This window comes from Gordonibacter massiliensis (ex Traore et al. 2017) (assembly GCF_019731765.1).
Classification (GTDB): domain Bacteria; phylum Actinomycetota; class Coriobacteriia; order Coriobacteriales; family Eggerthellaceae; genus Gordonibacter; species Gordonibacter massiliensis.
In genome coordinates, this window is record NZ_JAASIO010000001.1 from 521,237 (window position 1) to 578,907 (window position 57,671).

At 64.2% G+C, this 57,671-nt stretch carries 50 protein-coding genes; 38 read left to right on the forward strand and 12 right to left on the reverse strand.

Features of this window, described 5'->3' with window-relative positions; genetic code table 11:
* Window positions 1-123: 123 nt before the first annotated feature.
* On the forward strand, window positions 124-2,226 hold the full coding sequence (locus tag HCH03_RS02170; RefSeq protein ID WP_221688166.1) for a bifunctional diguanylate cyclase/phosphodiesterase: 2,103 nt from the start codon (window positions 124-126) through the stop codon (window positions 2,224-2,226).
* A 5-nt stretch (window positions 2,227-2,231) separates the two neighbouring features.
* Here the strand turns inward: HCH03_RS02170 and HCH03_RS02175 are convergent, their stop codons facing one another.
* Window positions 2,232-3,557, reverse strand: coding sequence for an aspartate aminotransferase family protein (locus HCH03_RS02175; protein WP_221688167.1), 1,326 nt, complete (start codon window positions 3,555-3,557; stop codon window positions 2,232-2,234).
* Window positions 3,558-3,810: 253 nt separating this feature from the next.
* Between HCH03_RS02175 and HCH03_RS02180 the strand changes: the two genes are divergently transcribed.
* The 3 genes from HCH03_RS02180 to HCH03_RS02190 all read left to right on the forward strand — a co-directional run bounded on the left by HCH03_RS02180 (window position 3,811) and on the right by HCH03_RS02190 (window position 7,433).
* Window positions 3,811-5,082 carry a phosphotransferase enzyme family protein gene (locus tag HCH03_RS02180; protein ID WP_221688168.1) on the forward strand — a complete coding sequence of 424 codons (1,272 nt, stop codon included), beginning with the start codon at window positions 3,811-3,813 and terminating at the stop codon, window positions 5,080-5,082.
* 79 nt (window positions 5,083-5,161) lie between these two features.
* A complete protein-coding gene (eat, locus tag HCH03_RS02185) occupies window positions 5,162-6,616 on the forward strand; it encodes an ethanolamine permease (protein WP_221688169.1) in 1,455 nt (484 codons plus the stop codon).
* Window positions 6,617-6,764: 148 nt separating this feature from the next.
* Window positions 6,765-7,433 (forward strand): HAD family hydrolase, encoded by a 669-nt coding sequence (locus HCH03_RS02190; RefSeq protein WP_221688170.1) that lies wholly within the window; start codon window positions 6,765-6,767, stop codon window positions 7,431-7,433.
* Window positions 7,434-7,479: 46 nt separating this feature from the next.
* Here HCH03_RS02190 and HCH03_RS02195 read toward each other — a convergent pair whose 3' ends face one another.
* From HCH03_RS02195 to metA, 4 genes are all read right to left on the reverse strand, one after another.
* Window positions 7,480-7,869 carry a type II toxin-antitoxin system death-on-curing family toxin gene (locus tag HCH03_RS02195; protein ID WP_185904110.1) on the reverse strand — a complete coding sequence of 130 codons (390 nt, stop codon included), beginning with the start codon at window positions 7,867-7,869 and terminating at the stop codon, window positions 7,480-7,482.
* Window positions 7,866-8,096 carry a prevent-host-death protein gene (locus HCH03_RS02200; RefSeq protein ID WP_185904111.1) on the reverse strand — a complete coding sequence of 77 codons (231 nt, stop codon included), beginning with the start codon at window positions 8,094-8,096 and terminating at the stop codon, window positions 7,866-7,868. The genes HCH03_RS02195 and HCH03_RS02200 overlap by 4 nt, the downstream gene beginning before the upstream one ends.
* Window positions 8,097-8,232: 136 nt before the next feature.
* The gene (locus tag HCH03_RS02205; RefSeq protein ID WP_185904112.1) at window positions 8,233-8,445 is read right to left on the reverse strand and encodes a hypothetical protein; all 213 of its coding nucleotides are present in this window, start codon (window positions 8,443-8,445) and stop codon (window positions 8,233-8,235) included.
* Window positions 8,438-9,403, reverse strand: coding sequence for a homoserine O-acetyltransferase MetA (gene metA, locus HCH03_RS02210; RefSeq protein ID WP_221688171.1), 966 nt, complete (start codon window positions 9,401-9,403; stop codon window positions 8,438-8,440). The genes HCH03_RS02205 and metA overlap by 8 nt, the downstream gene beginning before the upstream one ends.
* A 221-nt stretch (window positions 9,404-9,624) precedes the next feature.
* On the opposite strand from metA, the gene HCH03_RS02215 reads away from it, so the two are divergent.
* Both HCH03_RS02215 and HCH03_RS02220 read left to right on the forward strand, forming a co-directional pair.
* Window positions 9,625-10,905 carry an O-acetylhomoserine aminocarboxypropyltransferase/cysteine synthase family protein gene (locus tag HCH03_RS02215; RefSeq protein ID WP_221688172.1) on the forward strand — a complete coding sequence of 427 codons (1,281 nt, stop codon included), beginning with the start codon at window positions 9,625-9,627 and terminating at the stop codon, window positions 10,903-10,905.
* A gap of 110 nt (window positions 10,906-11,015) precedes the next feature.
* Entirely contained in the window at window positions 11,016-11,312 is a 297-nt protein-coding gene (locus HCH03_RS02220; RefSeq protein WP_221688173.1) for a hypothetical protein, read from the forward strand.
* Window positions 11,313-11,433: 121 nt separating this feature from the next.
* Here the strand turns inward: HCH03_RS02220 and HCH03_RS02225 are convergent, their stop codons facing one another.
* Entirely contained in the window at window positions 11,434-12,591 is a 1,158-nt protein-coding gene (locus HCH03_RS02225) for a hypothetical protein (RefSeq protein ID WP_221688174.1), read from the reverse strand.
* Window positions 12,592-12,731: 140 nt separating this feature from the next.
* On the opposite strand from HCH03_RS02225, the gene HCH03_RS02230 reads away from it, so the two are divergent.
* A complete protein-coding gene (locus HCH03_RS02230; RefSeq protein ID WP_221688175.1) occupies window positions 12,732-13,010 on the forward strand; it encodes a homocitrate synthase in 279 nt (92 codons plus the stop codon).
* Between the two features lie 24 nt (window positions 13,011-13,034).
* On the opposite strand, the gene HCH03_RS02235 is transcribed toward HCH03_RS02230, so the two are convergent.
* Entirely contained in the window at window positions 13,035-13,319 is a 285-nt protein-coding gene (locus HCH03_RS02235; RefSeq protein WP_221688176.1) for a prevent-host-death family protein, read from the reverse strand.
* A 235-nt stretch (window positions 13,320-13,554) separates the two neighbouring features.
* Between HCH03_RS02235 and HCH03_RS02240 the strand changes: the two genes are divergently transcribed.
* From HCH03_RS02240 to HCH03_RS02315, 16 genes are all read left to right on the forward strand, one after another.
* The gene (locus HCH03_RS02240) at window positions 13,555-15,291 is read left to right on the forward strand and encodes an ATP-binding protein (protein ID WP_221688177.1); all 1,737 of its coding nucleotides are present in this window, start codon (window positions 13,555-13,557) and stop codon (window positions 15,289-15,291) included.
* Window positions 15,269-15,985 carry a response regulator transcription factor gene (locus tag HCH03_RS02245; RefSeq protein WP_221688178.1) on the forward strand — a complete coding sequence of 239 codons (717 nt, stop codon included), beginning with the start codon at window positions 15,269-15,271 and terminating at the stop codon, window positions 15,983-15,985. The genes HCH03_RS02240 and HCH03_RS02245 overlap by 23 nt, the downstream gene beginning before the upstream one ends.
* A 171-nt stretch (window positions 15,986-16,156) precedes the next feature.
* Entirely contained in the window at window positions 16,157-18,535 is a 2,379-nt protein-coding gene (locus HCH03_RS02250; protein WP_221688179.1) for a DMSO/selenate family reductase complex A subunit, read from the forward strand.
* Window positions 18,536-18,548: 13 nt separating this feature from the next.
* Window positions 18,549-19,130: a DMSO/selenate family reductase complex B subunit gene (locus HCH03_RS02255; protein WP_080144305.1), complete on the forward strand. Its 582-nt coding sequence runs from the start codon at window positions 18,549-18,551 to the stop codon at window positions 19,128-19,130.
* 433 nt (window positions 19,131-19,563) lie between these two features.
* Window positions 19,564-19,998: a 50S ribosomal protein L13 gene (gene rplM, locus HCH03_RS02260; RefSeq protein WP_185904122.1), complete on the forward strand. Its 435-nt coding sequence runs from the start codon at window positions 19,564-19,566 to the stop codon at window positions 19,996-19,998.
* 3 nt (window positions 19,999-20,001) lie between these two features.
* On the forward strand, window positions 20,002-20,394 hold the full coding sequence (gene rpsI / locus HCH03_RS02265; RefSeq protein ID WP_185904123.1) for a 30S ribosomal protein S9: 393 nt from the start codon (window positions 20,002-20,004) through the stop codon (window positions 20,392-20,394).
* A 196-nt stretch (window positions 20,395-20,590) separates the two neighbouring features.
* Window positions 20,591-22,513: a sensor histidine kinase gene (locus HCH03_RS02270; protein ID WP_221688180.1), complete on the forward strand. Its 1,923-nt coding sequence runs from the start codon at window positions 20,591-20,593 to the stop codon at window positions 22,511-22,513.
* A 234-nt stretch (window positions 22,514-22,747) separates the two neighbouring features.
* Window positions 22,748-23,752: a PASTA domain-containing protein gene (locus tag HCH03_RS02275; RefSeq protein WP_221688181.1), complete on the forward strand. Its 1,005-nt coding sequence runs from the start codon at window positions 22,748-22,750 to the stop codon at window positions 23,750-23,752.
* 527 nt (window positions 23,753-24,279) lie between these two features.
* Window positions 24,280-25,140, forward strand: a complete 861-nt coding sequence (gene nrfD, locus HCH03_RS02280) for an NrfD/PsrC family molybdoenzyme membrane anchor subunit (RefSeq protein ID WP_221688182.1) — start codon at window positions 24,280-24,282, stop codon at window positions 25,138-25,140.
* A gap of 27 nt (window positions 25,141-25,167) precedes the next feature.
* Window positions 25,168-27,723 carry a molybdopterin-dependent oxidoreductase gene (locus HCH03_RS02285; protein ID WP_221688183.1) on the forward strand — a complete coding sequence of 852 codons (2,556 nt, stop codon included), beginning with the start codon at window positions 25,168-25,170 and terminating at the stop codon, window positions 27,721-27,723.
* Between the two features lie 3 nt (window positions 27,724-27,726).
* Entirely contained in the window at window positions 27,727-28,413 is a 687-nt protein-coding gene (locus tag HCH03_RS02290) for a 4Fe-4S dicluster domain-containing protein (protein ID WP_221688184.1), read from the forward strand.
* Between the two features lie 13 nt (window positions 28,414-28,426).
* Window positions 28,427-29,011 (forward strand): TorD/DmsD family molecular chaperone, encoded by a 585-nt coding sequence (locus HCH03_RS02295; protein WP_221688185.1) that lies wholly within the window; start codon window positions 28,427-28,429, stop codon window positions 29,009-29,011.
* Window positions 29,012-29,173: 162 nt separating this feature from the next.
* Window positions 29,174-30,145, forward strand: a complete 972-nt coding sequence (locus HCH03_RS02300; protein WP_221688186.1) for a substrate-binding domain-containing protein — start codon at window positions 29,174-29,176, stop codon at window positions 30,143-30,145.
* 7 nt (window positions 30,146-30,152) lie between these two features.
* Window positions 30,153-31,616: an ATP-binding protein gene (locus HCH03_RS02305; protein WP_221688187.1), complete on the forward strand. Its 1,464-nt coding sequence runs from the start codon at window positions 30,153-30,155 to the stop codon at window positions 31,614-31,616.
* On the forward strand, window positions 31,606-32,256 hold the full coding sequence (locus HCH03_RS02310; protein WP_185904132.1) for a response regulator transcription factor: 651 nt from the start codon (window positions 31,606-31,608) through the stop codon (window positions 32,254-32,256). The genes HCH03_RS02305 and HCH03_RS02310 overlap by 11 nt, the downstream gene beginning before the upstream one ends.
* A gap of 187 nt (window positions 32,257-32,443) precedes the next feature.
* Window positions 32,444-33,676 carry an MFS transporter gene (locus tag HCH03_RS02315; RefSeq protein ID WP_221688188.1) on the forward strand — a complete coding sequence of 411 codons (1,233 nt, stop codon included), beginning with the start codon at window positions 32,444-32,446 and terminating at the stop codon, window positions 33,674-33,676.
* 185 nt (window positions 33,677-33,861) lie between these two features.
* Here HCH03_RS02315 and HCH03_RS02320 read toward each other — a convergent pair whose 3' ends face one another.
* On the reverse strand, window positions 33,862-34,302 hold the full coding sequence (locus tag HCH03_RS02320; protein WP_221688189.1) for a DUF4418 family protein: 441 nt from the start codon (window positions 34,300-34,302) through the stop codon (window positions 33,862-33,864).
* 665 nt (window positions 34,303-34,967) lie between these two features.
* Here HCH03_RS02320 and HCH03_RS02325 point away from each other — a divergent pair.
* The 3 genes from HCH03_RS02325 (at window position 34,968) to HCH03_RS02335 (ending at window position 39,943) form a co-directional block, all read left to right on the forward strand.
* The gene (locus HCH03_RS02325) at window positions 34,968-37,058 is read left to right on the forward strand and encodes a glutamine synthetase III family protein (protein WP_185904135.1); all 2,091 of its coding nucleotides are present in this window, start codon (window positions 34,968-34,970) and stop codon (window positions 37,056-37,058) included.
* A gap of 436 nt (window positions 37,059-37,494) precedes the next feature.
* Entirely contained in the window at window positions 37,495-38,700 is a 1,206-nt protein-coding gene (locus HCH03_RS02330; protein ID WP_221688190.1) for a DNA-binding protein, read from the forward strand.
* Complete coding sequence (locus HCH03_RS02335) at window positions 38,693-39,943, forward strand: hypothetical protein (protein ID WP_221688191.1); 1,251 nt, start codon at window positions 38,693-38,695, stop codon at window positions 39,941-39,943. Before HCH03_RS02330 ends, HCH03_RS02335 begins: the two co-directional genes overlap by 8 nt.
* 5 nt (window positions 39,944-39,948) lie before the next feature.
* On the opposite strand, the gene HCH03_RS02340 is transcribed toward HCH03_RS02335, so the two are convergent.
* Window positions 39,949-41,316, reverse strand: a complete 1,368-nt coding sequence (locus tag HCH03_RS02340) for a sensor histidine kinase (protein WP_221688192.1) — start codon at window positions 41,314-41,316, stop codon at window positions 39,949-39,951.
* The gene (locus HCH03_RS02345; RefSeq protein ID WP_221688193.1) at window positions 41,310-42,134 is read right to left on the reverse strand and encodes a response regulator transcription factor; all 825 of its coding nucleotides are present in this window, start codon (window positions 42,132-42,134) and stop codon (window positions 41,310-41,312) included. Before HCH03_RS02345 ends, HCH03_RS02340 begins: the two co-directional genes overlap by 7 nt.
* Before the next feature lie 300 nt (window positions 42,135-42,434).
* Here HCH03_RS02345 and HCH03_RS02350 point away from each other — a divergent pair, with 300 nt between their 5' ends.
* The 7 genes from HCH03_RS02350 (at window position 42,435) to HCH03_RS02380 (ending at window position 51,401) form a co-directional block, all read left to right on the forward strand.
* Complete coding sequence (locus HCH03_RS02350) at window positions 42,435-43,481, forward strand: polyphosphate polymerase domain-containing protein (protein WP_221688194.1); 1,047 nt, start codon at window positions 42,435-42,437, stop codon at window positions 43,479-43,481.
* The gene (locus HCH03_RS02355; RefSeq protein ID WP_221688195.1) at window positions 43,474-44,169 is read left to right on the forward strand and encodes a DUF4956 domain-containing protein; all 696 of its coding nucleotides are present in this window, start codon (window positions 43,474-43,476) and stop codon (window positions 44,167-44,169) included. The genes HCH03_RS02350 and HCH03_RS02355 overlap by 8 nt, the downstream gene beginning before the upstream one ends.
* Window positions 44,170-44,794: 625 nt before the next feature.
* Complete coding sequence (locus HCH03_RS02360; protein WP_246599464.1) at window positions 44,795-46,924, forward strand: carbohydrate-binding domain-containing protein; 2,130 nt, start codon at window positions 44,795-44,797, stop codon at window positions 46,922-46,924.
* A 428-nt stretch (window positions 46,925-47,352) separates the two neighbouring features.
* The gene (locus HCH03_RS02365; protein WP_221688196.1) at window positions 47,353-48,285 is read left to right on the forward strand and encodes a magnesium transporter CorA family protein; all 933 of its coding nucleotides are present in this window, start codon (window positions 47,353-47,355) and stop codon (window positions 48,283-48,285) included.
* 177 nt (window positions 48,286-48,462) lie between these two features.
* Window positions 48,463-49,386: a branched-chain amino acid transaminase gene (locus tag HCH03_RS02370; protein WP_221688197.1), complete on the forward strand. Its 924-nt coding sequence runs from the start codon at window positions 48,463-48,465 to the stop codon at window positions 49,384-49,386.
* 136 nt (window positions 49,387-49,522) lie between these two features.
* The gene (cimA, locus tag HCH03_RS02375) at window positions 49,523-51,106 is read left to right on the forward strand and encodes a citramalate synthase (protein WP_221688198.1); all 1,584 of its coding nucleotides are present in this window, start codon (window positions 49,523-49,525) and stop codon (window positions 51,104-51,106) included.
* A 1-nt stretch (window position 51,107) separates the two neighbouring features.
* Window positions 51,108-51,401 carry a YerC/YecD family TrpR-related protein gene (locus HCH03_RS02380; RefSeq protein ID WP_080144336.1) on the forward strand — a complete coding sequence of 98 codons (294 nt, stop codon included), beginning with the start codon at window positions 51,108-51,110 and terminating at the stop codon, window positions 51,399-51,401.
* A 262-nt stretch (window positions 51,402-51,663) separates the two neighbouring features.
* Here HCH03_RS02380 and HCH03_RS02385 read toward each other — a convergent pair whose 3' ends face one another.
* Window positions 51,664-52,092, reverse strand: a complete 429-nt coding sequence (locus HCH03_RS02385; RefSeq protein WP_221688199.1) for a putative toxin-antitoxin system toxin component, PIN family — start codon at window positions 52,090-52,092, stop codon at window positions 51,664-51,666.
* 9 nt (window positions 52,093-52,101) lie between these two features.
* On the reverse strand, window positions 52,102-52,410 hold the full coding sequence (locus HCH03_RS02390) for a type II toxin-antitoxin system RelB/DinJ family antitoxin (protein WP_221688200.1): 309 nt from the start codon (window positions 52,408-52,410) through the stop codon (window positions 52,102-52,104).
* Window positions 52,411-52,725: 315 nt separating this feature from the next.
* On the opposite strand from HCH03_RS02390, the gene HCH03_RS02395 reads away from it, so the two are divergent.
* From HCH03_RS02395 to HCH03_RS02415, 5 genes are all read left to right on the forward strand, one after another.
* On the forward strand, window positions 52,726-53,796 hold the full coding sequence (locus tag HCH03_RS02395) for a C40 family peptidase (protein ID WP_185904146.1): 1,071 nt from the start codon (window positions 52,726-52,728) through the stop codon (window positions 53,794-53,796).
* Between the two features lie 193 nt (window positions 53,797-53,989).
* Window positions 53,990-54,550 (forward strand): NAD(P)H-dependent oxidoreductase, encoded by a 561-nt coding sequence (locus HCH03_RS02400; RefSeq protein WP_221688201.1) that lies wholly within the window; start codon window positions 53,990-53,992, stop codon window positions 54,548-54,550.
* Window positions 54,551-54,586: 36 nt separating this feature from the next.
* Window positions 54,587-55,930 carry an HD-GYP domain-containing protein gene (locus tag HCH03_RS02405; RefSeq protein WP_368042405.1) on the forward strand — a complete coding sequence of 448 codons (1,344 nt, stop codon included), beginning with the start codon at window positions 54,587-54,589 and terminating at the stop codon, window positions 55,928-55,930.
* 66 nt (window positions 55,931-55,996) lie between these two features.
* Entirely contained in the window at window positions 55,997-56,554 is a 558-nt protein-coding gene (locus tag HCH03_RS02410; RefSeq protein WP_221688203.1) for a cysteine hydrolase family protein, read from the forward strand.
* A 917-nt stretch (window positions 56,555-57,471) separates the two neighbouring features.
* Window positions 57,472-57,633, forward strand: coding sequence for a type II toxin-antitoxin system HicB family antitoxin (locus tag HCH03_RS02415; protein WP_080144343.1), 162 nt, complete (start codon window positions 57,472-57,474; stop codon window positions 57,631-57,633).
* Window positions 57,634-57,671 lie beyond the last annotated feature (38 nt).

A 57,671-nucleotide genomic window follows, 5' to 3' on the forward strand; every position in this document is an offset into this window, starting at 1 on the left:
ATCTGGCCGTATAGGTTGATTCGATGAGGCGATCCCGCTCCTTCGATTCCCCCCTCCTTCCTTCGGGGGGGGGGGGGTCTTTCAACGAGGTCGCACGCAACGTGCGGGAGCGAGGAAGCATCAATGGAAGGCGCAATCAATTCGATACTCTCGGGTTTGTCCGAATTGGTTTACCTGTGCGACGTCGAAACGTACGAACTCGTGTACCTCAATGAAACCGGCCAAAAAGCCTTCCATGCAAGCGAGGCGAAGGGCGAGCCTTGCTACCGCGTTCTGCAGGGCAGGGATGCGCCGTGTCCGTTCTGCACGAACGACAAGCTGGGTTTCGATTCGTTCTACGAGTGGGACACGACCAACGAGGTGACGGGCCGTCGTTACTTCCTGCGCGACAAGCTGCTGAACTTGGACGGGCGCACGCTGCGCCTGGAGATCGCGTTCGACGTGACTGGTCGGCAGAACGAAAAGGACCAGTTCAAGTTCCTTGCCGATGCCGGTGTGGTGGTTATCGACTGCATCAAGATCCTCGAGACCCAACCCGACCTGCCCAAAGCTCTCGATGAGACGTTGCGACGGCTGGGGACGTTCCTCGAGGCCGATCGGGCTTACATCTTCGAGGTGGAAGGCGATTCCATGTCGAACACGCACGAGTGGTGCGGGCTTGGCGTGGAACCACAGCTCCCCGACCTTCAGGACATGCCCCTCTCGCTCATCGATCATTGGTTGGCGCGCTTCGAGGCTGGCGAGGCCGTGCTCATCGACAGCGTGGCTGATTTGCCGGAAGACCGGCGCGATGAGCATGACGTGCTTGCGGCTCAGGGCATAAGCTCGCTTGCGGCCGTGCCCATCGAAATAGACGGACGGTTGGCGGGCTATCTCGGCGTCGACAATCCTTTGCATGGGAACCTCGGGATCATCGAGATGCCGCTTGTCGGGTTGGCGTACTTCACGTCGTCCAGTATGAAGCGCGCGTACGTGCAGAAGCAGCTTGAAACGCTCACGTGGAGCGACCCGCTGACCGGCACCCACTCTCGGGCCGCGTTCCACCGTGATTTCGACCGGGGCACGTTCGATCGCATCGGGTTCGCCTTGGTGGACGCCGACCGGCTGTCGGAGATCAACCGGGAGGAAGGGCGCCCTGCGGGCGACGAAATGCTTCGCCGCATCGGCTCTTGCCTGCGCGAGGTGTTCGGCGATGCCGTGTACCGCATCGGCGACGACGAGTTCTGCGCCGTGGCCATGCACATCGACTACGCGCGCTTTGCCGACCTCGCCGTTCGCGCAGCGCAGCTGTTCCTCGACGAAGGCATTCCGGCGTCGCTCGGCCCGGCATGGCACGAGCGGTGCGCGAACACCACGAGTCTGCTCGACTTGGCGGGCGACCGCATGCGCAGCGCGAAGCGCGGCCGGCATCGTGCGGTGGACCTGGGCGTCGACTTGGAGTCCGACGCGGCCGTGAGCAGCCTTCTGCGGCCGGGCGGTGCGCAGGAGGCTGCGGACAAGAACTTGCTGGATATCCATCTTATGCCGCAGTCTTCGAGCGAAACGGGCGAAATCGTCGGCGCCGAGGCGCTCATCCGCTATCGCGACAGCGAGCGCGGCATGCAGGCGCTTCCCTCGTCGTTCATCCCCGCCTTGGAGGACATGGGCGAGATCGCCGCCATCGACTTCTTCGCGCTGTCGAAGGCGTGCGAGACGGTGGCGCGCTGGCAGCGGGAGGGCAGGAAGGCGATCCCGCTCGCCGTGAACTTCTCACGCCGGACCATCGGAGACGAGGGGTTCGTCGAGCGCGTCGCCCAAGCGGTGGCGTCGCACGGTGTCGACCGGTCGTTTATCGAGATCGAGATCACCGAATCGGCCCGCGAGGAGGACAAGACGCTGTTGCGCACGGTGGCCGAGGGGCTGCGGGCCTTGGGGTTCCGGGTGGCCATCGACGACTTCGGAGTGGACAACGCCAACTTCCAGCTGTTCATCCAGTTGGGGTTCGATGTGCTGAAAATAGACAAGTCGCTCGTATGGGGGCTGGGCACCGAGGATCGCACCATGCAGGTGATCTGCGGGTTGGTGAACCTGTGCACGGGTCTGGGCATCGAGACGGTGGCCGAGGGCATCGAGACCGACGAGCAGTACCGCGCCCTGCGCGAGGCCGGGTGCACGCGCGCGCAGGGCTACCTCATCGGACGCCCCCAGCCCATCGGAGAGTTCGAGCGGGGGTTTCTGGACGTCTGACGCGGCTATCCGTTTCTCAGCGTGTCGCGCAGGGCGCTCATAAACCAGTCGACGTCGCTTTTGTCGAACACGAGCGGCGGGCGAATCTTCAGCACGTTGCCGAAGGGCCCGCATAGCGAGGTGAGCACGCGCCGCTCGCGCATGCCCTCGATGAGGCGCACGGCGGCAGGGTAGTCGGGGTCGGTGGTGCCGGGTGCCACCACGTCGGCTCCGATGAACAGTCCGGCGCCGCGCACATCGCCGATCTGCGGAAACTCGCGTGCGAGCGAGCGCAGCTCTTCGAGGAGGACGCCGCCTATGCGCCGCGCGTTGCCCATGGTGTCCTCTTCGCGCATCGCGTCGAGCGTGGCCTGGGCGGCCGCCATGGCCACGGGGCTGCCGGCGAACGTGTTGAAGTACGGGGAGCTTTGCGCGAAGGCGTCGAGCACGTCTTCGCGCGCGGCCACGGCCGAGCAGGCTATGCCGTTGGCCATGGGCTTTCCCATGGTCACGATATCGGGCACCACGTCGTGGCGCTCGAACCCCCAGAACGTGCCCGTGCGCGTGAACCCAGGCTGCACCTCGTCGGCGATGTACACGCCGCCCAGCTCGTGCACCGCTTCCACCACCGGCTTCAAGAATCCCGGTTTCCCGGGAAACACGCCGTCCGAGGAGAAGATGTCGTCGATGAGCAGGCCCGCGAACGCTATGCCGTGCCGCCGCATGTCGGCCGCCTGCTTGCGCACGTGCTCGGCCATCCAGGTGCCCAGGTCCTCGGTTCGCAGACGGTAGGTGTCGGGCGTGGGTATCATGCGCATGTCGACGGCCATGGGCTGCTCGTGCCCGATGGAGGGGGACAGCTTCGTGATGAGCTCGGTGTTGCCGTGGTAGGCCTCGCTCGTGACGATGATGCCCGTGCCGCCCGTGTACGCCCGCGCCACGCGCACGGCCAAATCGTTCGCTTCAGATCCTGAGAGCAGGAACATGACGCGGTTCAGCTCGCCGGGCATGGTGGAGAGCAGGTCCTCGGCGTAGTCGAGGATGCTCTCGTGCAGGTAGCGGGTGTGCGTGTTGATAAGGCCCAGTTGGCGCGACACGGCTTCCTGCACCGCAGGGTGGCTGTGCCCGAGGGACGGGATGTTGTTGTACACGTCGAGGTACTCCGTGCCATCGCCGTCGAACAGCCTGGTTCCTCTGCCGCGCACGAGGTTGAGCGGGTGGTGGTAGAACAGCCGGTAGCTGGGGCCGAGGATGGCGCGGCGCTCGGCCAGGCTGCGCGTGCGCTCGTCCAGATCGGCCATGTCCTCCGGTCTGAAACTGTTCGAATCCATAATGGTCGACGATGTGGTCATGACGGGTCTCCTTGGGCTCTCGACGGTCGATGGTTTGCAGGCGAAGTGTGCCATCCCCGTGTTTCGCCTGCGTTAATCCTTCCGTTTCGGCGCATAGGTTAAACCGAGGTTTCGCGGCTATTTCCCGTCGGTAAAAAAGCGCGTTCGGGTTTGTTTCGCCTCGTCATGAAGCCGGCCTTCGGCGTGTCCTTTGCTAGGGTGCGGGCATCACGGCAAAGCGGTTTCACGTCAACGGGCGATCGAGGAGGACTTCATGGCAACCATGGCGACGAAGATGCGGGCATGTGCGGAACCTGTGCGGCAGGGCGGGGGGCCGGTTGGCGAGGCCGGGTCGCCGCGCGTCGATCGATCGTGCGCTGAGGCGGCGGAACAAGCCGTCCAAGCGGCCGAGCGCACGCTGGCGATGGCGGCCGACGTGCAAGAAGCCGAGGCGCGGCAGACCGCGAGCGAGCGAACTCCCGGCCTGCGCATGCCGCCGCAGCTGCAGGCTACCGGGGGCGCCACGGGCTTGGCGGCGTTCGCGGCTTACAGCAAAGGGTCGCTGGCGCCGTGGTGGCTGTTTCAGGGCGTGTGCGACGCGTGGGGGTTCGACGTGTTCAGCACGGAGCTGCGCCTCATCACCGTGTCGGAGAACGCAACGTATTTGGTGGTATGCCGCGACAAGCCGTTCGGGGTGGTGCGCGTGTCGCAGCCGGGATACGTGGGCGGCCCCGTGGCGGTGGCCTCCGAGATCGCCTGGGTCGAGGCGCTGCACGCCGTGGAAGGGGTGAACGTGGTGGACGACGTCCCCACGGCGGCCGGGTTCAAGGTGGCCACGGTGTCCGACGGGTCGGGGACGGAATGGGCGTGCGTGTGCACCGGTTTCGTGGAGGGCGTGGTGCTTGAGGACTTGCCCGACCCCTCGTCGTTCTACCGCACCATCGGGCGCTGGGCGGCCCTGTTCCACGCCCACGCCCGCACGTGGCATAGGCCGGACGGGTTCGAGCGCTTCAACTGGGACCTCACCGACATGGTGGGCGAGCGCCCGCGCTGGGGGCGTTGGGAGGACAAGCAGCTTGCTCCGGGTGAGTTCGACCTGTTCAAACGCGCCGAAACGGCGGCTCTTCGCGTGATGGAACACGTGCCGCGCACGAGCAAGACCTGGGGTTTGATCCATGCCGACCTTCGTCCCTCGAACGTCATCGCGAGCGTCGACGGGTCGCTCACCGTCATCGACTTCGACGACTGCGGCTTCTCGTACTACCTCTACGACTACGCCGCGGCCCTCTCGTTCGTCGAGCACGAGCCGTACGCCCCCGCCATGGCGAAGGAGTGGGTGGCCGGCTATCGGGAGGTCGCGCCGTTGTCCGACGAGGACCTCGCCTGTGCGAGCGCGCTTTCGATGATCCGTCGTTTGCAGATGGTGGGTTGGACCACCAACCACTACGCCGACGCGCTGCCCGACGGCCTGTACGACGCGCAGGTGCCGGGCACCGTCTACTGCGCCGAGCGCTACCTGCAAAGCCCCACCTGGCTGATGGAATGACCAAGGCGACAGACTGGAAGCAACAACGGATTTATCCGAGCACATACCGACGGCGTTAATCATTTGAAGGAGGCATCATATGGCTGCTGCACGCGAGGCCGTCACCGTGCCCGCAAGCGCGGGAGCGGTGACGGCGGAAACGAACGACTACTTTGCAAAGCGCGCGCTGAAGAAAGGCTCGGCCGGCTGGCTTTTGCTGGCGGGCTTGGGCGTGTCCTACGTGATATCGGGAGACTTCTCCGGCTGGAACCTAGGCATGGCGCACGGCGGGTTCGGCGGCCTGCTCATCGCGTTCGCTGCCATGGGCATCATGTACGCGTGCATGGTGTTCGGCCTGGCCGAGATGTCCTCGGCGCTGCCCACGGCCGGCGCGGGCTACGGCTTCGCCCGGCGCGCCCTCGGCAAGCTGGGCGGCTACGCCACCGGCGTGGCCATCCTCATCGAGTACTCCATCGCCCCGGCCGCCATCTCGGTGTTCATCGGCGGGTACGTGGAGTCGCTCGGCCTGTTCCCGGGCTTGTCGCCCATCGTCGTCTACGGCGCTTGCTTCGTGCTGTTCATCGCCATCCACCTGATCGGCGTGGGCGAGGCGCTCAAGGTCATGTTCGCCATCACGGCTGTGGCCATCGTGGCGCTCATCGCGTTCGCGGCGGGCATGATCCCGCACTTCGACGCGGCGAACCTGTTCAACATAGCCGCCGACGGCTCAGCGGGTTCCAGCTCGTTTCTGCCGTTCGGCGTGAGCGGCGTGCTGGCAGCGCTGCCCTTCGGCATCTGGTTCTTCTTGGCCGTCGAGGGCGTTCCGCTGGCGGCCGAGGAGGCGAACGACCCGAAGAAGGACATGCCGAAGGGTATCATCGCAGCCGTGTCCGTGCTGGTGGTGACGGGGCTCACCGTGCTGCTGCTGTGCCCCGGCGGCGCGGGCGCCGCGCTCATGAGCGCGTCCGGCGCGCCGCTGCCCGACGCGTTGAACGCCGTGGGGGAGACCGGCTTGGCCACCTTCGTGAACTATGCGGGTTTGGCGGGCCTGGTGGCTTCGTTCTTCTCCATCGTCTTCGCCTATTCCCGCCAACTGTTCGCGCTGTCCCGCGCGGGGTACCTGCCGCGCTTCCTGTCCGTGACGAACGGGCGCAAGACGCCCACGTGGGCGCTGCTCGTGCCCGGCGGCATCGGGTTCGTGCTGGCCTCCGCGCTGCAGAACGGCGACATCCTCATCAACATCGCCGTGTTCGCCGCCGCCATCTCCTACGCGCTCATGAACCTGTCGCATATCGTGCTGCGCGTGAAGGAGCCGGATCTGGAGCGTCCGTACAAGACGCCGGGCGGCGTGGTGACCACGGGTATCGCGTTCGTCTTGTCCTGCGTGGCCGTGGTGGCGACGTTCTTCGTGGACGTGACGGCTGCCCTGTGCGCCGCCGGCGCGATGGCGTGCTTCGTGGCGTACTTCCTGCTGTACAGCCGCAAGCACCTGGTGGCGAACGCTCCGGAAGAGGAGTTCGCCTGCCTGGCCGCTGCGGAAAGCGAGCTGCGCTAGGGACTGTCGACGCCGGAGGGCTTGGTAAGCCTTCTGCAAAATCGGGCCGGCCGATCCTCGCGGCGCGGGATCATCTGATAAGCTGATGTGCGAGAGAAAACCCGTCGGGGGCCGAAGCGGCCCCCGACGTGCGCGAAAGGACTGCTGCATGGAAACATCCCGCATCGGCGTCATCTTCGATTGCGACGGCACGTTGCTCGACTCGATGGGCGTATGGCGCGAGGTGGAGGGGGAGCTCGCACGCCGCGCTGGCGTGACGTTGACTGCGGCCGATGTCGACGAGCTCACCACGCTCACCATTCCCGAATGCGGTGCGTTCTTCCACGAGCGGTACGGTTTGGGCGATTCGAGCGAGGCGGTGGTGCGCACGATCGACGAGCTGATGCTCGACTTCTACCGCACGCGCGCCGAGGCGCGACCCGGCGCGCTAACGTTCGCACGCCAGCTTGCCGAGCGGGGCGTGCGCCTGAGCGTGGCTTCGTCCAGCCCGCTGCCCTACCTGCAGGCAGGGCTCGCACGGTGCGGCTTCACGCCTTATTTGGACGCCATCGTCTCGGTGGACGACGTGGGGAAGTCGAAGCGCGAGTCGGCCGTGTACGACCGAGCCCGCGAGGCCATGGGCACGCCGTTGGCAACCACTTGGGGCGTCGAAGACTCGGTGTACGCCGTGCACACGCTGCGCAAAGCCGGCTACCGCACGCTCGGCATCTACGATTGCGACATTTCCGGCACCCCCGAGCAGCTGGAAGCAGCAGCCGACCGGTTCGTCGCAAGCTTCGAAGAACTGGATGCCGATACGTTTTTGAGCTGGAATTAGCAGACAAGGGGCGATTCGGCTTGAAGCGCCCCTTGTCTTGTTCCTGCTAGATTTGCTTCTCGATCCAAGCGACAAGCTCATCGAACCCCATGGTGCCGTCCGCGACGGCGATGACGACGTTGTAGAAGTCCTGAGTCCGGGGTTTGAACTTCACCCCGTTGCCGCGTAGGAACGCAATGATGAGGGCTGTTCCCGTTCGCTTGTTCCCGTCGGCGAAAGGGTGGTTCTTGATGATCCCATAGCCGTATCGGGCCGCTTTTTCCTGTGTGGAAGGATAAAGATCTTGCCCTCCGAAAGAGGCGAAAGGCTGAGCCAAAGCCGAATCAAGAAGCCCTTCGTCGCGAACTCCCGGCATTCCCCCGTTACGTTTCAGTTGGTCTTCATGGATTGCGAGCACGATATGCTTGGGTATGGGAGAAAGATCGCGCCCGCTCATTTCGACAGAGCCTCAAACAAATCACGGTACTCGTCCGCAGCTTTCAAGTATGCATCTAGATACATGGTTCCATTTTCGCCGTCTGAGGCATTGTCGTCGATGGGAACGATTTTCACATAGGGTTTGCTTCCCTTGATAACGGTTACCTCGATGTTGTCCTCATACACGCGCTTTGCAATGGTCGGAAATTGCGCGCGGGCTTCCGATGCCTTGACTGTGAGGGGCATGGCGATTCCTCCTCTCGATTCTCCGATTTCAATTATGCTTAAATTATAGCATGAAAATCAGCTGAAAATTGTGCAGTTTTCGAGAAAAAAGTGGCGGCAGCGGCCGTTCCCGCCTCACCTGCCCTCTAGGACGGCTTCAATCCCAGGGATTGCTCTCGAACAGGGGATCGGGGTCGGCCGGGCGGTCGGAGTAGGGATCGTAGCCGTCATCGTCTTCCGCCTCGGGGCGGATGAAGGGGTCGTCGGCTTTCGCATCTTCTGCCGTGCGCCCGCGCGACCGCTCGCCCTCGCCGGCAGCTGGCACGGGCGTGGTCACGGGGCGCACGGTGTAGCGCGGCTTGCTATTCATGTGCGATGCCTTCCGCACGGAGTACGTCGGCCTCCGCTTCCTCGCCCATGCTGTCCAAGTCGTACGGCGTGGTCTGGTACACGTAGTAGTTCAGCCAGTTCGTGTAGAGCAGCTGGGCATGGGCGCGCCAGGTGGCGCGCGGTTTTTGCGCGGGGTCGTCGTTCGGGAAGTAGTGGCGCGGCAGGGGCATGTCCAAGCCCTTCGCGATGTCGCGGTCGTATTCCGCCATGAGCGTGTCGGCGTCGTACTCTGGGTGGCCGAATACGAAGAAATGGCGGCTGTCGGTGCTCTTGGCCAGGTAGACGCCGGCTTCGTCGGACACGGCGATAAGCTCCAGATCGGGGTGCGCCTCGATGTCCTCGGCGTGCACCTCGGTGTAGCGCGAATGGGGTGCCATGAAGAAGTCGTTGAAACCGCGCACGAGCGGCGAGGAGGGCTTCACCACCTCGTGCTCGAACACGCCGAACAGCTTGGTGGGCAGCTCGTACTTGGGAATGCCGTAATGGTAGTAGATGCCCGCCTGCGCGCCCCAGCAGATATGAAGCGTGGAATGCACGTTCGTGGCCGACCAGTCCATGATGGCCGCCAACTCGTCCCAATAGTCCACGTCCTCGAAGTCCAGCAGCTCGACGGGCGCGCCGGTGATGATCATGCCGTCGAAGCGCTCGCCTTTGATCTCGTCGAACGTGGTGTAGAAGGTTTCCAGATGCTGCTCGGACACGTTCTTGGCCTCGTGGCTGGCCGTTTGCATGAGGTCTATCTCTATCTGCAGCGGCGTGTTCGAGAGCTTGCGCATGATCTGCGTCTCGGTGACGATCTTCGTGGGCATGAGGTTCAGCAGCACGAGCTTCAGCGGGCGGATGTCCTGGTGCATGGCCCGGTACTCGGTCATGACGAAGATGTTCTCGCCTTCCAAGATATCGGTGGCGGGCAGGGAGTCGGGGATTCTGATGGGCATGGCGGCTCCTTCTGTTCTCGTGTGGCGCAAACGTTTGTTCTCGCGCCTCGCGCGTTCCATTGTACGGCAAAAGACGTTCGGATGCCGCCGAAAGCGTTTGCCCGATTATAGTAAAAATCGATCATGAGTTATCAGAAAGACGGCGCTACCGAACGCGAACACCCGGCGGCTATAATGATGCGGACACAAGACCACCCAACCTGCGCGAACGAGGAGCCCCCATGAGCGAGAGCATCGGCACCACCTGCGTCCAAGGCGGTTACCGCCCCGGAGACGGCGATCCCCGGCAGATTCCCATCTACCAGTCAACCACCTGGAAGTTCGATTCGAGCGAGCACATGGGCCGCCTGTTCGATTTGGAGGAGGCGGGCTACTTCTACACGCGCCTGTCCAACCCCACGAACGACTTCGTGGCTGCAAAGATCGCCGAGCTCGAGGGCGGCACGGCGGGCATGCTCACGTCGTCGGGCCAGGCGGCGAACTTCTTCGCCGTGTTCAACATCGCGGGCTGCGGCGACCATGTGGTGGCGTCGTCGGCCATCTACGGTGGCACGTACAACCTGTTCGCCGTGACCATGAAGCGCATGGGGGTGGAGTTCACGTTCGTCGCCCCCGATTGCACGAACGAGGAGCTGGAGGCCGCGTTCCGCCCGAACACGAAGGCCGTGTTCGGCGAGACCATCGCCAATCCCGCGCTCACGGTGCTCGACATCGAGCGGTTCGCCGCCGCGGCGCACGCGCACGGGGTGCCGCTCATCGTGGACAACACGTTCCCCACGCCGGTGAATTGCCGTCCCGTCGAATGGGGCGCCGACATCGTCACGCACTCCACCACGAAGTACATGGACGGCCACGGCGCCAGCGTGGGCGGGTGCATCGTGGATGCCGGTCGTTTCGATTGGTTCGCGCATGCTGACAAGTTTCCGGGCCTCACCACGCCCGACGAGAGCTACCACGGCGTGGTGTACGCCGAGCGCTTCGGTTTGGGGGGTGCATTCATTACGAAGGCCACGGCCCAGCTCATGCGTGATTTCGGCTGCTCCCAGTCGCCGCAGAGCGCGTTTCTCATCAACATGGGGCTGGAAAGCCTGCACCTGCGCATGGCTCAGCACAACAAGAACGGCCTGGCGCTCGCGCAGCATCTGGCGGCGCATCCGAAGGTGGCGTGGGTTCGCTATCCCGGCTTGCCGGGCGATACGCAGTTCGAGCTGGCACGGAAGTACCTGCCGGGCGGCGCGAGCGGCGTGGTGAGCTTCGGCGTGGCCGGCGGGCGCGCGGCGGCCGAGACGTTCATGGCGAGCCTCAAGCTCGCGCAGATCGCCACCCACGTGGCCGACGCGCGCACGTGCGTGCTGCACCCGGCCAACGCCACGCACCGCCAGATGAACGACGACGAGCTGGCCGCCGCCGGCATCACGCCCGACCTCGTGCGCCTATCGTGCGGCATCGAGGCCACCGAGGATCTCGTGGCCGACGTGGACCAGGCGCTCGCGGCGGTGTAACCAAGGGCGAACGTCAATGATTATTTGATCGAAAATCGTCTGCGCATCGTTTTTGCGCGAGTGGTTATACTGCTTGCTGTCAGATAGTTCGGCGACAAGGAGAGCGAGCCATGGACATGCAGACGATCGTCGATCAAGTCGTGGAAGCGTTGCGCGAGGCGCCGGAGAAAGCGCAGGAGGTCATGGCCGATCCGGCAGGTGCCGTCGAGCAGATCACGGGGCATCGGCTCGAAGCGGACGATTTGGCTTCGGTTGCGCAGGGCGTGCTCGCGAAGATTGGCGAAGAGGGCGGCGAGCTTCAGGAGAAGCTGGCCGGCTTGGGCGACTCCATCGGCGAGACGGTCTCGTCGTTCCTCGGCAACAACGAAACGTTCGGCAACCTGCTGGACAACATTTTCAAGAAGTAGCCGTTCCTCATTCGAATTCGCATACGTTCCGGCTTGGTGCCACGTGGACGAAGGGGAAGAACGCGAGGGAGGGCCCATGCGGGCCCTCCCTCGCGTTCGCAGATGTCAGAGCTGCAAGATACTACGCCGCCTTGGGCAGCTGTTCTTCGGCGTTCTCGCCCGCGTCTTTCTCATCCGGCGCGTCCTGGCTCATGCCGGTCTCGTCGCCTCCCACTTTGATGACGTTCGCGAGCGCTGCGGCGACCGCCTCGGGATCGGCCTTCGAGAGCACGTCGGTGCCGTTCTCCACCGTGCAGCCCGAGCAACCGCGCGTGCGCTTCGCGTCGATGGCGTCCTGCACGGTGCCGGAGTAGATGGTGCCGGAATTCTTGATGTACTGGCAATCGGGGTTGAAGTGGTACACCTCGCCGAACGGCGTCCAGTAGGCCAGCCCGTCGTCGGATAGCACGGCCGCGCCGGCCTCGGCCTGGTCGAGGTCTTCCTGCGTGGCCGGATGGTAGTCGACGCCGCTCGCTACGGCGGCTATCAGCGCCACGGCCGCCACGATGGTGCCCACGCGCTTCGTGCCCTTGTCCAAATCCTTGTTCGTCAGCATGAGCAGGATGATGGGCGCGAACGCGATAGCCGCGATGATGACGCCCAGATCGGTTTGCACCCAGTACGCTACCTTGTTCTCCTTGGATGCGGGCGCCACGTGATTCGCGTGCTTCCACAACTGCGAGCCGGCCACCACCAGCACCAGGTCGGCAACCAGGAAGATGACGAGCCAGGTGGAAGCCGCCGGGCCCGGCAGAAACAACGTGCCGTTCATCACGAGGACGGCCAAAACCTCGCATACCAGGCCCAGCACCCACAGCACGATCGCGCCGATGCGGAAGGGAAGCGCCGAGCTCTTGCGGGCTGCGTGCATCTCGTCGCGCACGGCCTTGTTGGCCTCGGCACCCGAGCCGCCCTGATGGGGATGCGCAATGGTCTCGCCGGTCTTGGCGTCGACGAACGTGCGCTCCTTCGGCTCTTTTTTGGCAGGTGCTGCAGCGGCCTTGGGTTCGCTCGAGGCCTCGGGCTTCGCTTCTTCAGGTTTCGCCTTGGCTGCGGCTTCTGGTTCCGCTTCCCCCGCGGGCTGCGGATCGGCCGCCGTCTCGGGTTTCGCCTTCGATTTCGGTTCCGCTTTCGGCTTCTCGTCTTTGGCGGAAGGCTCCGCTTCGCTCTTGGCCTTCGACGCGGCCTTTGCGGGCTTCTTTGTCTCTGCGGCCTCGTCGTCGCTTTTCTTCGTTGCCATGTGCCCCCGTCTCCTTGCGGTTCAATATCTAGTTGAGCTGGGTCTTTGCCTGTGTGCCAGCGTGCTCCCCATTATAATTCCCGGAAGGAGAGGGCAGGTTTTCCCTGCTTGGGTACAAAAATATATTGAAAGAGGAAGCCATGGACGTGCAGGAGATCGTGGGTCAGTTGATGAAGTCGGCTGCGGAGAATCCCGAGAGCCTCAAGCAGTTCGGCGTCGATCCAGCCGCCGCCATCAAGGGCGCCACGGGCCTCGACTTGAGCGAGGAGGAAGTGACCGACGTGGTGAAGGCCGTCGAACCGCTGCTGGAGGGCAAGGAGCTCAACCTGGACGCCGTCATGAGAGCAGCCGGCGATTTCCTGGGCAACGACCCCGGCGCGCTCCTCGGCAAACTGGGCGGTCTCTTCGGCGGCAAGTAGTTAGCCTGCCATTCGAATATCGCATCATAGTTCGTCGTCAGCCAGCCTTTCGGCTACCCTTTTGCGAATTTCAACCTTCGCCTCTTCGGCCGTGTACGTTTGGGGGTGTCGTTTGTTGTGCTCGATGGCCTCGTCGATCATGAGCCCCACGTACTGGTCGTAGTCGAACGTCGCCGCATCGATGACCACGAGGGAGGCGCGGCCGTTCTTCGTCAGATAGATGGGCTGGCCGGTCTCTTTCGCCAGGGCCTCGATGCCGTTGTAGTCCCTGCGGATGTCGGTCGAAGAGCGAATGATGGGTGCTGCCATGCTGGTCTCCTTACGCGCGTATGCTACTTTAAGCATATTATAATATGCTTAAAGTAGCATACAAATATGTTTTAGAACAGTTTTTCCATTTCCGCTCGAAAAGCAATGCTGTCAATCGGAAAAGCGACAGAGCCTCGCATCTTTATGTAACGCTTTACCGTAGGCGACCCCCTTTCGCTCCTTCGAAATCGCTCCGATATGTTATGGTTGCGGCGCAAGGGGGAAGGGGCGCGTTTTGCTGCACGGAAAGCTCAAGTACAAGTTGGCGATACCCACCGTCATCATCATCGTGCTGCTCATGGCGTTGAACCTTACGTGGTCGTACACCTCGCAACGCGAGCAGGCCCAGGTGGCCATGCGCGAGCAGGCCAGCATGCTCACGCGGCAGCTGAACGCCATGTGGGATTTCATGGCCATCAACCAGGACCGCATCAACTACGATGCAGATGGCAACTACGACTTCAAGGGCCTGCACTGCTCCATCGTGGGCCTGAGCGTGAGCGGCCGCTTCTCGCAAGAGACCGATTACAAGATCCGCTACGTCAGCGACAGCCCGCGCAACTCCGCGCACGCCACCGACCCATTCGAAACGCAGGTCATGGAGCGCTTCCGCGAAGACCCGGAACTGGTCGAGTACGACGAGATGAGCGAATTCGACGGGCAGAGCTCGCTGCGCTACCTCACGCCGCTGCGCATAGACGCAAGCTGCATTTCCTGCCATGGCAGCCCGGCCGGCGAGAAGGACGTGACCGGGTACGCGAAGGAGGGCCTCGAACGGGGGGACCTGTACGGGGTCATCAGCGTGGTCGTGCCGTCGGAGATTTACGACGAGAGCATCGCGCAGAACGTCATGCGGGAGGGCTTGCTGTTCTTCGCGCTCATCGTGGCATGCGTGGTGTCCGTGTACTTCTTCGTTAACCGGTTCGTCACGGCTCCGCTCGAACGGCTGAAGAACGCCGTGCGCGTGACCGACGAGGGCCGCTTCGCCGTGGACGTGAAGGACGTGCGCGGCGACGGCGAGGTGCACGACCTCGCCGCGTACTTCGACACGATGAGCTCCGAGCTGAACACGCTGTACGACGACCTCGAAAGCCAGGTGGAGCTGCGCGCCGGCCAGCTGGTGCTGGCGAACGAGGAGCTGATCCGCCAGCGCGAACAGCTGGAATCCATGAACGAGCGTCTGTTCGAGGAGAGCCGCTACAAGTCCGACTTCCTAGCCATGATGAGCCACGAGTTGCGCACGCCGCTCACCTCGGTCATCGCGTTCACGGAAATACTGCAGGCGGAAGAGGCCGATGCGCAGGGCAACCGCGCGCGCATCCTCGGCGAGATTCGGCAGAACGCCGCCATCCTGCTCAGCCGCATCAACAACATTCTCGACGTCGCGCGTCTCGAGGCGGGCAAAAGCGAGCTCGACCTGCAACTGTTGGATGTGGCCGACGTGGTGAACAGCGTGGAGGCCGCGCTCGAGCCGTTGGCGAACGCCAAGCGCATCGCGCTTGCGGTGGAGGTCGCGCGCGACGTGCCGCTCATCACGGCGGATCCCGACAAGGCCCGCCGCATCGTGGAGAACCTGGCGGGCAACGCCGTGAAGTTCACACCGGAGGGCGGCCACATCTCCATCAGCGCGCTGTTCGATCGGGAGACCGACCGGGTGCTCGTGAGGGTGGAGGACGACGGCATCGGCATCGCGCCCGAGGACGTGCCGGTCATCTTCGACAAGTTCACGCAGGGCGACGCCTCCGCCTCGCGGCGTTACAACGGCAGCGGCCTGGGACTCTCGCTCGCACGCGAGCTGGCCGAGCTGCACGGGGGCACCATCGAGGTGCGCAGCGTTGCGGGAAAGGGCAGCACGTTCACGGCGGCGTTTCCGGTGCGGGCGAACAAGGCAGGGGCGACGGACGACGGGAAAGGTGCCGACGAAGGCGCAGGGGGAGAGGAGAGGGCGGATGGCTCGCATACTGCTGGCTGACGACGAGGAGAGCATGAAAAACGTGGTGGAGCACATCGTGGTGCAAGGCGGCCACGAGTTCCTGTACGCGAAGAACGGTGCGGACGCGCTGGCGCTGTTCGCCGATCGCGCGCCCGACCTCGTCATCCTCGACGTCATGATGCCCGACGTGAACGGTTTCGACGCGTGCGACGCTATTCGCCGTCGCGATCAGGACGTGCCTGTGATGTTCCTGTCGGCCAAAGGCGACATCGTCGACAAGAGCATGGGCTTCAAGATGGGTTGCGACGACTACCTGGTTAAACCGTTCAGCCCCGCCGAACTGGCGCTGCGCATCGAGGCGCTGCTCCGCCGCCGCGACCATGCGCGGCCGGATGCCGCAGCGAAGCGCTCGACCATCGAGGCGGGCGATCTGGTGCTCGACTTGGGCAGCTACGAGGCGGTGAAAGCCGGACGTCCGTTGGATCTGACGGCCAAGGAGTTCGAGATACTTTCCTTCATGGCCCAGCATCCCGGTCAGGTGTTCACGCGCGACCAGCTTTTCGAGAACGTATGGGGCGAAGACGTCGTCAGCGACGCGAACACCATCACCGTGTTCATCCGCAAGATTCGCGAGAAGGTGGAAGACGACCCTTCGAAGCCGCGCTACGTGCTCACCGTATGGGGCGTGGGGTATAAATTTGCCGCCTTTTCCATCGCTCATCAGGGACGGTAATACTTCAGTAATACTTTGGTAAGGGAAAAATAAGCTGCCGTCACAAAGAGCGTAACATTTCGCGCGTACCATCGACGGCAAGGACGAGGGGGCGCAGCCGGCAGGGGGACTGCTCGACGTGCGCGCTCCCCGCGTGCGAGGGAACCAATCTACGATGGGGGAGGATGACGTATGCAGAAAACCGGATTGTCACGACGGTCGTTCTTGGCGCTTTCGGGCGCCGTGGGCGCGAGCGCGCTCATGTTCGGCGGCTGCGCGCCCAAGGGCGAGCAAGAGGCGAAGAAGGGCGATTCCGCATCGTCCGCCGACGACGGCACACAGGTGGTCAACACGTGCTCGACGTTCGACTGCGGCGGCAAGTGCCTGATCAAGGCGCACATGAAGGACGGCGCCATCGCGCGCATCGACACGCGCGGCGTGTACGAGGACGACGAGGCGAACCCCTGCCTGAAGGCATGCGTGCGCGGCCGCTCGTATCGCAAGTGGCAGTACCATCCCGACCGCCTGCAGCATCCCATGAAGCGCGTGGGCAAGCGCGGCGAGAACAAGTTCGAGCAGATCAGCTGGGACGAGGCCATCGAATTCATCGTGAGCGAGAACGAGCGCCTGCTGAAAGAGTACGGCCCGCTCACCCGCTACATCAACATCGGCACGGGCGACACCGGCGGCACCATCGTGCGTGCGAACCTCGCCGCGCGGTTCTGCGACGCCACCGGCGGCCACGTGGGCAACTACAACTCGGTGTCCATGGGCAACACGGGCACGGCCACCCCGTATATGTTCGGCGTTGCGTCGTCCGGCAGCAGCCTGCCCAGCCTGAAGGACACGAAGCTGGTCATTCTGTGGGGGCACAACCCCGCCGAGACGATCTTCGGCCTGTCGAACTACTACTTCCGCCAGATGAAGGAGAACGGCTGCAAGTTCATCGTCATCGACCCGCGCAACTCGAACACCGCGATCGAGCTGGCCGACGAGTGGATTCCCATCCTGCCCACCACCGACAACGCGCTCATGGACGCCATGGCGTACGTCATCGTGACGGAGGGGTTGCACGACCAGAAGTTCCTGGACACGTTCGTGGTCGGCTTCGACGAGGAGCACCTGCCCGAGGGCGTGGAGGCGAACCAGTCCTACCAGGCGTACCTGACCGGCGCGGCCGACGGTGTTGAGAAGACGCCCGAATGGGCCGAGCCCATCTGCAAGGTGCCGGCCGACACCATCCGCCGCATCGCGCGGGAGTACGCCACCACGAAGCCCGCGGCGCTCATCGAGGGCTGGGGCCCGCAGCGCCACGTGTGCGGCGAACGCACGGCGTTGGGCGGCGGCATGCTGGCGTGCCTAACGGGCAACGTGGGCGTCGAAGGCGGTTGGGCCGGCGCGTACAACGGCTTCACGCGCAAGAGCCCCGTGGGCATGGCCCCCTTGCCCGACAGCGTCGATTTCAAGACGGTGAGCGTTCCCATGTCGTCCGGCTGGATCGACGCCATCGACGACTACACCACCATGACCAAGGAGACCGGCCTCACGGGTGCCGACAAGCTGGAGTACCCGGTGAAGATGCTCTGGAACATCGCGAGCGACTTCATGATGGCGTCGAACCCTGACATCAACCGCGTGCGCGCCATCTTGGAAGACGAGAGCAAGGTCGAGTGCATCATCACGTCCGACGTGCTCATGACGCCCACGGCGCAGTGGTCCGACATCGTCTTGCCGGCCTGCACGTGCTTCGAGCGCTGGAACGTGGGCGCCACGTGGAACAACGGCGACTACTTCATTCTGTCCCAGAAACTGTGCGAGCCTTTGGGCGAAGCGCGCTCCGAGTACGACTGGCTCACCGAGTGCGCCGACCGCATGGGCGTGAAAGACGTGTTCACCGGCGGCAAGACCGAAGAGGAGTGGGTGCGCTACATCGTCGAGGAAACGGCGAAGAAGTACCCCGAGGACGACCTGCCCGACTTCGACACCATGGTGAAAGAGGGCGTCGCCTACTTCAAGAAGGAAGAGCCCCGCGTGGCCTTCCAGAAGCAGATCGAGGACCCGAAGAACAATCCGTTCGAAACGGACTCGGGCAAGATCGAGCTGTTCTCGAAGAAGCTCTACGACATGAAGAACCCCGACATCCCCGCCACGCCGCATTACGTTCCCGTGGCCGAGGGGCCGGGAGGAGAGCTCGCGGCCGCCTATCCGCTCCAGCTCATCGGATGGAAGACGAAGGCGCGCGACAACTCCAGCTACTTCACGCATCCGTGGCTCGTGCAGACGCAGGACACCGAGCTGTGGATCAACCCCATCGACGCCGAAGCGCGCGGCATTGCCGACGGCGACGAGGTGAAGGTGCTGAACGACCGCGGCGCCATGAAGATTCCAGCGAAGGTGACCACCCGTATCGTGCCCGGCTGCGTGGCCGCGCCTACCGGCTCCTGGTACAGCCCCGACGCCGAGGGCGTCGACCAGAACGGTTGCGTGAACGTGCTCACCTCGTCGGCGCGCACATCGATGACGCACGGCAACACGCAGCACACCAACCTTGTCGAAGTCGCGAAGCTCTAGGAGGGGACGAGCCATGACCCAATACGGATTCCATATGCGCCAAGATCTGTGCACGGGCTGCCATGCCTGCCAGATGGCCTGCAAAGACGAGAAGAACCTCGACGACGCGCGGCTGTTCCGCCACGTGTTCGAGACGGAGGGCGGCGCGTTCTCGGCCGCCGGGAGCGGTTACGTGCACGATGCGTTCGCGTTCTACACGTCCATGTCATGCAATCACTGCGAGCGCCCCGCCTGCCTGGGCGTGTGCCCGGCGGGCGCCATCGCCAAGGACGAGAAAACCGGCATCGTCACGTACGACGGCGAGCTCTGCATCGGCTGCAAGTACTGCGAGCAGGCGTGCCCGTACGGCGCGCCCCAGTACGACGAGGTGGCCGGCAAGATGACGAAGTGCGACCTCTGCGCCGATCGCGTGGCGGCGGGAGAGCTGCCGGTGTGCGTGGCGGCCTGCCCGTTCAACGCGCTCGAGTTCGGCGAGCTCGACGACTTGCGCGCGAAGTACGGCGATGCGGTGACCACCCTCGGCCTTCCCGAGGACACCACCGGCCCCAGCATCGTCATCACCCCGCACGCCACGAATGCAACCTCGGCAGCGTAGCGCCGCCGGCGTTTCCCTTCCAACAACCCTTCCCTCCCATCGGCCCCGCAAGCACCACGCGGGGCCGACCTGGTTTCGGTCGCGCATCGCATGCGCAAAACTTCTGCAGATCGCGCGCATCGTGGGGGAAATTCGTTGACTTTGTGAACTTTCCCGGCATACAATGCAAAGGTTCGCTTTCAAAAGCCCCGTGCATGCAGCGAAAACGGAAACGCAGACAAAGGAGTCCAGGCCTTACGTCGCGTGTCAGCGTAGGAACCTGACGTCCGTCTCACCTGCACTTTTGAAAACCGACGCGCCGTTTCCGCACCATGGACGCCAACCGATGAGGCTCGACCTCGAGGGGAATCGCCCGGACGCGTGGAGAGCGGTAATCCCGGCGGGCGCGTTTGCGCGCGCACGGCGGAATGCAAGATTATTGGAGGAAGCAGAAGTGAAGACGTATTACGCGAAGCCCAACGAAGTTGAGCGCGAATGGGTCTTGATCGACGCCACGGACCAGGTTCTGGGCCGCGTCGCCGTGAAGGCCGCGCAAATCCTCAAGGGCAAGCACAAGCCGCAGTACACCCCGCATGTCGACACCGGCGACTTCGTCGTCATCATCAACGCGGACAAGATCCGCGTGACGGGCAACAAGGCCGACGACAAGCGTTACTACCGCCACAGCGGTTTCCCCGGCGGCTTGAAGTCCGAGACCTTCAACGAGGCCATGGCCAAGCACCCCGAGCGCGTGATCGAGCATGCCGTGAAGGGCATGCTGCCGAAGAACACGCTGGGTCGCGCCATGGGCAAGAAGCTCAAGGTCTACGTTGGTGCGGAACATCCGCACATGGCTCAGCAGCCCCGCGAGATTAAGATGGAGGGTTAAACAATGGCAGGTGAAGCTTTGTACTACGGCACCGGCCGTCGTAAGAACGCCGTCGCTCGCGTGCGTCTCGTTCCCGGCACCGGCAAGGTTACGGTCAACGGCCGCGAGGCTCTGCAGTACTTCGGCCGCCAGGCTCTGGTGGACTACGCCAAGACGCCGTTCAAGGTGACCGACACGATGGACCACTTCGACGTCATCGCCCGCATCGACGGCGGCGGCATCTCGGGTCAGTCCGGCGCTCTGCGCCACGGCATCGCCCGCGCGCTGCTCGCGGCTGGCGACTACCGCGCCGAGCTGAAGAAGGCCGGTTACCTCACGCGTGACGCCCGTATGGTGGAGCGCAAGAAGTACGGCCTGAAGAAGGCCCGCAAGCGCCCGCAGTTCAGCAAGCGCTAAGCCGAACAAGGCAATCGCTCGGCTCTTCAGCCCGCTTCCGAAAGGAGGCGGGCTATTTTCTTTTTCTGCCTCTTTGTCGGACGCGGTTGGTGCGGGTTTGCTGTGTTCCGCTCCGTAGAATGCACTTGCTATCGGGCGCCTTGCGCCTGCATGACGGATAGGCCCACCAAGCGGCGCATCGTGCCGGGCGGGTTGGATGGCGAGGGGTGCGGATCTGGAAAAGCGAGGGGCACAAGCGCAGGACGAGCCGCATCGTCCATCGGCCGTCGCGGCGAAACGCGACGATGCGCTCGCGCGCGCGATAGCCGTTTTGGTGTCGCTTGTGGTCGTGGAATCGATAGCGGCCCTCGCGGGCTCGTGGCGCGGCGATGCCGGCAATCCGGCGTTCGACGGCACCGTGGGCGAGGTGACCATGCTCTCGATAGACGGGACGTACCGCATCGGCGACGGGGAGTGGCGACCAGTCGACGGCCCCTCGTTCGAAGCCGCGCTCGTGGGGGTGCAGTCGGTGACGGTGTGCGGCCGGCTGTCCCATGCCGTGCCGGAAGGCGAGCGCGTGAACCTGCGCTTGAGCAGCACGTCGTGCGTCATCCGAGTGAACGGGATGGAGGCGTTCTCGTTCGACGGCCGCAGCGGTACGGACCCGGCCAGCGAGCCCATGCTGGGTTGGGTGGGCTTCACGTCTCCCGGCATAACCGAAGGCGACCAGGTGGAAGTGGAGCTGCGCAGCGCCTCGCGGTGGAGCTCGCTCGGGGATTACGAGCTCACGTTCCGCACGCTGAACGCCGGTGATGCGGACTCCCTGCGCAGGGCCATGACGCAGCTGTTCTTCCCGATGCTCGCGTGCGGTGCGGCCGTGCTGTGCGCCGGCGTCGTGCTGCTTTTGGTGGCGAGCCTGGGACATCTCGTCGGCGTGCCCAAAGAGCGGGGCGGCATGCTGTTCGCCGTCTACGTGCTGTTGGGCGGCGTGTGGATATTCTTCTGCTTCGACTATGTCACGCTGTTCATTCCCCATCCGCAGTTCACGGCTACCGTTAGCCTGCTGGCGCAAGATGCGATGCCGCTCGCTCTCGTCGGATACGTGATCCAACGATCGGCCGGCACGTTGCGGAGGTTCGCCCGGGTCGTGCTCGCCGCGATGGCGGCCGTCGAGGCGACGGCGATAGCGTTGCGTGTCGCCGGGGTTTGCTCGCTGTTCGACGCGAACATACTCATCGTAACGTTGTTCGTGACGGCTGAGGTCGCCGTGGTGGGCGCGTTCGCGTTCCGCGCTGTTCGGTCAAGCAATCGGGAGATGCGGGAAGCGGCCGTTGTCGTGCTGCCATGCACGGTGGGATCGCTGTTCGAGGCGCTTTCGTTCCTTGTGTGGGGCGTGTCGACGGGGTTCGCGTTGACGGCGGGCATCGCGGTGTCGGCGGCCTTCCGCTTCGTGGCTCTGTATGCATACGCACGCAAGCAGGTCGAGCTTGCCGAGCGGGCTCGCCGCGCCGAGCAGGAGCTCGTCCAGTCGCGCGTGGCCATCGCGCTTTCGCAGATACAGCCCCACTTCCTGTACAACGCGCTCGCCACCATCCAATACCTCTGCACCGAGGATCCGCCGCTCGCGGCGCGCACAGTGGACGATTTCGCACGCTATCTGCGCGGCAACATGGACTCGCTCACGAATGACCGGCCCATCCCGTTCGCGCGCGAGTTGGAGCACCTTCGCCATTACGTGGCCATTGAGCAGCTCCGTTTTCCGCATATCGACGTTGAGTTCGATGTGGAGGAAGAACAATTCCTGTTGCCGGCGCTCACTGTGCAACCGCTGGTGGAGAACGCCGTTCGGCACGGTTTGCGCAATCGCGCGCAAGACGGGACGGTGACGGTGTCGACGCGTTCCGGCGAAGGATGCTTTTTGGTGTGTGTGAGCGACAACGGAATGGGGTTCGAGCGCGCTTTGGATGCGCCCGACATCGCCGATGCGCCCCAAGACTTCGCTGCGCGCCTCGATCCGGTCCGCAGTCATATCGGGCTGTCGAACGTGGCGTTTCGCGTGCGGTCGTTGTGCGGCGGCTCCGTGTCGCTGCGCAGCCGGCCCGGCGAAGGGTGCCGTGTGACCGTGACGATCCCGCGATAGCCCGTTTTGCGGGCGAAGCGGCATCGTGCGCGTTTGTTTTCCGCTCGCGTCCAGCCCCGTGCGGATTTATTCCTGCGCGCGTCCGGCTCCATGCATGTCAGCCCCGTGCGCATCCGACATCGTTCGCGCCCAGTCGCGTGCTGTGCCGGTCTTGCGTCCGCGGAGGTATTTTGATGTGCATGGAGGCGTATAGTCCGCGTTCAAGGAGTTCTCGAACGATAGAGGAGGGCGAACATGCTGGCGGTAAACAAGGCGATGCACTCGCCGAAGCGCGGTTGGCTCGCTGCGGCATGCGCGGCGCTGCTCGCGTGCGGGCTGCTGGTCGGCCTCGTAGGATGCAGCTGCGGCAGCGACCAGAACCAGGGCGGCAAGCAGGAAACCGAGAAAAAGGCCGAGGATACGAAGACGCCACCGAACGTGGTGGGTATGACGAAGGACGATGCGGCCCGCGTCATCGCCGACGCCGGCTTCAAGGTGGGCACCGTCACCGAGGAGGAGAGCGACAAGGTGGCCATCGGCATGGTGGTGAGCCAGAAGCCAGGCTCGGGCACCGAGGCGAAGCCCGGTTCGACGATCGACTACGTGGTGTCGAAGGGCGTGAAGAAAACGCCCGCGCAGGTGGCCGTGCCGAACCTTGTGGGCATGACGCAAACGCAGGCCGAAGACGCCCTTGCGAAGGCCAAGCTCGTGTCGAAGGCCGAAGACCCGGTGTACGCCGACGGTGTGGAGCCCGGCAAGATATTCAAGCAGTCCGTCGCCCCCGACACGAAGGTCGAGGAAGGCACGGCGGTGAGCTTCGTGGCGGCGCTGGGCAAGGAGGTCGTAGCCGTGCCGAACGTGGCGAACATGGCGAAGGACGCGGCCATCAAAACGCTGACGAGCGCTTCGTTCAACGTCGACATTGTTGAGATGTACAGCTCGTCGGTGGCCGCCGGCAACGTGATCGGGCAGAACCCCAACCCGAAGATCCAGTGCGTGAAGGGCACCACGGTGACGCTCTCCATCTCGAAGGGCGCCGCGCCTGCTCCGAAGGAGCAGGTGGCCATGCCCAACTTCATGACGCTGTCCGTCGAGCAGGCGGAAGCCGTGTGCTCGAACGCCGGTTTGAAATGCGCGTTCACGGGTGCCGACAGCGGCGCGGTGGTGGCCCAGAGCATCGTGGCCGGCACGAAGGTCGACCGCGGCACCACGGTAACGCTCGCGATAGAGGAGCTGCCGACCCTGGCGACGGAGGGGTAGGCGCGCAAGCATAGTATGTCGTTGAAGGGGCCCGCAGCAACGCGGGCCCCTTTTGGTCGACCGTGTGCTTTGCACGGCAGTTGCGGCTTTCTTGCAAGAAAGGCCTTATCGCTTTCGCAGGCTTAACGAACGGGAGGGGCGTTTCCTTGGAAATCTGTTCAGAGAAGCGGCTGCGGGTTCCGCATCGAGAAAACGTGGGGCCGGCGCGTGAAGAAGGCCATTTTCGGGTCAAAAATCACGGTTGGGTACCGCTTTTCGGCTGCAAAGCGCCTCTTGAAGGGCTCTTCGTGCCTGTCGTGGGAAAGCAAGAAAACGCGATCAGGGGAAACGCAATCGTTCCTCCGATGCACAGGAGCCGCTGCGGTACCCTACCGTGATTTTCGCTCCGAAACCAAGGGTAACTTTGCACTTGCTTCGCGCGCGTAAGGGAAACTCTGACAGAGAATCAGAGTTTCGATGATACCCAGGCCTTCTCGAATTTCGCATGATGTAACCAGCGTTTCCTGGCGATGCGAAAGGGGAGGAATATGGATTATTCCAGTCTATGGGACGTAAGGATCCTTTTGGATCTGTTCTTAGGGGGAGCCGGCATCGGCATCTTCCTGTTTCTGGCTTTCGGAGTGTGGGGGAAAGGCGAAGAGCGCCTTCCGATACTCAAAGTAGGTTCGATAGCCTCGTTGGTTCTGGTCGGGCTGGGAGCGTTGTGCCTGGTAAGCGAACTTGGTCGGCCGTTCGGCATCATGTCGACGGTGACAGGGTTCAACGTAACGTCCATCACCTCATGGGGCGGCACGCTGCAGATGGCGTTCCTGCTCATTGACGCCGCGCTCTGCGTCATGCTGTTCGCGTTGAAGGACAGCGTGCAAGGCAGTGTGGCGTTCAAGGTTGTGGGGGCTGTCGGCGTTGGGCTGGCCTCTCTGGTGCTCGTCTATCACGGCCTCGTGCTCAACTCCGTCGGGAGGGGCCTTTGGGCCGATGCGCTTATCACGCCCTTGTTCATGGCGTCGTCCCTGCTTGCCGGTGGCGCAGCGGCGATCGCTATCGATCGGTTCACCGGCTCGATTCTGCCTGCGGGCACTGCCCGATTCCTCGTCGCCGCGTCGATTGCCGTTGCCGTGCTCATGCTCGCGTTCGGTTTCACCGTTGCCCCCGCCGGTGCCGATGCCGTCTACTGCTACAACATCATGATGCAGCAGTCCGGCATGGTCTGGTGGTTGTGCGCGCTCGGCGTGGGCGCCATTGCTCCGCTCGCGCTGTCGGTTATCGCCCTTGCGAAACCCTCGGTTTGGAACACGTCTCTCGTAGTGGCGACAGCAGTCTGCGCCGTGGCGGGCAGCTTCGCGCTGAAATTCGTCTTGACGTCGACCGCCCAGATATTCATCGGCTAACCGCACCTTGGAAAGGAGTTGCGTACTATGAAAAACGGGATTACGCGCCGCGGCTTCGTCCAGGCGACGGCGGCGACCGCAGCAGCAACCGCGTTGGCAGGGCCGACCCTCCGGGCGTTCGCAGAAACGACGACGAAGGAGGAGCCGAAAGCCGAAGAAGGCGGCACGTGGGTTTCCTCGGCCTGTCAGGGATGCACATCGTGGTGCGCCGTGCAGGTGTATGTGGAAGACGGGCGCGTCGTCAAAGTAAAAGGGAATCCGAACTCGAAGGCGAACCGCGGCTTCATCTGTCCGCGCCCCCATCTTGCCATCCAACAGCTGTACGACCCCGATAGGCTCAAAGGCCCCATGAAGCGCACGAACCCGAAGAAGGGCCGCGACGAGGATCCTGGTTTTGTGCCCATCAGCTGGGACGAGGCAACCGAGGCTATAGCCGACAAGCTCATGGAGCTGCGGGCTACCGGGGAGACCCACAAGTTCATGTTCCTCAAAGGGCGCTCCACGAACAACTCGGACGTGTTCTTCAAGGCGCTTCCCCAAATCTACGGCAGCCGCAACTGCTTCGCACACTCGACGATCTGCGCGGAGGCCGAGAAACTGGGCGCCGGCGTGACGGAGGGCTATTGGGACTATCGCGACTACGACGTGGTGAACACGCGCTACTTCATCATGTGGGGCACCGATCCCATCGCCTCGAACCGCCAGATCGCGAACATCAGCAACCATTTCGGCGATATGACGGACAACGCGACGGTGGCCGTGGTCGATCCGCGTTTGTCCGTGACGGCCGCGAAGGGCGAAGAGTGGCTTCCGGTGATTCCCGGGCAGGACGGCGCGCTCGCATCGGCCATTGCCCATGTCATCTTGGTCGAAGGAAGATGGAACAAGGACTTTGTCGGCGACTTCTCCGACGGCGAGAACCGCTTCGTTGCAGGCAGCAAGGTCGACGAGGGGCTTTTTGCGGAAAACCGCACGAACGGCTTGGTGAAATGGTGGAACATCGAGCTCTTCGACAAGACGCCCGAATGGGCCGAACCGCTCTGCGGCATTCCGGCCGAGCAGATATACCGCGTGGCCCGGGGTTTTGCCTCTGCGGCTCCCAACGCAACGTCGTGGATGTCGCCCGGTGTGGCCATGCAGGTGAGGGGCGCGTACATGGCCATGGCCACCAACGCGCTCAACGGGCTCGTCGGGTCGGTGGAGAACGTGGGCGGCCCGAACCGGGCACCGTCCGTGCCCGCCGGCAAGCTGCCGGACATCAAGCCCTACCAGGATGAAATCGCGCTGGCTGGCGTGAAGCAGCCGTACTTCGACCAGCGAGGCACGTTCGACTTCCCGGCGGTCGCCAAGGGAAAGCTGCACGACCAGGTTATCACGAACCGCATAGCGGACTGTCTGAACGAGGGAGAGCCGTACGATATCAAGATGGTGATCTCGTACTGGAACAACTGGGTGTATTCGTGCACGGGCGCTCAGCGTTGGGAAGAGGCCCTGGCCAAGTTGCCCTTCTTCGTGCACATCACGTTGAACCCCGCCGAGATGTCGCAGTTCGCCGACATCGTGCTGCCGGCGCGCCATCAGATGTTCGAACGCTGGGGCTCGGTGACGAACAAGCAAGACCTCCATTCGTACACGGCGCTCGAGCAGCCAGTGGTGGAGCCCTTGTGGGACACCTTGACCGACGAGACCGAGATATCGTGGCTCATCGCGGAGAAGCTCGCCGACAAGGGATTCCCGAACGTGCTCGACTACTACCGGGAGTGCTTCCACGACCCCGAGACCGACGCGGCGCCGCAAAGCGGCAAGGACCTGTCGCTTTTCGCCACGAAGATCATGACGAAGCCGTTGTGGGATCCCGCGTCCGACAAGAAGGGCGGCGACGAGCTCGCAGGTTGGGACGACTTCGTTGAAAAGGGCATCTGGAACAGCAAGAAACAGGGCTACCGCGAGCACTGGGACGACTTCGGTACGAAGACGGGCAAGTACGAGTTCTACAGCGAAACGCTCAAGGGCATACTGGAGGAGCACGCCGCCGGGTTCGGAAAGACGGTTGACGAGCTTATGAAAGAGCTGAACTACCAAGCGCGCGGCGAGGCGGCGTTCGTCCCCCATTACGAGGAGGCGTATCGCGAAGGCGACGAGAGCGAGTACCCGTTCGTTTTCAGCGAGCACCGCTCGCGCCTCAATCGCGAAGGCCGCACGGCGAACACCTCGTGGTACCAGGAGTTCAAGGACGTCGACCCGGGCGACGAGCCGTGGGACGACGTGCTCAAGATCAATCCGGTCGATTGCGAGAAGCTGGGCATCGAGACGGGCGACGCCGTTCGCGTGACGTCGGTGCAAGGGTCGATCGTCGTGCATGCGAAGGCATGGGAGGGCACGCGGCCCGGCGTCGTGGTCAAGTGCTACGGCCAAGGGCATTGGGCCTACGGCAAGATCGCGACGAAGGACTATGCGGCCAAGGTTCCGCGCGGGGGCAACAACAACGAGATCATCCCGTCGAACTTCGAGCGCATCAGCTCGTCGACGACGCGGCACGGCGGGCTCGCCCGCGTGAAGATCGAGAAAGTGGAGGAGGCGTAAGCGATGACGCGCTATGGAATGGTGATCGACCTGCATAAATGCGTGGGATGCGGCGCGTGCCAGATCGCCTGCAAGAAAGAGAACAACGTCGACACCGGCATGTTCTGGTCCCATCACCTTATCGAGGAGTCCGGGGTGTTCCCCCACGTGCGACACGAGTACACGCCCACGATGTGCAATCATTGCGCGGATGCGGAGTGCGTGCGCGTCTGCCCGACCAGCGCCATGCACAAAGACGAGAGCGGGCTCACGCTGCATGACGCGAGCCGCTGCATCGGCTGCAAGAGCTGCATGATGGCGTGCCCTTACAGCGCGGTCAACTTCAATCGCAAGGACGTTCCACGCTCGTGGGACGACGACGAGGCCATCATTCCCGGCTGCACCTCGACGGCGAAAGAGCAGCAGGACAAGACGGGCTTGACGGTGCCGTATTACAACAAAGATCGCGCGGCGACGTATCCCGGCGTGAGGGAGGTCGGCACCGTGGAAAAATGCACGATGTGCGACCATCGCGTGAAGGTCGGCCTCGCACCGTACTGCGCAGAGGTCTGCCCCGCGCAGGCGCGCGTGTTCGGCGATTTGGACGACCCGCAAAGCCAAGCCTCCCAGCTGCTCGCCCGCTACGAAAGCCACGTGCTCAAGCCGGAAGCCGGCACGCATCCGGCCGTGCATTACGTGCGGGGTTTCTAGGGGAGTCGACGCCATGCCCTTTTCTCGGAACAACGAAGAGCTGGCCGCGCAAGCGGAAACCCTCAGGCTGCTGTCGTTCCTCTTCGACAGCCCCGATCCCTCCCTCCTTTCGATTATCGGGAATCTGCGGGAGCTCTACCGTGTCGACCGCCATGCCGTCCAGCTGCTGGACGGCATGGCGGCATCGCTCGAGCGAGACGACCTCGTTTCGCTGAAGGTCGACCACGCAAGGCTTTTCATCGGTCCCCTCCAGATGCTCGCTCCGCCCTACGCCTCGCTGCATCTCGAGGCCGGCGATCGCGTGGAGGGCGAAGTGACCCGACGCATCGCGCGAAGCTATCGAGCGAGCGGGCTGGATTTGTCCGCAGACGAGAAGCGGCCTGCCGACCATATAGGCTATCTTCTCGAATTTCTCTACTACCTTGCGTTTCGCGCGATGCGGGGTGGGGAGGAGGGCTCTATCGACCACTTGAACCGGTTCGCGGAGGAATACGTGCTCAGCTGGACGCCGCGCTTGTTCGCGCTCATGAAGGAGGGGGCCGCCACGCGCTATTTCCAATGCTTCGCCGCGCTGGGCTTGGAATGCCTGCCCGTGTAGTGCTGTGGGCAGTGGAGGCGGTCGCTGCGGCGTCGGTGCCGGCCGCGCCGATTCGCGGCGTTCGTGTAGTTTCCGCGCAGCCTCCAGCCTCAGGTGGGCATTCGGGCAGGTTGCTATAATCGGCCGGAGGGGGGGGTTGGAGGCGACAAGGGAGGCTCTCGCATGATCGATAGAAGATGTTTTCTCGGAATGCTGCTCCTGTCCGGAGGCGCTGTTCTCGCATCGTGTACCGGCTCCGCTTCTCGCGAGTCCGAACCGATCCCCCTGTTCGCCGAGCGGGAGGACCGCGAGGCGATGGCGCCCGGCAGCGAAGACGGGGTTGTGAAAGTCGCTTTCGCCGCCTTGGTCTCTCCCCAGGAGTCGTTCTACAAATACCAGAATCTCGTCAAGTACCTCGAAGAGAAGATAGGACGAAGGATCGAGGTGGTTAGAAGGCAGACCTACCAAGAGGTGAACGATCTGCTCGGTACGGGAGAAGTCGATTTCGGCTTTATCTGCTCGCTTTCGTACGTCATGGGCCTCGACGAGGGCACGCTTGCCGGCATTGCCGCGCCCGTCATCGGCGGAAGCAGTTTCTACCGCTCGTACCTTATCTGCCGGTCGGACAGTGGCTGCAATATGCTCGAAGATTTGGAGGGCAAGACGTTCGCCTTCACCGATCCCCTGTCCTACACGGGTCGGTTGTCCATGCTCAAACTTCTTCACGATCAAGTAGGCGCGGACGAAGACTACTTCCGCGAGGTTTTCTACACCTATAGCCACGATTCCTCGGTGCATGCGGTTCATCTCGGCATAGTCGACGCCGCATCCGTCGACAGCCTTGTCTACGAGGAGCTTGCCGCAGCCCAATCGGACTTGGTGGGAAATGTCAACGTCGTTTACAAGGGACCTGCGGCGGGCATGCCGCCCGTCGTCGCTTCGGCTCGGGCCGACGACGGCCTCAGAGAGGCGTTCCAGCGTGTTCTGCTGGATATGACTGACGACGATCAAGGAAGGGCGATTCTCGAGGGGCTCGGCTACGATCGTTTCGAGGAACCGGAGGACGCCAATTACGATGTCATCCGCGAGGCGCTTCAAGCGGTCGGTGAAAGCGTTTTGGACGAATCGGGCACCGAGCGACAGATGCGAGGATAGGGGCTTCATGGCCAACTCGATAACGGGCGCCGTTCGAAACGCGCCGCTCCAAGTGAAGATGTTCGGCCTTATCGCTGCCGTTGTCGTGGCCGTGGCGGCTTGCTCGTTCGCTTGGATGCAATCGGCTCTTTCGACCTCGCTTTCCCTCCAGGTGGAGAGCAGGGCGCGGGCTTTGGCGACGTACGTCGCCTCGAGAAGCGTCGATCCGCTCCTCACCAACAACATTTACGCCCTCAACGCGCTTGTTGACGATACCGTCAAGAACAACGAGGACGTGAAGTACCTGTTCGTCGTGGGAGAGAACGGCGAAGTCATCGTTAGTTCCGAAAAAACGCTTGCTATCAGCGACGAACTGTTGGCGGCAAACGCCTCGGTCGAGGAGGGCGGATCGCAACGCGAGAGTTCGAAGGCGCTGGATACCGATGCAGGAAAGATCATGGACAACGCCGCGCCGGTCTTCAAAGAAGGCGGTGCGGAAGTGCGGGTGGGGATGGGTTACGAATCGGTCGGCTCGTTTACGGCCGACGTCCGATCTCAGCTTCTCGTCATAGTCGGACTCGTTCTCGCCGTTGCGATGGTCGTTGCCTACGCTATCGTGAAAATGACGTTGAAACCGGTGAAGGACCTGGTAAGTCTCACGGAGCGCGTATCCAAAGGCGAGCTGGGCGAACGGGCCCACGAATACAACCACGACGAGATCGGCAAGCTTGCCGAGTCTTTCAACCGCATGCTCGATGATTTGCAGGTGTCCGAAGCCGAGCGCAACGACTACGTCGACAAGCTGGCCGACAAGGAGCGAACGTTGGGCTTGCTGCTTCAGAAGGTCATAAACGCGCAGGAAGACGAGAGGAAGCGGATCGCCCGCGAGCTTCACGACGAGACAAGCCATTCGCTCACCGCCATGCTGATCGAGCTGCAAAGCCTGAGGGGTGAGGGGCTTCCCACCGCAGCGCAAGAGCGACACGCGGCGGCGCTCAAGGCGCTTATCGACCAGGCGCTCAAGGACATCAACCAGCTGGCTTGGAATCTTCGGCCAAGCGTGCTGGACAAGTTCGGCCTCCAGGTTTCGTTGGAGCGCTATGTCGAAGAGATCGAGGGGCACCATGAGTTTTCGGTGGACCTCGTGGTTCGAGGCGACGTTGCGTCGCTGCCGCCCGATGTCGAGATCACCATATACCGGCTTGTGCAAGAGGCGGTCACCAACGTCGTCAAATACGCACAGGCACGCGAGGTCGGCATTATGCTCGTGGTGAACGCCGCTTTCGTTTCCGTTGTAGTCGAAGACGACGGAGTCGGCTTCGACGTCGAAGCGGTGACGAGGCTTCGGCCGGGAGAGCACCTGGGCCTACTCGGCATGGATGAGCGCGTTTCGATTCTCGGAGGCACGCTTGACATAGAGTCGTCTCCTGGCGGTGGAACCACGATCATCGCGAAAGTGCCTTTGAGAAAGGAGGCCGGCCATGGCGTATAAGCTCATTTTGGCGGACGACCATGCGCTCTTCCGTTCGGGATTGAAGATGATCTTGGAGAAGAACCGCGGAATCGAGATAGCAGGCGAAGCTTCGTGTGGGAAGGAAGCCGTGAGGCTTGTGCGCGAGGCTTCGGGGGGAGTCGATCTCGTCGTGCTCGATATCAACATGCCCGACATGGACGGCATCGAGGTGGCGGAGGCCATCCGCGCGTTCGATGCGGACGTGGGCATTCTCATGGTCACTATGTACGAAGACGAGGCGTACTTGAAGGCGGCTCTCAAGGCGGGGGCTGACGGTTACGTTACCAAGCAGGCGATCGACGAAGAGCTCATCACGGCGGTGAACGCGATTCTCGACGGTCGAAAGTACATCTATCCGACGCTTGCGGCTCTGCTGTTCGAAGACTCTTCCGAAAGCGAAGAGGGGGCCGGGGCCAATCCCGGCGTTTTGAGCGCGAGGGAGAAAGAGGTTTTACGCTACCTCGCCCTAGGGTACACGCAGCGCGAGATCGGAGAATCGCTGTTCATAAGCGAGAAGACGGTGGAAACGTACAAGAGCAGGTTGTTGACGAAACTCGGGTTGGAGAAGCGCTCCGAACTCGTGCGCTACGCTTTCGAAAACGGAATCGTCGAACTCTGACGAGCCCACGAACGATCTCGACGCCGCGAGCTCCTCCAGCGTGGCCGACACGTTGTTCGAGCGGACGCGCAACGGTGGTATCCTGTTGTTCGCCACGCATGACCGAGAGTTGGCGTCGCGCGCCACGCGCGTCATGCATTTGGAGGGCAGGACGTTCGTCGAGGGGTAGAAGGGCTGGAAGCGGGGGTTGGCAAAGGGTTTCGATCGGGGCGTGTACCGCGCGGTTCTGCGGGTGAGGGAGGCCTACGCGTTCGACGCAGGCGGGTTCCTCATGCGCATCTACGCCTACATGGCCACCATCGGGTCCATATCCATGCTCACGCTGGCCGGGTACTCGTTCTTCACGGCGGGCACCATCTCCTCGACCATCGCGTTGGCCACGTTCTTCATCTCGCCGCGCGTTTCGAAGCTCGTCGACGAAAAGGGGCAGCACGCCGTGGTTCCCTGGGCGGCGGCCATCGCGCTTGCGGGCCTCGCGCTCATGCTCGCCACGGTGAGCTTCGGCGGGCCGACGGCGCTCTGCTACGTTGCTGCCCTGCTCATGGGCTTCATCCCGAATGCGCAAGCCCTCACGCGCGCACGGTGGACCTACCTCGTGCGCACGGGCCGGTTGGGAAGCGATGCTCCCACGCTGAAGACGGTGTTCTCCTACGAGGGCGTCATCGACGACATCGCGTTCATGATCGGCCCCGCCGCCTCCATCGCGCTGGCGGCGGCGCTGTTCCCGGCGGCGGGCATGCTGGGAGGCGGGGTTTGCTTCGTCGTGGGCGCGTGCGTGCTCTCCCTTTCGCGTTCGACCGAGCCCCAGGCCGGATGGGTGGCCGAGGCGAGCGAGGGCCCTCGTCGCAAGAGCATCATCGTCACGTCGTCCACCGTGCGCATCCTGTTCGCGCTCATGTTCTTCCTGGGGGCGTTCTACGGGGTGTTCGACACGGCCACGGTCGCGCTCGCCGAGGACGTTGGCAATCCCTCCGCCGCCAGTTTCATCCTCATCGTGGCGGCGTGCGTGTCCATCGCCTCCGGGCTCGTGTTCGGCATGGTCCGCCTGGCCCTGCCCCAGTACGCGCAGCTGGTGTTGACGGGCACGCTCGTGGGATGCGCTTACGGAGCCATGGTGTTCATCGACTCCATCGAGGCGCTGTTCGTGGTTTCCACGGTGGCGGCGCTGTTCTACGCGCCCTTCCTCATCACGGCGAACGGCGCGTGCGAGCAGATGGTGCCGGGGGAGCGCCTGACGGAGGCCATCACCTGGCTGAACTCGGGCAGCATCTGCGGCCTGGCTTTCGGGCCCACGCTGGGCGGCGTCATCATCGACGAGCTGGGCACCACGGCCAGCTTCGACTTCGGCGCGGTGCTGGCCATCATGATTCCCGTCATCGCGTTCGCGTGCCTTCCCATCCTGAAGCGCCGCAGGAAGTGAGACGGGGCGGGCGCGGAGCCTGCGAGACGCGAGGCGGCGGCGCGGCGCTCACCGCGCACGCACGTTTTCGCCCGAAAAACACGCCTCAGCGCACGGAGCGTGTTTTTCGGGCGAAAACATCCCCTTGGAAATCGCTTTCCCGGAGACAGCGCGAGACGGGGCGGCGAAGGCTGCCGCGTATTCCGCTACAGCTGCATCTTCGGTAGCTCGGCGGCTTTCGGGTCGGCCTTCGCCAGCTGCACGATGCCCACTACGATGGCCGCGCCGGCGGCCACCCACAGAAAGAGGGCCGTTTGGTGGCAGTGCATGTCGGCGCTACCGCATAGGCCGATGCCGGCGGGGGTGGTGAGCAGCACGGCCACGACGGCCGTGGCGATGGAGGCGATGGCGGCGAAGCGACGCCCCTCCTTCGTGGATCCGGCCAGCGCGAGCAGCGACGTCACCGCGCCGATGATGCCCACGAACGTGGTCGCCACGAACGTCCAATGGCACTTCATGGGCACGGTTCCGCCCGCTGCCGTCTCCACCGGCTTCGAGCAGCCTCCCATGAACGCCGATACAGCCACTATCGCCAGCATAGCAACGAGTCCCACCGCCGCCAGTATCGTCCATGCCCGCTTGCTCATGATGGTATCCCCTCTCCAGTATTATTCTTGAACGTAGCTATTATCATACCGCAAGTATTTGATATAAGCCATGGTCAAAGGTGAAAACGCAGCGTGAAAATCAGGCTGCGGGCGAAACGCCTCGACGTCTCGGAGGGGTAGGCGCATGATCCGTAACCTGTTGCCGGAAGGGGCTGTATCAAAAGGACCGGCGAGGCATGCCCGTGCTGGTCGAACCGTAGGGCAAGGGCTCTGTCCTTGCCGTCGACTTGCGGAAACGTTGCTGGTTGAGCGGCAAGGGCAGAGCCCTTGCCCTACAAGAGCGTCGAAATGTGGCTTTTGATGCAGCACCTTCCGCGTGAAGCAGGGGCACACTGTCGGCCCAAAAACGCGTTTTCGAAGCAAAATACCCGGTTTTTGGGCCGACAGTGTAACGCGGGAGGGGGCGATTCCGGGGATAGGCCGGTGGAGCCCCGCAGTCGGTTTCCGCTTCGCCGCAACAAACAGTTCTCTTGGCCGAAAACTCTCCGAAACAATTCGCCGTTAGTTTGATGAGAGGAAGTTGACCATGTGTTTCAAGCGGCGTCATGCTATCGTATCGCATGTTATGAACGAATCACGGGCGAGCGGCAGGCCATGAGGTCGGGGAGCACCGCATGCAGGCGATGAGTGAGGAGCAAAGCCCTATGGCGAAAGTATCGGAGATCTACGGTTCTATGGTGTTCAACGAGCACACGATGCAGGAGCGCCTGCCCTCTGCAACGTACAAGAGCCTGCTCAAGACCATCAAAGAAGGCAAGCCGCTCGACATCGAAGTGGCCAACGTCGTGGCGCACGCCATGAAGGAATGGGCCATCGAGAAGGGCGCCACCCACTACACGCACTGGTTCCAGCCGCTCACCGGCATCACGTCGGAGAAGCACGACAGCTTCCTCGATCCCTGCGGCGACGGTCGCGCCATCATGAGCTTCTCCGGCAAGGAGCTCATCCAGGGCGAGCCCGACGCGTCCAGCTTCCCCTCCGGCGGCCTGCGCGCCACGTTCGAGGCCCGCGGCTACACCGCATGGGACCCCACTTCCTACGCGTTCATCAAAGACGAGGTGCTGTGCATCCCCACCGCCTTCTGCTCCTACACCGGCGAGGCGCTGGACAAGAAAACGCCGCTGCTGCGCTCCATGAGCGCCATCGACGAGCAGGCCAAGCGCGTGCTAGCGCTGTTCGGCGAGAAGCCCCTGCGCGTGACGACCACCGTGGGCGCCGAGCAGGAGTATTTCCTCATCTCCGAGAAGGACTACGCGCAGCGCCAGGACCTCATCATGACGGGCCGCACGCTGTTCGGCTACGCGCCGTGCAAAGGCCAGGAGCTCGAGGAGCACTACTTCGGCGCCATCCGCCCCACGGTGAACGAGTTCATGAAGGAGCTCGACGACGAGCTGTGGAAGCTGGGCGTGTCCGCCAAGACGAAGCACAACGAGGTGGCCCCCGCGCAGCACGAGCTGGCGCCCATCTTCGCCAACAGCAACCGCGGCATCGACGAGAACCTGCTCACCATGGAAAAGATGCGCTTGCTGGCCAGCCACTACGGTCTGGTGTGCCTGCAGCACGAGAAGCCGTTCGAGGGCATCAACGGCTCCGGCAAGCATAACAACTGGTCCATCTCCACCGGCAAGACGAATCTGCTGGAGCCGGGCGAGAGCCCCATGGACAACCTGCGTTTCCTCGTGTTCCTCACGGGCGTGATCCAAGCGGTCGACGACTACCAGGAGCTGCTGCGCATGTCTGTAGCCACTGCTGGCAACGACCACCGCTTGGGCGCCAACGAGGCGCCGCCGGCCATCATATCCATGTTCCTGGGCGACGAGCTGGGCGCCATCGTGGACGCGCTCATCGACGACCACGAGTACACGTCCGCCGAGAAGGTGGCCATGGACCTGGGCGTGTCCGTGCTGCCGAACTTCCTGCGCGACAACACCGACCGCAACCGCACTTCGCCGTTCGCGTTCACGGGCAACAAGTTCGAGTTCCGCATGCCGGGCTCGGCCGTGAACCTGTCAGACTGCAACATGATTCTGAACACGGCCATGGCGAAGAGCCTGAAGGAATTCGCCGACGCCATGGAGGGCAAGGCGGGCGAGGAGTTCGAGGCCGCCGCAATCGCCTACATCAAGGACATGCTCACCAAGCACCAGCGCATCATCTTCAACGGCAACGGCTATTCCGACGAATGGCCGGTGGAGGCGGAGCGCCGCGGGCTGGCGAACCATCGCACCACAGCCGACGCGCTGCCCTGCTTCGTCGACCCGAAGAGCATCGCGCTGTTCGAGGAGTTCGGCGTGCTGTCCGAGCCCGAGGTGCGCAGCCGCTACGAGGTGAAGCTCGAGAAGTACAACAAGCTCGTCAACATCGAGGCCCGCACGATGAAGCGCATGGTGCGCCGCGCCTACCTGCCCGCCATCAACGACTACGCCGCCGAGGTGGCCAGCAACATCACCACCGTCAAGGCCGCTTCCGCCGGTGCCGACATGGGCCAGCAGGAGGACTTGCTGAAGAAGCTGCTGGCCGGCATCAAGGAGATCAACGAGCAGCTGATCGCCCTCGACGAGAACCACCACGCCTGCGTCGCGCTCGAAGACGAGCAGGAGCAGGCCAACATGAACGCCCACACCATCCTGCCCATCATGGACAAGCTGCGCGCCGCCGTCGACCAAATGGAGATCGTCACCGACCGCGACCACTGGCCCGTCCCCACATACAACGACATGCTGTTCTACGTGTAGGTTCCGGCGGCCTACGGCCGCCGGAACCCGCCGACGCTGCGAAGCCCCCTCGCACCCGATCTTCGCACGATCCCGGAAGCTTCGCGTTTGCGGTTCCGTCGGCCTGCCGGCCGCCGGAACCCGCCGACGCTGCGGCCCGCCCTCGCACCCGACCTCGCGGCGATCCCGCGGACTCGCGTACCGAAGTACGCGTCGTCCGCGCGATCCCCACGATCTCGGGCACGAGGGCGGGCCTCGCTGACTTACTACGCCAACCTGGGCGGCAGTTTTCGCGCTTCGCGCGAAAGGGCGCTCTGGAGAGCGCCCCTACGGGGTATCCGGGGCACCTCTTCTCGTCCGCGCGCTGTTTTCCGCATCGCGCGGCTGTCCTTCTCTCGTTCCGCTACAATGCTTCCCGAAGGGATTCCCGGCAGAAAGAGGGGTGGACGCGGCACCGGTGGCATTCGATTCGACACCCCGCAAAGAGGCGGACCGCTCCTCCAAGGCCCTCGTCCGTGACGAGGGCATGCATGCCTTCACGCTCATGAACCGCACCCACGAGGTTTTCCAGTTCTGCTACAACGACGCCACCGGGTTGTTCTACGACCAGAACCGCATCGTCGACCCCGGTCGGGCGCCGCTCGGCATGGTGTCGTCGAACGGGAAGAAGGTGTCGACGAAGCTCCTCGCCTTCTGGTGGAACTACCGGGCTATTCCCACCATCCGCGAAGACATCGACGTCAAGCTGGAACAGCTCGACCTCAGGACTCCTTCCCAGATACCGTTTCGAAGCTGGGGCCTGTCGCTATCCGACCAGTACTGGATCAAGCCCTTCAGGTCCCCGGTGCAATGGGAGGACATCAACTTCTTCTACCACGGCTTCCCGTCCTCGGACGCCGCTTCCTGGTTGGACGAGGTGGGGGGACGCTCGCCCGACAACACGACCGACGGGGAGCTTCCCAAGCGCTGGGTGTGCGAGCGCGGCAGGGGCGTGCTCCTCAAGGCCGGCGGGCGGCTGAACCAGGAGCCCTACAACGAAGCGGTGGCCACGGCCCTGTACCGTCGCCTGCTTCCAGAGGGCGAGTACGTTCCCTACACCTTGCGCGGCGCGGGTGAACGCGCCGTGTGCGCCTGCGAGAACTTCGTGTCGTCGACGGAGGAGTACGTCCCCGCCTACTACGTGCGCCGCCTCGTGCGCCATCCGTCCCCGCGCAGCGACTACCGCCGCTACCTCGATTGCTGCGCGAACCTGGGCGTGGCGAACGCGGAGGAGGCCCTGGCCAAGATGATCGTGTGCGACGACATCCTGGGCAACCGCGACCGGCATTGGCGCAACTTCGGCCTCGTGCGCGACGTGGAGACGGGCGCCTGCCGCACCGCCCCGCTGTTCGACACGGGCAACAGCCTGTGGTCGAAGGTGACGTCGGAGCACCTGGCCACCGACGACTACTCGTTCACGGCGAAGCCCTTCCACACAGACGCGTCGCGGCAGCTGCGCCTCGTGCGCGACTGGTCGTGGTTCGACCCGTCCGCCCTCAGGGGGTTCGAGGACGAGGCGGCGGACATCCTCTCCGCCAATCCCGCCCTCGCGGGGCGCGTCGACTTCGTCCGCCGTGCCGTGCGCTGGCACATCGACCGGTGCGTGAAGGCGTCCCATGGCTGAGGCGACCTACATCCTCATGCACCGGGACGTCGAGACGGTCCGGTTCGCCTACGACCTCGACGCGCACGAGGTGTCGAAGGTGCTTTCGGTTCCCTGCGCGGCGCACGCCCCCATCGCCATCGTCGACGTGCTGGGCCGGGTGAGCGCGTTCAAGCTGAACCGCTGGTGGCACGAGCGGGGCATCTTGGCTTCCCGCCATCACCTGCGCTCGCTCGCGGGCGATCCCGGCATCCACAGCACCATGACGCTGTCGGAGAAGTCGTTCTGCCTCTGCCTTTCCGACTGCTATTGGGTCAACGACGAGGCGAACCCGCAGAACTGGCATGAGATCAACTTCTTCGACAACGATTTCAGCGAGGACCTTCAGCTCGTGCCCATGCACGTCGACGCGCGCGGCTCCAGCTGCCTGGCGCGCAGCCTGTCGGTCCACGACGTCGAGCAGCGCAAGAAGTGGGTCATCTCCCACGGTCGGCGGCTGTTCATGAAGGCGGGCGGGCAGCGCTTCAACCAGGTTCCGTACAACGAGGTGGTGGCAACCAGGCTCCATCAGCGCCTTCTGCAGGAAGACGACTACGTGAGCTACTCGCTCTACCGCGACGAGATGGGCACCTACTGCGCATCGCGGTGCCTGCTCGGCAAGGACGAGGAGCTCATTCCGCTCTACGATCTCATCCGCAGCAGGCGGAAACCGGCCGGCATGAACCCCCTCGCCTTCGCCCTCGCGCGGCTGCGCATGCTGGGCGCCATGAGCACCCTGAGCACGCCGAGCCGCGAGCTTCACCTGGTGGTGCAGCGTTTGCGCGAGCTGGGCATCGAGGATCCCCAGACGTTCCTGTCGAAGATGTTCACCTGCGACTACCTGCTGGCGAACAACGACCGCCATTTCTGCAACTTCGGCATCATCCGCGACGCGAAAACGCTGAAGTACAAGCGCATGGCGCCTATCTACGATACGGGAACGTGCCTGTGGTGCAGCGCGAAGACCCTCGACAAGCCGGAGGACTTCGCCTATCGCACCAAGCCGTTTCGCCCGAACGGGATGGAGCCGGGCAAGCAGCTCGTTCTCGTCGACCGCTACGAATGGTTCGACGAGCGGGCCTTGGACGGGTTCGCGGAAGAGGCGAAGGCCATACTCGACCAGAACCCCCTCATGCCGCCCGGCCGCACGGAAGCCATCCGCCAAGGCATCGAACGCAACATCGAGCAAGTCCTGGCCCACGTCGCCAGAGTCCGCCGCCCGTAGAGAGGTTAGTCCGCCAGCGGCAGCGTGACGGTGAACGCGGTGCCGTGCTCGGCGTCGCTCGTCACGGCGATGGTGCCGCCGTGCTCTTCGGCCACCGCTCGGGCTATGGCGAGCCCCAGGCCGTAACCGCCCTCGTCGCGGGTGCGGGCCTTGTCGGCGCGGTAGAAGCGGTCGAACACGTGGGGCAGGTCGTCGTCCGCGATGGCGGGCCCGGTGTTGTGCACGACCAGCTCGGCTTTCCGGGTCGCCTTCCGCAGCGTCACGTCCACGCGCCCTCCGTCGTCGGCGTACTTGCAGGCGTTGTCGATAAGCGTGGTGGTGAGCCGGTGCAGGCGCGACGCGTCGCCGCGCACCTGCACGCCGGGCTCGACGGACGATTCCAGGCCCACGCCGCGCTCGAAGGCCACGGACTCGAACTGCAGCAGGTCGCCCTCCACCAAGTCGGCCAGGTCGATGCGCTCGCGTGCGGGCGAGGGGCCTGCGTTCGCGCCGTCTCCCTCGTCCAGCTTGGCCAGCAGCAGCAAGTCGCCCACCAGCTGCTGCATGCGCTCCGCCTCGGTCTGCGTGCTCTCGACCCACTGGCTTTGGCTGGCCACGGAGCGCTCGGGATGCTCCAGCACGATGGAGCTGTTCGCCAAGATCACGGTGAGCGGCGTTTTCAACTCGTGCGACGCGTCGGCCACGAAGCGCTTCTGCTGCGTCCAGGCCGCTTCCACCGGCCGAAGCGCCCAACGCGAGAAGAACAGGCTTATCACCAGGAACACCAGCAGCGCCGCCACGCCCACGCCGGCCAGCGTCCAAGCGAGCGTCTGCCAGCCGTCGCCCGAGCTCTTGTCGGCGAAGGCGAGGAATGTGCCGGAGTCGTTCGTGCGTTTCACGTAGTAGAGCCCCACGCCGTCGAGCAGGCCCGACCCGTCGCCGCGTTCGGCCAGGGCCGCCCCCGCCTGTTCCAGCACGTCGTCGGCCAGCGAGGCGGTGCCGGCATCCGACACGGCCTCGAGCGCTCCGTCCCCGCCCACCTGGTACACGGCTACGGGAATGAACCGGCCGTCCTGCTTCTTGCCGCCGATCTCGAACGGCGCGTTCCCCTCGCCGTCGCGGGCGCGCTCTACGGCCGAGCCTTCCAGATCTGGCTCGTCGTCCGCGCCGCCCGCCGGCGCGCCCTTCCAAACCGTCCCATCGGGTGGAGCGATGTTGGCAAGGGGTTCCTTGGTTTTGGAATCGTGCTCGATGGCCGCGTTCAGGGCGGCGTACACGTCGCCGATCGACTGTTGGTAGTTGATGACGCAGATGGCCGTGAACACCACGGCCAGCACGGCCGCGACCATGGTCATGTTGAGGGCGATGAACTTGCACCGCAGCTTCTTCAGCATGGGGCGCTCCCGCGCGCGTCTTCGGTGGGCCTCGTCTCCGCTGCGACGTTCGGCACACCTGCCGTATCGCCTGTCGCGGCGTTCCCCCGCGCATGTTCCGATGTGCTCGACGCGCTCGGTCCGCCGGACGCGCCGCCGGCGTCGGTTGAATTCACGGCGAAGCGGTACCCCGCCTTCCGCAGGGTCTCGATGCGGCAGGATGATCCCAGGAACGCGAGCTTCTTGCGCAGGAACGACACGTACGCCTCCACGTTGTTGTCCTCCGCGCTGGACTCGATGCCCCACACCTTCTCGATGAGCAGGTCCTTCGACACCACCTGGCCGGGGTTCGCCATGAGCACGCGCGCGAGCGAGAACTCCTTGAAGCTCAGATGGATGGACTTCGCGCCGCAGGCAAGGTCGAAGCTCTCAAGGTTGAGCGACAGGTCGCCGGCGGCGAGCGTTTCGAACACCACCTCGCCCTGGCGGCGCGTGAGCGCGCGCAGGTGCGCCAGCAGCTCGGCAGGGGAGAACGGCTTGGTCATGTAGTCGTCCGCGCCGCTGTCCAGTCCCGTGATCTTGTCGGGCACGGCGTCGCGGGCCGTGAGCAGCAGCACGGGCGTGCTCACGCCGGCGCGCCGCAGCTCGGCCACCACGGCGAAGCCGTCCATCTTCGGCAGCATGACGTCGAGTATGACCACGTCGTAGAGCCCCGAGGCCGCCCAGTCGCGCCCAGTGGCCCCGTCGTGCACCACGTCCACGCCGTAGCCGTTCTCCTCGAGAATATGTCCGAGCGCCTGGGCCAGGCGCACGTCGTCCTCCACCACGAGGATCTGCATGGCATCTGCCTTTCGTCGCGCGTTCCTCACCCCATTGTACCGGTTTGCCTGAAATTAGCCTGAAGGGGCAAGGCGGCCGGCCGCCTTTCAGGGAACTTTCAGGGTGCAGGGCTAGGATGCAAGGCCACGGGTTGGAAGCGAGGTCGCCCGGCGCGTCCGCTTCCACCTGAAGATCGTTCACGGGGCCGTGCCCGTGCGGCGGCGGAAGGCGGCCTAGACCTCTCCCACTCCCTTCGACGCCCGCCCGCACCGCACGCAGCGCGGCCCCGCGAACGACCGCGAGAGAAAGGAACCGCGCCCATGCCCACCTTCACTGACGTATTCGAACGAAAAGAGATCAAATACCGCCTGTCCGCACGTCAGCACCGCGCGATGCTCGCCGCCCTCGCCGGGACCATGGTCCCCGACGAATTCGGCCGCACGGACGTCGTCAGCCTGTACTTCGACACGCCCGAGCGCGCGCTCATCGACCGCTCTCTGGAAAAGCCGCTGTACAAGGAGAAGCTGCGGCTGCGCAGCTACGGCATGCCCAGCGAGAGCGACCGCGTGTTCGTGGAGATCAAGAAGAAGTACGACGGCATCGTGTACAAGCGGCGCGTGGGCATGTCGTACGCGGCGGCGCGCGCCTACCTGGGCGGCATGCCCTACGGCATGGCGTGCGCGCAGCATCCGCTGCCCGACCCGGTCATGGTCGCCGAATCGCTTGCGCCCCGCAGCTTGCAGATCGCCTGCGAGATCGACCGGTTCATGCTGCAGCATCGCCCCCTGCGTGCGTCCATGCTCGTGGCGTGCAAGCGCACGGCCTACGTTTCCCTCGACGCGCCCGAGCTGGGCTACGAGGCGAACGGGCTGCGCGTCACGTTCGATGCCGACATCGCGTACCGCGACCAGTTCGCGCCGTGTCCGTCGGCCGCGCCCCAGCCGTTGCTGGACGAGGGCGAGGTGATCATGGAGGTGAAATCCTCCGGCCCGTTTCCCCGGTGGTTCGCGCAGGCGCTTGCCGCGTGCCGTGCGTACCCGTCGTCCTTCTCCAAGTACGGCGAGGCTTACCGCGCCTGCGCAGCCGAGGAACGCAAGAGCGCGTCGGCCGGCGTTGAGGCGCGGTTCGACGGGGAGAGGGCTGCGGTCGACGAAGCCTCGCGGGTTCACACCTCGGCTTCGCGGCATTCGACGCGTCCGGCTTCGGCCCCGGCATATGCGGCGAATTCGGCGCATCCGGTTCCCCGTGCGGCCCACAGCGCGCTCGAAGAAGCGGGCGAGTGCCTGTCCGCAGGCGCCCGCGACAACCGCCATCGCCGGTTTCGTGCCCCCAACCATGCTATGAAGAAGGGAAACCGTTGTGCTTGATACTGCTTTGACGTCTGTTTTCGGATCGGCTGAATCGCTCGTGGCGGGCGTGTCCACCGTGGACTTCCTGCTGTGCTGCCTCGCGTCCATCGTGCTGGGCGCGGCCGTGGCAGCCATCTACATGTTCCGCCACACCTACTCCAAGAACTTCGTGGTCACGCTGGCGCTGCTGCCGCTCATCGTGCAGATGGTCATCACGCTGGTGAACGGCAACCTGGGCGCGGGCATCGCGGTCATGGGCGTGTTCAACCTCGTGCGCTTCCGCTCCATCCCCGGCAGCGCCAAGGACATCGGCAGCGTGTTTCTGGCCATGGCCATCGGCCTGGCCACGGGCATGGGCTTCATCGCGCTGGCGGCGCTGTTCACCGTCATCGTGGCCGTGGTGAACGTGGGCTACGTGCTGTCGCCCTTCGGCAAACAGAAGGAGCCGGAGAAGACGCTGAAGATAACCATCCCCGAGGATCTGGAGTACGACGGCGTGTTCGACGACGTGCTGGCGCGCTACGCCGACGAGCACGAGCTGGTGGAGGTGCAGACCACGAACATGGGCAGCCTGTTCCAGCTGGAGTACGCGGTGCGCATGAAAGAGCCGGGGCTGGAGAAGCGCATGATCGACGAGCTGAGGTGCCGAAACGGAAACCTGAAGATCGTGTGCGGGCGGGCTGCGGCCAGCAAGGACGTGCTATGAGCAGTCTCGTGGCGGCTGGCGCGAATGCGGCTTGGCGGTTGGAAAGGACGTCCGCGAACGTGCGTGTTGCACAAAAATCACCGATGTCCCCCTATGCGAAGCCTTTTCGCCAAAGCTTGTTCCTTTTGAAAATGCTACGACCTGGGGAAACAGATTTAGCGGATAAGCTTCTCCGCGCTGTATGGCTTCGAGAGCGATTAAAGAAGGGGGACGTCGGTGATTTTTGCGCACGCACGCGCCTATCCGCTGTCAAACCAGTATCGACATGCACCCGGCCGGGTTGTCATCCTGAGCATGCAACAGCCCGCCGGGCTGTCGAATGCTCCGCTCGCTCAGGATGACAACGCGTCGGCCTGCGGAATATCAATGCTGGTTTAACGGCGGGCGTGTCTACGGACTGTCCTTGCGGACGCAGGAAAGGGAATGGCGGACGTGCGATGGCTTTTTGCGTCCTCGCCCGGTTTCCCTTGCGGACGCAGGAGAGGAGGCGGAGCCGTTTTGACCCTGCAGCGCATTTGCTCATGGAGGACCCTCTGCAGGCACGGGTTGGAGTATCGGCCGAAGCCGCCGTCACGTTCTTCCGTGTCGGCCGTCGTCATTGCTTCGATTGAGAGGAAACACTCGCATGAATAAGAATACGAGCTTCCGGCAGGAAACCGGGGAATCGGTGGGCGATAACGCCGAAAGCCCGGCTGCGTTTGTGAAAGGCGTGTCCGTCCTGCTTGCCGTCTGCCTCGCCTGCATGGTGCTTTTGCAAGGCTGCACGGCCAACGGGGTTGGAAACGGCGCCGAGGACGCATCGGGCTCCGCGTCGGCGCAGACTTCGGACGCCGTCTCGGCCGACGGCTTCGCGGCCGTGGCGGCGGCGTTCGACACCTCGGCGCTCGACCTGGACTACAGCAAGCGCGACCTCGACGCTTCCTACGATGACGCCTCGGCTACGCATATCGCGCTGAATGGCGGCACGGTTGCCGTGGAGGGCGACGGCGCGACGGCGGACGAGTCCACCGTGACCATCGCAGAAGCAGGCACCTACGTGGTGTCGGGCACGCTCGATGACGGGCAGCTGGCGGTGGAGGCGCCCGAGGACGCGAAGGTGCAGATCGTCCTTGCGGGCGCGACCATCCACAACGAGGATGGGCCGGCCGTGTACGTGAAGCAGGCGGACAAGTGCTTCGTCACGTTGGCGGACGGCACGGTGAACACGCTCACCGACGGTGCGGAGTACGCGCTGGAAGAGGGTAGCGACGAGCCCTACGCCACGCTGTTCAGCAAAGACGACCTCACGCTGAACGGATCGGGCACGCTGAACGTGACGAGCTCCTACCGGCACGCCGTGTGCTCGAAGGACGACCTGGTCATCACGGGCGGCACCTACGTGGTCGACGCGGTGGAAGACGGGTTGCGCGGGCGCGACTGCGTGAAAATATGCGACGGCACGTTCGACATGCGCGCCGGCGGCGACACCATCAAGTCGAACAAGGACACCGACGCGACGCGCGGGTTCGTGAGCATCGACGGCGGCACGTTCCGGCTGGAGGCTGGCGACGACGGCATCCAGGGAACCACCTTCATCCGCGTGATGGGCGGCGAGATCGCCATCATCTCGGCCGACGACGCCCTGCACTCCGATTTGGAGGTGCTCATCGGCGGCGGCAGTCTGACTGTCAATGCCGGCGACGACGCTGTGCACGCCGAAACGAAGCTCGTCGTAGACAACGGCACGGTGAATGTGACGAGCTGCTACGAGGGCTACGAGGCCGAGAAGCTCTACATCAACGGAGCCGTCACGCACATCGTAGCCAGCGACGACGCGCTGAACGCGTCGGCGGCCGACCTGGGCGAGGGCGCCGATACGACAACGGGGGACCCGACGGGCTCCGCCGCCGACGCCGCGCCGTCGATGCTGGATGATGGCGGCGTGCCCGCGCTGCCCGACAGCGAGAGCGCTCCCGAGCTTTCCGACGGCGCCCCGCCGGCAGGCGACGGGCTCGACGGTGTGCAGGCAGGCACGCCTCCTACCGGCTCCGCGAGCGGGTTCGAACCGTCTTTCGGCGACGGCATGGGCGGGCGCGGCGGCTCGGGCGAGGGCCCGAACGAAAGCGAGCTGAACGGCGGCAAGCCCGACAACGCGTTCGCCGAGGGAGGCGCAGGCGGCATGGGCATGGGCGACGAGAACTGCCTCATCCAGATCAACGGCGGGTACACGGTTCTCGAGGCCGGCGGCGACGGCGTCGATTCGAACGGCAACGTGGAAGTGACGGGCGGCGTGTTGCTGGTGTGCGGCCCCACCAGCAACAACGATGGCGCCTTCGACTACGATCTCGCGGCCACCGTCACCGGCGGCACAGTGCTCATGGTGGGCTCGACGGGCATGGCGCAGAACTTCACGAGCGGCGAGCAGCCCTTCTCGTTCACCACGGCAAGCGGTTCGGCCGGCCAGAGTGTTGCCGTGGCCGATGACGCGGGCAACGTCCTGGTCTCGTTCACGCCTGCCAAGCAGTTCGGCATAGTGCTGGCCACAAGCCCCGCCTTCGCCGAGGGCGGCACCTATTCGCTCGTCATCGGCGGCACGGTCGCCGGCGCCAACGCCGACGGCTACGCCGACGTCGGCACGGTGACCGGCGGCACCTCCACCGAGATCACGGCTTCGACCACGGCCTCCGGCGGTTTCGGCGGCCTGGGCTCCGGCGGCGGCCCCATGGCCGCCGGCCAAGGCGGCGACGTCCAACGCGGCATGCGCGGAATGTCCTAAAAGGAGACGGGCGCCTTTTAGGACACCTAACTGGGGCAGAGCGGTGCGCCTAAGAGGCCCCTCCGTCCAGGCGGAGGCGTCGACGAGGTGCCCCTTTTGTCATCCTGAGCGGAGCGCCGAAGGCGCGTAGTCGAAGGATCTTCGGAAACGAGGGACTTTCTACGTCGAAGATCCTTCGACTCCGGCCTATGGCCTACGCTCGGGATGACAATGCGGGATGCGCGCCGCGCGGTCGCGTTGCTTCCTGCACTCGCCAGCCGTTACCCGGGAACGCGCGCTGATGCACTATAATCGGAACCGGCGGGGCGCGCTGCGCTTCGCAGGGTTCCGCGGTTCGGCAGGCTACGGCGCCGAATCGCCTCACGCAAAGGAGCGCGATCCATGGCGATAGTCGATGCCCCCTCCCGCACGTTGCTCGGCGGACGCGCATGATCGAGTACTTCCGCACGAACGACCAGCAGTCGCTCGAGAAGATCGATAAGGAGGAGCCCGGCTGCTGGATAGCCGCGTTCGAGCCGACCTCCGACGAGCTTGCCCAGCTGAGCGCCGAGTTCGGCTTCGAGGAAGACGACGCCCGCGCGGCGCTCGACCTGGAAGAGGTGTCGCGCATCGAGACCGATCGCGGCTACGCCATGTTCATCTTGGACACGCCCGTGCGCGACCGCTCGTCCAACGAGCGCAGCTACAAAACCATCCCCATCGCGCTGTTCGAAACGCCGCGCAACGTGGTCACTGTGTGCTCGGTGTACAAGATCCCGCTCATCGACCAGCTCAAGGCGTCGAAGGACCTTTCATCCACCGCCGACGTGCATGCGTTCGCAGCCGACATCCTCATGGCGTCGTCCACGGCGTACTTCATGACCCTGCGCGCCATCAACCGGCGGCGCACCGACCTCATGGCAACGGTGAAGCGCCCTTCGCGCAAGGAGCTCGAAGACCTCTACAACCTCGATTCGTCGCTGGTCTACTTCAAAACCTCGCTCGTCACCAACGACGCCATCTTCGAGAAGCACCTGCGCCGCTCGACCTTTCCCACCGAGGAGGACCGCTACCGCTTCGACGACGTGGTTGTGGAGAACCGCCAGGCGCTCGAGACGACGCAGATATACTCGGAGATCCTCGACTCCACCATCGAGCACTTCAGCCTGCTCATGGAGCACGACCTGAACCGCACGATGCAGGTGGTGGCCACGGTGTCGCTCGTGCTGTGCGTTCCCACGGCGGTGGCCGGGTTCTTCGGCATGAACCTGCTGGGCATACCTCTGGACACCTTCCCCTGGGGCTTCGGCGTGGTGACGGGCTGCACGGTGCTCGCTTCGCTGGGGCTTTTGTTCGTGCTGAAGAAGTTCCGCTGGTTCTAGGGCGCAAAGGCGGCGGGCGGGGGCGTTTCCTCTTGTCGCTTTCGTTAAAAATCGCCCCCTTCGCCGGAACACGCGCCTCGCTTTAGCCCGTTAGAGTACAATGGGCCGACAAGCGAGAAGAGCACCCGCACGTCAAGGCTTGCGCGGCGGCGCTCGAGACAGAGAAGGGATGCGATCATGGCCGATATCACCGAAGTGGACTTCATCTGGAAGAACGGGGAGATGATCCCCTGGGCCGAGGCCACCACGCATATCCTGTCCCACTCCCTGCATTACGGCTCGGGCGTGTTCGAGGGCATCCGCTGCTACCAGAACCCCGAGAACGGCAAGAGCTACGTGTTCCGCCTGCGCGATCACATGGAGCGCCTGCACCGCAGCTGCAAGATCGCGCTCATCGACCTGCCGTACACGGTGGACGAGCTGTGCGACGCCACCGTGGAGCTCATCCGCAAGAACAACCTGCCGTCCTGCTATATCCGCCCCATCGTGTACCGCGGTTACGGCGTGATGGGCGTCGACCCCACCGGCGCGCCCACCGACGTGGCCATCGCGGTGTGGCCGTGGGAATCCTACCTGGGTGCCGACGCGCTGGAGCACGGCGTGGCCGTGGGCGTGTCCTCGTGGCGCCAGCGCTCGAACAACGCCATTCCGCCGGCGGTGAAGAGCACGGCTTCCTACATGAACTCCATCTTGGCGAAGCTGGAGGCCAAGGAGCACGGCTACGCCGAGGCCATCATGCTGAACGAGGCCGGCCTCGTGTGCGAGGGCACGGGCGAGAACCTGTTCATCGTGCGCGACGGCGTGCTGTCCACGCCGCCGCTGTCCGACGGCCTGTTGGAGGGCATCACGCGCGACACCATCCTCTGCCTGGCCGACGACCTGGAGATCCCTGCCATCGAGGAAAGCCTCACGCGCAGCGACCTCTACATCGCCGACGAGGTGTTCATGACCGGCTCCGCCGCCGAGCTCACGCCCATCGGCAGCGTTGACGGCCGCGAGGTGGGTAAGCCGGGCGAGATCACCCGTGCGCTGCAGGACCGCTACTTCGCCGTCGCCTACGGCCAGATCGACGAATACCGGGACTGGCTGACCGAGATTTAGGATTGCGTTTTATGGAGGGCGAAGCGCCCGATCGGACTGCGTAAGCGGTCGCGATCGGGACTTCGCCCCTTTTTTCGTCGCGTCGGTTTCCTCCGCACGCATCGTTGTTCTGCCGACCTGAAGCAAAGGAGCATTCGTGGACCGCATCCTCACCTACGACAGCACGTTGCGCGACGGGGAGCAGAGCGAGGGCATCACGCTCTCGCTCGAGGACAAGCTGCGCATCGTGGAGCGGCTCGACGCGTTCGGCATCGATTTCATCGAGGGCGGTTTCCCCGCGTCGAACCCCAAGGACATCGCGTTCTTCCAGCAGGTACGCGAGATGCCGCTCGCCCACGCGCGCATCGCTGCGTTCGGCTCCACGTGCAAGAAGGGCGTGGCGGCTGAGGAGGATCAGGGCTTGGCCGACCTCGTAGCCAGCGGCGCGCCCATCGCCACCATCGTGGGGAAAACGTGGGACGCCCAGGTCACCCGCGCGTTGCTCACCACGCTCGAAGAGAACCTGCGCATGGTGGCCGATTCGGTGGCGTTCCTGAAAGCCCAGGGCCTCACGGTGGTGTTCGACGCCGAGCACTTCTTCGACGGGTACAAGGCCAACCCCGACTACGCGCTCGCCTGCGTGTGCGCCGCGAGCGAGGCGGGCGCCGACTCCATCGACCTGTGCGAGACGAACGGCGGCGCGCTGCCGCACGAGGTGGAGGCCATCGTGCGCGCCGTGGCCGAGGCGCTGCCCGGCCAGCAGCTGGGCATCCACTGCCACAACGACTCGGGCTGCGCCGTGGCGAACACGCTGGCCGCCGTGCGCGCCGGAGCGACCCAGGTGCAGGGCACCGTCAACGGCTTCGGCGAGCGCGTGGGCAACACCGACCTGCTCACCACCATCGCCGACCTGGAGCTGAAGATGGGCTACGTCACCGTGGGCCCCGAGAACCTGCGCCAGCTGACCAGCGTGTCGCAGTTCGTGGCCGAGACGTGCAACATGGCCGTGCCCACCCACCATCCCTACACGGGCGCGTCCGCGTTCGCGCACAAGGGCGGCCTGCACGCCAGCGCCCTCGCCCGTTTCCCCGAGGCCTACGAGCACACGCGCCCCGAGAACGTGGGCAACGCCACGCGCATGCTGGTGAGCGAGCTGGCCGGCAAGGCGTCGCTCGTGGCGAAGGCGGCCAGCTTAGGGATAGACCTGGCGCAATATCCCGATCAAACGCAGGCCATCCTCGACGACATCAAGGCGCGCGAGGCGCTGGGCTACTCCTACGAGGTGGCCGACGGCTCGCTCGCCGTGCTGCTGCAGTGGCACTTGGGCACGTACCGGCCGCACTTCACGCTGGAGAGCTTCCGCGTCATCGTGGACGACCACGAGGACACGGGCGCCCGCGCGAAGGACGCCATGAGCGAGGCCACCATCAAGATACACGTGGGCGACGAGCGCTTCGTGGCCACGGGCGAGGGCACCGGCCCCGTGGGCGCGCTCGACAACGCGCTGCGCCTGGCCATCACGCAGTTTTTCCCCGAGGTCGCGGGCATGGAGCTGGTGGACTACAAGGTGCGCATCCTCGACGAGAACGTGGGCACGGGCGCCATCACCCGCGTCGTCATCACCACGCGCGACGCCGAGGGAACCTGGGGCACCATCGGCGTTTCCGAGAACATCATCGAGGCGTCGTGGAACGCGCTGGTCGATTCCGTCGAATACGGCCTTATCAGAATGGGGAAGTAGCATGAGCGATCTCAGAACGCCGGAAGTGGAAGACCTGCTGCACGTGTTCGCCGCGCTCGACGACGAGGACACCATCTACACGCTGCTGGAGGACCTGTTCACCATCCGCGAGATCAAGGAAACGTCCCAGCGCCTGGCTGTGGCGCGCCTGTTGGACGCCGGCAAGTCCTACGCCGCCATCGAGGAGGCGACCGGGGCCTCCGCCACCACTATAGCCCGGGTGTCGAAGTGCCTGAGCTACGGCGCCGGCGGCTACAACGCCGCCCTCAACGCCCTCGACGACGCGCGGAAATAGCACCCATCGCTTCGCGCGCAACGCCTATAGAAAACTGTATCAAAAGCTCCGTTCCGTTGGCTCCGTAGGGCAAGGGCTCTGCCCTTGCCGTCGACCTGCGGAGATTTTGCTTGTTGGTCGGCAAGGGCAGAGCCCTCGCCCAACGGGACGGCCGCCGTGCGCCCCCGTAGGGGCGGGCAGCAGCCCGCCCGGCGCGACGCATCCGAACGAGGTGCGTCGCACAGCGAGCGCAAAGGAACCTCGCAAAGGTTTCAGCCCCTTCTCACGATTCCAAACGGGCAAGGCCGCCGGTTGCCGCGCGCATGGTCCGTGCGAAGAAAGAGGGGTCGATGAGGAACGCGTCGTGCGGAAAATCCCTGCGGTTCCGCGTGATGATCGGACAACCCGTTTCGCACGAAATCTCGTAAAAGCGGCGATCATCCTCGTCCGGCATATCGATGCGGATAGGGGAGGGGCTCACGTACTCCCCGTTGTCGGCAAGCCCCTCGAGGAATTTCTCGAACGCATCCACGTCGATGCGATAGCGGGCGAGCTTGGGGTAACGGGCGACGTTGCGGTACTCTGCGATGACCGATTCGTTGTAACAAACGACGATATCGCCTGCGGCCACCAATCCTACGATGAAGGCTGCCGTGCTTCGCGGCGCGATGATCCCCGAAATAATGACGTTGGTGTCGATGACGGCGTGCATGGATTGGCCTTACCGCATTGCGGCACGCACGGCTTCGACCGCGTCGTCAACGTCTTCGATGATCTGCGCTTCGCTCGTTTCGCCCGTTCGCTCCGTCGCGTTCGCGCGCAACGTCGCGAGGGCCTTCTGCATGGTTGCCGTTGCCCGCGAGGAGCGCGACGTCTCTCCGATAACGAAGGGAATTCTTCGTTCGCGTACCGTTTGGGCCGCGAACGAGGCCATGAGCGTGGAAGCCGGGATGCGCATTTCCGCGCAAAAGTCCTTGAAGTCGGAATACAGCTGCTCGTCCATACGGACGTTGAGTATCTTGCTAGCCATGCTCGGCCTCCTGTTCGACGATGCAATAAAAATTTACAATAGATATTGAATGTATAGATAATATAGTTCAAATAGTATCATATCTAGCTCATCGCGTCGATGTTTGCAATCACTGCCATTCAATCTTTCTTGTTGGCGGACCCCTCGCGACCTGCGCATGAGAAGGACGCGTGAAGTTCTCTCGCATTGTCAAGGGAACGTGCTATAGTCGTTGCCAATGCGTTGATTGGGAATGGTCCTTTTCCTAGAATTATTTTGACCTTGCAATACAGGGCGAGAAGCGGCTGTTTCCGAATCGCGAGGGAGGTTTACCGTATGAACGAATCCACGCGCGGCCTCGACCGCCGCACGTTTTTGACCGGCGCGGCCGCTTTGGGCGCCGCCGCGCTTTTGAGGCCGGCTCTGGCGTTCGCCGAGCCCACCGCCGCCGACAAGCTGGCCGAGGCCGATGCCGTCCAAGCGCGCATCGTGGACATGCAGGCGCAGTTGGACGTGGTCACCGAGCAGTACTACCGGGCGCTCGACGAGCACGCGTCCGCCCAGCAGGCCGTCGCTGACGCGCAGGCGCGCATCGACGAGGCGAACGCGAAGATCGCCGGTTTGCAAGAGAAGCTGGGCAGCCGGGCGCGCAGCATGTACCGCACCGGGCAGTCCTCGGTCTTCGACTTCATCATGGGGGCTACGACGTTCGAGGAATTCGCCCAGAACTGGGACATCCTCGAAAGGCTGAACGACAACGACGCCGATCTCGTGCAGCAAACGAAGGATCTGCGCGCCGAGGTGGAGGACGCCAAGGCCGAGCTCGAGCGCCAGGAGCAGATCGCGGCCGAGAAGGCCGACGAGGCGCAGCGCATCAAGGAAGACGCCGAGCGTTCGGTGGCGGAACTGCAGGCGTTGCTGTCCCAGCTCGACGCCGAGGCCCAGGCTCTGCTGGAGAAGGAGCAGGAGGAGGCCCGCCAAGCCGAGATCGCCGCGGCCCGCTCGCGTTCCTACGGCTATTCGGGCGCGACGTCGCCCATACCTTCGCAGGGCTCGGTGGTGGACTACGCGCTCTCGCGCATCGGCTGTCCGTACGTGTGGGCCGCGGCCGGTCCGGACACCTTCGACTGCTCGGGCCTGGTGAGATGGGCGTACCTGCAGGTAGGCATATCGCTGCCGCACCAAACCGAGGCGCTGTACAACGTGGCCAAGGCCCGCCTTCCCGTGTCGCAGGCGCAGCCCGGCGACGTGCTGTGGGTCGGCTACGGCGACGGTTACAACGGCCATGTGGGAATCGCCTGCAACGCGGGCGGCACCCATTACGTGCACGCGCCCACGTTCGGTGCCTACGTGCGTGACACCGACGACCTCAGCTGGGCCGGTTTCACGCACGCGCTGCGGTTCTAACGTTCGGATTTGCACCCGCGTCGCGTGTCCCCGTGCTGTTCGCGCCCTATGTCGCGCGCCGCGCATCGTCCGCACCCGCGCCGCACACCACAAAACTTTTTGCATGGTCAAACGCACCCGCGCCGTTTCGGCACGGGTGCGCTATCATGGGGCATGCGCTTTCCAAGGCGCCCCGCTATCGAAGGAGTTTTTCATGTCAACGTTGTTCGTGAACGCCTGCATGCGCGGCGAGGATTCCCGCACGCTCGCGCTCTGCCGTGAATACCTGCAGGGTAAAGAGGACGTCGTCGAAGTCGATCTGGCCGCGCTCGACCTCAAGCCGTTCAACGCGCAGATGGTTGCGTACCGCACTGAGAAGCAGAAGGCCCAAGCATGGGACGACCCCGTGTTCGACCTGGCGCACCAGTTCGCCGAAGCGGACGAGATCGTGGTGGGCGCGCCCTACTGGGACCTGTCGTTCCCGGCGGCGCTCAAGGTGTACATGGAGCATGTGAGCGTGTGCGATATCGCGTTCCACTACACCGAGGACGCGCGCTGCGAGGGCATCTGCAAGGCGAACCGCCTCACGTACATCGCGTCGTGCGGCGGCTTCGTGGAGGGCGCGAACTTCGGTTACGAGTATTTCTGCGGTATCGCGAAGATGTTCGGCATTCCCGAAACGCGCTTCGTGGCCGCCGAGGGATTGGACATCGTGGGCATCGACGTGGAAGCGCAGATGGAAAAGGCCCGCGCGCAGATCGCCGCGCTCGATTAGACCATGACATCCGCCGCGCACGACGTAGGAGGGCTCGTGGAGGCTTCGCCTCCGCGTCTGGATCATCCGGTGAGGCTGGCCGATTACCTGGGCACGTCCGAGGTGGCCATCATGATACAGCGCGCGCTCAACGGCGTCGACCCGCGTCTCGTGGATCACGGGCTGCGGGTGGGCATGCTGTTGGACGCCATGCTCGAGGCGGCGGGGTGGCCGCAGGGCAAGCGGCGACGCGACGCGTACCTGGTGGCCCTCATGCACGACATCGGCGCCTACCGCACCGAGGAGATCGACCGGCTCGTCGAGTTCGAAACGGACAACGTGTGGGAGCACTCGTTCTACGGCTACCTGTTCTTCAAGGAGCTTTCACCGTTGGCCGAGTACGCCGAGGTGGTGCTGTACCACCATATGCCCTTCGCGCTGTTCACCGATCAGGAGCCGAACGTGCGCTTCCTCGCGCAGGCGCTGCACGTGGCCGATCGGATCGACGTGCTGCTTCTGGAGCATCCGCAAGCCGACGCCTTCGCCATGGAGCGCCTGATCGAGCAGGCTCCGGCCGGTCAGTTCTCGCCCGACGCGACCGCGCTGTTCTTCGAGGCCGAGCGTCGCCAGGGGTTGTTGGACGCGTTGCGCCTCGGCATCGATCGCGACGAGGCCATTCGTCGCGCCGCCGACGCCGCCGAGCCCGATGCGGCTGCCGCCTTCCTCGACACGCTCGTGCACGTCATCGATTTTCGCAGCCGGCATACCGTCACCCATACCGTCACCACCGCTTGGGTTGCCTACGAGTTGGCGAGCCGCCTGATGGGGGACGAGGGCGAGGCCGGTCGCGTGTACTGCGGCGCGCTGCTGCACGACTTGGGCAAGATCGGCATCCCGCTCGGCATTTTGGAGAAGCCGGGGCGCTTGGACGCCGACGAGATGGCCGTCATGCGCACGCACGTGAGCTTGACGGAATCCGTCGTCGAAGGTTGCGTGGCCGACGACATCGCCTTGGCGGCGGCGCGGCATCACGAGAAGCTCGACGGCTCCGGTTACCCGCGCGGTCTCACTGCCGCCGACCTGCGGCAGGCCGATCGCATCATCGCGGTGGCCGACATCGTGAGCGCGCTCGTGGGCACGCGCAGCTACAAAGAGGCGTATCCCAAGGAGAGGGTGCTCGAACTGCTGGCCGATCAGCGCGACCGCGGGCTCATCGACGCGGCGGTCGTCGAGGTCATGGAGCGCGACTACGACGACATCATGCGCGTGGTGCGGCGGGCGTGCCTGCCGGTGGCGGCGTTGTACCGGCGCGTGCAGGACGAGTACGTTTGGCTGCTGGGCCAACTGGCGCAGGCGCGCGGCGAAGAGCCTCTGGCGGGAGTTGAGCCGCCGATCGTCTGAGCGTCGACGCGCGCCCCTTCCTTCGGCACGATAATGGCGGCCAGAAGAAGGGGAGGGAAAGGGAACATGAAACGCTTGCTTTTGGTCGTTGATTACCAGAACGACTTCGTGGACGGCGCGCTGGGTTTTCCGGGTGCCGAGAAACTGGAGAAACCCATCGCCGAGAAGATCGCCGCGTACCGAGCTGCCGGCGACGACGTGGCGTTCACGTTCGACACGCACCATCGCGATTATTTGGACACGCAAGAGGGCAAAAACCTGCCGGTCGAGCACTGCCTGGAAGGTACGCCCGGACACGATCTGTACGGCGAGGTGGCTTCGCTCATGCGCGATTCCGACACGGTGTTCTACAAGCCGGCGTTCGGCTCGGCGGCGTTCTTTGAACGTTGCCGCCAGTCGCAGCGCGCCGCCGACGAAGTGAACAAGCTGCCGTTCGAGAGCATCGAGATCGTGGGCTTGGTGTCGAACATCTGCATCATATCGAATGCCGTGCTGGCGAAGACCGCTTGCCCCGAAGTGCCGATCATCGTGGACGCGGCCTGCACCGCCTCGTTCGACCCGGAGCTTCACGAAAAGGCCCTCGACGTCATGGAGGGCCTGCAGATACAGGTGATCAACCGGTAGCGGTGCGCGACGCTCCGCCCGATGTCGCCCGGCGGCCTCTTGTCGCTTTGGGCGCTCGATGCCCTCTTTCTTGTCGGCTTATGGGCGAGCGCGGCCGAGTCGAAGGGCTTCCGTGCGGCTCGGGCTTCCCTCGCCGCCGCTTCCCCTCCTCTTTCAAGCTCCGTGCCGCATCCCGACCTCCCTCCATGTCAAACCAGCATCGACGTGCGCTCGGTCAGGTTGTCGCCCTGAGCACCGGCCAGGTTGTCATCCTGAGCGGAGGCCAGGTTGTCATCCTGAGCGGAGGCGGCGTGAGCCGCCGGAGTCGAAGGATCCCGTGTGGTGCCAACCGAAAACGCTACGGCTGCCGCAGCGCGGGATCCTTCGCCCCCGCTCCGCGGGGCCTCCCTGCGCCCGCTCCGCGTGCCCGGGGCCTCGACAGTCCACTGGACTGTCGAATGCTCCGCTCTCTCAGGATGACAACGCGCCTGCTCGCGTAATGTCAACGGTGGTTTGACAGAGAGCGACCTTCGCTCGGTGCAAAAATCACCGATGTCCCCCGCGTTTCGGGTCGAAAGGGCCCTTGCGGCGGGCCGTTGGCCACCTTCGGCGGACGTTTGCCCAGCTCGCGTATCCCGGGCCGCGGCCCGGGATACGGGCAAAGGGGGACGTCGGTGATTTTTGCACCGAAGGGCCTCGCGTGCGTGCGCGAACGGTTCGGCAAGCCGGCGTGCGCGTTCGCACCGGCGATGTCCGAGGGGGCTCGCGCACGGATGGCCCCCCGGGCGGTCCGGAGCCCCGCCCGGGGCGGAGAGCTGTCATTCGCTCTGTTTGCCATGGTGATAATGGAGGAAAGGGCGCCGTCAGGTTCGCATCCCTGATTTCATGCGGGGATGCGTTTCCGGGACAGACGATTCGATAGATAGACAGTTGCCGACATGGAGGCATCGGGGGAGAAGCCGCCGGTTCCCCTTGCAGGCAAAAACTACTCGGGCAAATTTCAAGTGCGCATACCGCCCGAGTTGCACCGGAGGTTGGCCATCGAGGCCGCCGAGGAGCGGGTTTCGCTTAACAGGTTGGTGACAACGCGCCTTGCCTGACGGCAGCGTTTGCTTTCAAGGTGGAACACGCGTATATT

Coding starts and splice junctions, on each gene's coding strand:
- HCH03_RS02415 (WP_080144343.1), top strand. CDS start 57,472: ATGGAGGCATCGGGGGAGAAGCCGCCGGTTCCCCTTGCAGGCAAAAAC.
- HCH03_RS02380 (WP_080144336.1), top strand. CDS start 51,108: ATGAGCGATCTCAGAACGCCGGAAGTGGAAGACCTGCTGCACGTGTTC.
- HCH03_RS02410 (WP_221688203.1), top strand. CDS start 55,997: ATGAAACGCTTGCTTTTGGTCGTTGATTACCAGAACGACTTCGTGGAC.
- HCH03_RS02200 (WP_185904111.1), bottom strand. CDS start 8,096: ATGCCCCTCACAGTCAAGGCATCGGAAGCCCGCGCGCAATTTCCGACC.
- HCH03_RS02215 (WP_221688172.1), top strand. CDS start 9,625: ATGAGCGAGAGCATCGGCACCACCTGCGTCCAAGGCGGTTACCGCCCC.
- HCH03_RS02250 (WP_221688179.1), top strand. CDS start 16,157: ATGCAGAAAACCGGATTGTCACGACGGTCGTTCTTGGCGCTTTCGGGC.
- HCH03_RS02350 (WP_221688194.1), top strand. CDS start 42,435: ATGCCCACCTTCACTGACGTATTCGAACGAAAAGAGATCAAATACCGC.
- HCH03_RS02290 (WP_221688184.1), top strand. CDS start 27,727: ATGACGCGCTATGGAATGGTGATCGACCTGCATAAATGCGTGGGATGC.
- HCH03_RS02325 (WP_185904135.1), top strand. CDS start 34,968: ATGGCGAAAGTATCGGAGATCTACGGTTCTATGGTGTTCAACGAGCAC.
- HCH03_RS02390 (WP_221688200.1), bottom strand. CDS start 52,410: ATGGCTAGCAAGATACTCAACGTCCGTATGGACGAGCAGCTGTATTCC.
- nrfD (WP_221688182.1), top strand. CDS start 24,280: ATGGATTATTCCAGTCTATGGGACGTAAGGATCCTTTTGGATCTGTTC.
- HCH03_RS02400 (WP_221688201.1), top strand. CDS start 53,990: ATGTCAACGTTGTTCGTGAACGCCTGCATGCGCGGCGAGGATTCCCGC.
- HCH03_RS02175 (WP_221688167.1), bottom strand. CDS start 3,557: ATGACCACATCGTCGACCATTATGGATTCGAACAGTTTCAGACCGGAG.
- HCH03_RS02335 (WP_221688191.1), top strand. CDS start 38,693: ATGGCTGAGGCGACCTACATCCTCATGCACCGGGACGTCGAGACGGTC.
- HCH03_RS02195 (WP_185904110.1), bottom strand. CDS start 7,869: ATGAGCGGGCGCGATCTTTCTCCCATACCCAAGCATATCGTGCTCGCA.
- HCH03_RS02225 (WP_221688174.1), bottom strand. CDS start 12,591: ATGGCAACGAAGAAAAGCGACGACGAGGCCGCAGAGACAAAGAAGCCC.
- HCH03_RS02395 (WP_185904146.1), top strand. CDS start 52,726: ATGAACGAATCCACGCGCGGCCTCGACCGCCGCACGTTTTTGACCGGC.
- HCH03_RS02300 (WP_221688186.1), top strand. CDS start 29,174: ATGATCGATAGAAGATGTTTTCTCGGAATGCTGCTCCTGTCCGGAGGC.
- HCH03_RS02270 (WP_221688180.1), top strand. CDS start 20,591: ATGGCGAGGGGTGCGGATCTGGAAAAGCGAGGGGCACAAGCGCAGGAC.
- HCH03_RS02360 (WP_246599464.1), top strand. CDS start 44,795: ATGAATAAGAATACGAGCTTCCGGCAGGAAACCGGGGAATCGGTGGGC.
- HCH03_RS02340 (WP_221688192.1), bottom strand. CDS start 41,316: ATGCTGAAGAAGCTGCGGTGCAAGTTCATCGCCCTCAACATGACCATG.
- HCH03_RS02190 (WP_221688170.1), top strand. CDS start 6,765: ATGGAAACATCCCGCATCGGCGTCATCTTCGATTGCGACGGCACGTTG.
- HCH03_RS02170 (WP_221688166.1), top strand. CDS start 124: ATGGAAGGCGCAATCAATTCGATACTCTCGGGTTTGTCCGAATTGGTT.
- eat (WP_221688169.1), top strand. CDS start 5,162: ATGGCTGCTGCACGCGAGGCCGTCACCGTGCCCGCAAGCGCGGGAGCG.
- HCH03_RS02365 (WP_221688196.1), top strand. CDS start 47,353: ATGATCGAGTACTTCCGCACGAACGACCAGCAGTCGCTCGAGAAGATC.
- HCH03_RS02230 (WP_221688175.1), top strand. CDS start 12,732: ATGGACGTGCAGGAGATCGTGGGTCAGTTGATGAAGTCGGCTGCGGAG.
- HCH03_RS02285 (WP_221688183.1), top strand. CDS start 25,168: ATGAAAAACGGGATTACGCGCCGCGGCTTCGTCCAGGCGACGGCGGCG.
- HCH03_RS02255 (WP_080144305.1), top strand. CDS start 18,549: ATGACCCAATACGGATTCCATATGCGCCAAGATCTGTGCACGGGCTGC.
- HCH03_RS02275 (WP_221688181.1), top strand. CDS start 22,748: ATGCTGGCGGTAAACAAGGCGATGCACTCGCCGAAGCGCGGTTGGCTC.
- HCH03_RS02220 (WP_221688173.1), top strand. CDS start 11,016: ATGGACATGCAGACGATCGTCGATCAAGTCGTGGAAGCGTTGCGCGAG.
- HCH03_RS02235 (WP_221688176.1), bottom strand. CDS start 13,319: ATGGCAGCACCCATCATTCGCTCTTCGACCGACATCCGCAGGGACTAC.
- HCH03_RS02320 (WP_221688189.1), bottom strand. CDS start 34,302: ATGAGCAAGCGGGCATGGACGATACTGGCGGCGGTGGGACTCGTTGCT.
- HCH03_RS02305 (WP_221688187.1), top strand. CDS start 30,153: ATGGCCAACTCGATAACGGGCGCCGTTCGAAACGCGCCGCTCCAAGTG.
- rpsI (WP_185904123.1), top strand. CDS start 20,002: ATGGCAGGTGAAGCTTTGTACTACGGCACCGGCCGTCGTAAGAACGCC.
- HCH03_RS02385 (WP_221688199.1), bottom strand. CDS start 52,092: ATGCACGCCGTCATCGACACCAACGTCATTATTTCGGGGATCATCGCG.
- metA (WP_221688171.1), bottom strand. CDS start 9,403: ATGCCCATCAGAATCCCCGACTCCCTGCCCGCCACCGATATCTTGGAA.
- HCH03_RS02180 (WP_221688168.1), top strand. CDS start 3,811: ATGGCAACCATGGCGACGAAGATGCGGGCATGTGCGGAACCTGTGCGG.
- HCH03_RS02345 (WP_221688193.1), bottom strand. CDS start 42,134: ATGCAGATCCTCGTGGTGGAGGACGACGTGCGCCTGGCCCAGGCGCTC.
- HCH03_RS02370 (WP_221688197.1), top strand. CDS start 48,463: ATGGCCGATATCACCGAAGTGGACTTCATCTGGAAGAACGGGGAGATG.
- HCH03_RS02310 (WP_185904132.1), top strand. CDS start 31,606: ATGGCGTATAAGCTCATTTTGGCGGACGACCATGCGCTCTTCCGTTCG.
- HCH03_RS02205 (WP_185904112.1), bottom strand. CDS start 8,445: ATGAATAGCAAGCCGCGCTACACCGTGCGCCCCGTGACCACGCCCGTG.
- HCH03_RS02295 (WP_221688185.1), top strand. CDS start 28,427: ATGCCCTTTTCTCGGAACAACGAAGAGCTGGCCGCGCAAGCGGAAACC.
- HCH03_RS02245 (WP_221688178.1), top strand. CDS start 15,269: ATGGCTCGCATACTGCTGGCTGACGACGAGGAGAGCATGAAAAACGTG.